Consider the following 57,671-nt stretch of genomic DNA (forward strand, 5'->3'; position numbering starts at 1 on the left):
TAACTCCAATAGTAGTTAGCAAATAAACTCTCCTAAATCTCAAGTTAATTTCAAACGATGAAAGTAACCACTTTTTAATCATTTTTAACCTCCTTGAATATTTAGTTCTTATAGGTTTACTCAAATCTCTCCATTACCTTAAAAAGGATTAATTATTATATTTTATCATATATGCACTCAAAAATGAACCATAAATTTATTTTTTTATTTATTATTGTAATTAAGTTCCATTATATGTAATATATTAATTAGGTAAAAATTAGATGATTATGTATTGAGTGACTACAAAACGCCAGAAGTAATCACTAATTTTAATTTACAAAGGAGGAATTATATTGAGGTTTAATTCTAAAAAGCTTTTATTATTTTCAATGATTATTTTAATTCTGGTTTTCCCAAACATGGTATTTGCAAAGGATAACTCTGTTAAATTAACTGAAGAAAAAATTCCAAGTGCAGTTAATGAAATTGTAAAGAATGCAGGCTCTTTCACAGAACCCCTAATAGTTGATTCAGGTCTAGTAGACACAGAAGATAATACAAAAATTTATTTTTATATTTTACCCGTTGATTCGAAAGCTGTTAAATCTTCAAATGATTTTTCAATACAAAGCGTGACCCCTTTAAGCAGTCACACCATTCCACAAGGCGTAAAAATGATTTATTCCAGATCTGATGGTCAGCCGTGGACGGTAGCTACCACTACTCTTGTTAGTATGAGTTTTTCCACTAATCAAACAAGTCCAACAACTATGCAATATGGACATTTCAATACTGACAATGGACAAACTATACAGAGTTTTACTGACACATCTAACTATGCTTATGCCCATTATGCTGGTGCAACTCATATTAGATTCTTTATAACTAATTTATCGGCAGGTTCAGTTATTGTTAGTGGACAAATATCATTCTAAAAACTCAACGCGGTTTGTTTATTACGGTGCTTCAATTTTTATAAGTTTTAATATGACTGCAAGCCCCTCTCCTGAATATCGGAGAGTGGGCTTGTTTTTTGTATTCCAAATTTTATTCGATACAATTACTTGCTCAATAGCTAAAGGGAGTTGAAACAAGCATAAAGAAGTATAGTTTAAACTCTAAGGCTATTTACACACTAATTGAGCTTATGGCGTACGTTGATTCCCCCCTTTCCTACCCTCAACTGAATCTCCCCTTGCTGATCGGTCCGGTAGATCTCAGTATTTGCGTCAGCCAACCGGTCCAGTACACCGCCATTGGGATGCCCGTACATGTTATTCACACCGGCTGAGATCACAGCAGCGCCGGGCATCCAGAAAGCGAGCCAATCTGCACTGGTGGCGGTTTTGCTGCCGTGATGGGCGACCTTGAGGGCATCGATGGGTCTGCCTTGCCGAATCCCGGATTGATTTGCGGAATGTAAGATGGCTTCCTCTGCCGCCTGATCCATATCTCCTGTGAAAAGAAAGCTCCGGCCGTTCATCTCCAGCCGGAACACCACCGATTCGTGGTTCTGATCCTCCACTTCCTCTGGCAGGATCTGTCCAGCCTCTCGCGGCTCCGGCCAGAGGAAGTTCAGCCGCGTGGCCTCGTCCGGGGCCAGCGACATGCCCTGCTGCACCGGATACAGCCGGACACCCGCGTCCAATGCGGTTGTCATCAGCTTGGTGTACGGCTCTGTGTCGGCTAATGTTCCGTTGAACAGCAGCGCCGATACCGGCATCCCTTCCAGCACCGCCTGGAGCCCTCCGGCATGGTCCTGATCGCCATGCGTTAGAATAACCGCGTCCAGCCGGTGGATACCCCGCTGCTTCAGGAGCGGCAGCAGCGTCTTCGCCCCGACCTCGAACGGGCTACGGCGGATGCGCCATTCCTCCCGGTTGCCGAAGCTCACAGTACCGCCGCCGTCAACCAGGATATGCGTTCCACCTGGCGTGGTAATCAGACTGCTGTCCCCCTGGCCTATATCCAGGAAGCTGATGGAACCGGAGCCGTCGCGTATAGCCTCAGCGTTATAGCCCTTATAAAGCAGAATGGTCAGGCCTACAGCGCACAGTATCGCTGCGGGATTGCTCCAGCGCGTAGCTCCAGTCGGCGGATAGGCTTGAAAGGCCAGCGCGGCTCTTCCGCTCTTCGCAGTGGATAGCAAATCTGGCTGGTTGGTGGTGTTGATAGGGTTACCCGGCAGATCCAGTTCCGCCAGCGGACGGGTCTCATCATCCATGAACTGGGGAACAAGCCTAGCTTCAGTCCTCCGCTTCAACGCAAGTAACAGACCGTACAGTAGCCCGTAGTAGAGACAAATCCACAGAAAGGAAGGGGAAGCCCAGATCAGCACCCCGGCGGTGAATCCGTTCACCCACTCCACTGCTGCAAAAGTGATATTATTCAGTATCTCTGCAAGCTGTGCCAGCAAAAGTGCTGCTGTATTCCAGATCCGCCCAAGGAGCAGTGCCAGTGTTCCCAGGGGCAGTACCAGGAAGGTGATGAAGGAAACCAGCAGTAGATTGGCAGCAACGGACAACAATGAGAATTGGTTGAAATAATAGATCGTCAGTGGAAATGAGACCAGTTGAGCAATAATTGTTACAGAGAGGCTGCTGCCCAGCCAGCCCGGTAACCGCCTGAATAGCGGCGCAGCAAGCGGTGTGTACACCATGAGTCCCGCCGTTACCAGAAAAGAGAGCTGAAAGCTGACACTAAGCAGCAGATAAGGATTCCAGACCAGCATCATCAAAGCGGATGCAGCCAGAATATTTAGTCCATCCTTGAGCATGCCTAGCCTTGCCGCCTGCAGGGCAATCATGCTCATGATCCCGGCGCGGATCACAGACGGTCCTGCCCCGGACAACAGCACATAGACCGGAACCAGCAGCAGGGTCACCGTCAGTGCGGTTTCTCTGGTCAAGCGGCAGCGGCGCAGAAGAACCAGGATTACTCCGACGTACACCGCTACATGCATGCCCGAAATGGCCAGGATGTGGGTGAGCCCGAGCTGCGAGAACTGTCTGAATGTCTCCGGGTCCAGCTCCTTTTGGATGCCGATGACGAGGCCCTTCATATAACCCGCATGAGGCTCCTGAAATAAGCGGCTCATTTCTGCACCGAGCGCAGATCTTGCCTTATCATTCCAGCGGAGAATAGTGGACGGCTCCCACGAGACTTGGGGGTTAACCGTTACACTGGCTGTTCCCGTTCCTTTGAGCAGCCAGTGAATCTTTTGGGTGAGCAGATAGGCACGGTAGTCGAATCCGCCGAAGTTGCGCGCTATCTGGGGCTGTATCAATTCCCCCTCAATGACCACCCGGTCTCCCCGCTGCCACAAGGCAGCCTCAGCGATCTCACTCTCCTCCTGGAGCTTGATTTGTACGGTTACACGTTCACCTTCAGCACTCCTCTCCAACGCACGCTCTGCGCCTGTCTTTGCCGTATCACCCGGATTCACTTCGGCCTGCACTTCGCCTTCCGTTCCCGCTGCGGCGGCCAGCTCACCCTGATGCAGCCTGATCCCGGACAGCTTCACGACAAAATCAACCCGGTCCCCGTCCCGCTCTACCGGAGAAGCGATAACGCCTGCGGCTGTTATATATGCTTCATTCAGTTCGCTCACCGGCTGCCCCAACACCTTAGGCAGCAGACTCACATTGCGTACCTCGCTGTATTCCCAGTATAAGGCTGCCACAATCAGTGCTGTCACCAACACCCCAGCCGTCCTCCAGCGTATTCCGCCGCTCACCGCCCAGACTACAGGCAGCAACAGCAGCCCTGCGAGACAGAATAGCAGACTGCGGCCAGAGAACAAACAACCTGCGGCACTTCCCGCCACCCAGCAAACCGTGAAGCTTAAGAGGGGCCTCCTGTTCATGATCATCTCTCCTTCCTAATTAGCACTAGACACCAAAGAACCCCTGCATACGCATACAAATGCGTGTACAGAGGTTCTTCCCCTGGAGCCCGTCACTATTCTTTTCGCGTCTCGTTCAGCCAACTATGTTCAGCCCGTCAGCCCATCCGTAGATGCTGGTTATTCAGATACCGAAATCATCGTTTCCTTAGGCGGCTCATAGTTATCCAGTTGACGGAACACAATGCCTTTGGAGGAGAGCATCGCCTGTACCTTTTCCATGTCTTTCTTGTAAGGACGCAGGTAGACAATCTCCACGATCCCGCTGTTAGCCAGCATATTGGCACAGGTCCAGCAGGGTTCATCCGTCACATAGACTGTACTGCCTTCCCGGTCGCTCCGGTCTGTGAACAGCAGCAGATTCTGCTCGGCATGGATCGTGCGGATGCAGCGCTGCTTTTTGACCATTGTCTCTACACCGTCTATCATCTCACGCTCGTATTGCTCAGAGACCATACAGCCTGCTTCCGAGCAGTCAGGAACGCCCATCGGCGCACCGTTATAGGCCGTACCCAGCAGCTTCTTCCCCTGCACCAGCACCGCGCCGACATGGCGGCGGGGACAGCGCGAACGGGTGGAGACCATGCAGGCAATATCCATAAAGTATGTATCCCAGTTCTTGCGGTAAGCCACAGTCATCAGCAATCTCCACTTTCTCTAAATAGTTGTTCATTATTGTAGCATACCTGTCTGCGTTTTCACTAGGATATTGATAGCCCGCAACAACCCACATTTCGCCTATCCCTCACTTAGATCTCCCGTCCCGCCACTTTTACACCTCAATTTGCTCATCCGTAAAGTGGGGTGTGACTGCACTTCATACAGTAGAAATTGCATTCTCAGCGCCTAAGTAACGTTCTGCTGCACATCATACAATTGATTCTTTCATTTAGTCTCCAAAGAACCTCTTTTGCAAAATTCTAATGTACGAAGTGCAGCAGATTCAGTTTTCAGGCGGTTCTTGAGCTAATCTAATGTACTGAGTGCAATTGCAGCTTACTGTGCCTCTGTCCATGCTCAGAGTATGGAGCCCGCTAAGTGGAAAAACTACAACTGTTACTGGTAAAAGCGCCGAATGTAAGCTAGTAGTTGGAAAAACGACACTTAATTCGTTACAAATCGCTGATTCAGCGCATTCAGGCTAAATTAGATGCCCTAAATCCACTTACTGTTCGTCAAGGTAGCATTTAAGATTTATTAAGTGGAGGAAATCCAACTGCTTCCCCGACAGACGGGTTGTTCGGAGACGGAGACATTCAGGACGGCGGCCTTAAAATGCCACCAGCGGCTTCAGCTTCTCCAGCAGCTTGGGGCCGATGCCCTTCACCTTGCCCAGCTCCTTCACGCTGCGGAGGGCTCCCTTACTGGTGCGGTAGTCGATAATTGCCTGTGCTTTCTTCTCCCCGATGCCCGGCAGATCCATAAGGGCTTTGGCATCGGCTGTATTCACATTGATCCGGCCGTCAGCCGCTGCCGGGGCTGCAGTGCCAGCGGCTCCACCAGTTCCAGCTGCTGCAGCCGCCGTTCCACTTGCACCGCCGCTTCCCGCCGCTCCTCCGGGTCCTCCTGAGTCCGCCGCACCCGCTATCCCGGCACTCGCCGCTCCAGCGCCAGCTGTTCCATCACCGGTGGCCGCACCGCCAACAACTCCGCTACCCGCCTCGCCTACAACATTCGCGCCAGCAACTCCATTACCAGTCACACTCCCGCCAGCTCCTGTGTCCACTGTCGCACCACCCGTGACTGCGTTGCCAGTTACTCCACTACCCGCCGTACCGCCACCAGCTACCTCGCCACCTGCCTCTCCACTACCCGCCGCACTCCCTCCAGTTACTCCGCTCACCGCCGTACCGCCACCCGATACCTCGCCACCTGCCTCTCCACTACCCGCCGCACCTGCAACACTCCAGCCAACTGCCCCGTCCCCCGCCGCACTCCCTCCAGTTACTCCACTCCCCGCCGTACCGCCACCCGATACCTCGCCATCTTCCGCTCTGCTCCCTGCTGCACCAGCCACGCTCCCGCCATCACCCCCGGCGGCTGCACTGCCACCCTCACCTTCAGCCGCTACACCCAGCGCCTGCGCCATTCCGGCGTTCAGTGTAGACCATCCGGCAATGCCGGCGTCCTGTGCTCTATGGTCTGCGGCCCATACCAGGCCGCCGCCCAGCAGCGCGGCGGTAATGGCGCAGATGATCAATCTTTTATCCATCAGGTTGTCCTCCCTCAATAAATTGGAATTTTATTCAAAACTGTGATGAATACCTGTCATGTGTCCAAGTCTGGCCTGCATACATATAACGAAGAGTATCACTGTAAGCCAGCAGCATAAGAAAGGAGGTACCACAGGATGAAAGTGGGATTTATCGGAACAGGCAGCATGGGAAGTCTGCTGATCGACACCTTCCTTCGGTCGGGAGCCCTTGAGCCATGTGATGTGATGGCCAGCAACCGCAGCCCGGGCAGGCTGATGGAGCTGAAGAAGCTTCATCCCGGCATTACCCTATGCTCCGGCAATATCGAAGCCGCCTCGGAGAGCGACCTCGTGTTCCTGTGCGTCAAGCCTTTGCAGTTCAAGCGGGTAACTGACGAAATTGCCCCTTATCTGCGCAGCGACCAGATCGTTGTATCTATTACAAGCCCTGTGCAGCTCTATCATCTGGAATCGGCCCTGCCCTCCAAGGTCGCCAAAATCATTCCCAGCATCACCCATTCCGTCAGAGGCGGGAGTTCGCTGTGCATTTTTGGAAGCCGATTAAATAAAAAAGATAGGCTGCTGCTGCTCCAGTTATTCTCCTGCATTGGTGTGCCTGAGGAAATTCCTGAGGGTCATACGCGGATTGCCTCGGATTTCTCCAGCTGCGGTCCGGCCTTTCTGAGCTATTTCCTGGAACGGTGGATTGAAGCGGCTGTTGAAGCAACCGGCATCGACGAAGCCCTGGTCACCCGGCTGGCGGGGGAGATGCTGCTGGGTACGGGTAAGCTGCTGACCGAAGGCTCGTTCACCCCGCAGGAGCTGCAGGAACGGGTTGCCGTCCGCGGGGGCATTACCGCGCAAGCCCTGAATCACTTGCAGACCAGTCTGGAGGGGGTGTTTGAACGCCTGATCACCACCACACATGACAAGTATGATGAGGATGTGGAAAAGCTCGACGAGCTGTTCGGCCTCGGCAGCATCGCCCAGAGCCGACTCGACCGCTAGCGAAATGTATCCATTATCAAGGCCATTTCCTCCATAGGGCAATCAGCGGTCCCCTCCACCTCCGCAGAGAGCGCCTTGAAACCAAGAAAGCCCGCAGCACGGATACCTCCGTTGCTGCGGGCAGAATTGCGTTCTTCGCTTAACCCACTACGATATTTACCAGCTTGCCGGGAACGGCAATGATTTTGCGTACGGTTTTGCCTTCGACGGCCGCCTTCACATTCGGCAGGGCCAGGGCGTGGTCCTGCATTTCCTGCTGGCCCATATCCGCCGGAATCAGTGCGCGCTGGACGATTTTACCGTTGACCTGCACTACAATCTCAACCTCAGCATCTACGGTCAAGGCTTCATCATAGGCCGGCCAGGCGACATAGCTGATGCTTCCTTCATGTCCAAGCAGCTCCCACAGCTCTTCGGCAATATGCGGTGCCAGCGGGGACAGCATCTGCACGAAATGTTCAGCTGCTTCCTTGGACAGGCTCTCCTGCTTGTAGGCATCATTGATGAAGATCATCAGCTGGCTGATCGCCGTATTGAAGCGCAGCAGCTCGAAATCCTCCGTGACCTTCTTCAGTGTCTTGTGCCAGGTGCGCTTGAATTCATCCGTGCCGCCGCCCTCTGTAATCTTCGCGCTGAGGCTGCCGTCTTCATTCACGAACAGGCGCCATACGCGGGAGAGGAAGCGGTGAATACCTTCGACGCCCTTCTCGTTCCAAGGCTTGGTGGCCTCCAGCGGCCCCATGAACATCTCATAGACGCGCAGGGTATCTGCCCCGTAAGCTTCCACGATCTCATCCGGGTTAATGACATTACCGCGCGATTTACTCATCTTCTCGTTGTTGTTCCCCAGGATCATTCCCTGGTTGACCAGCTTGTGGAACGGCTCCTTGGTATCGACTACGCCGATATCATAGAGTACCTTATGCCAGAAGCGGGCATACAGCAGGTGAAGCACCGCATGCTCGGCTCCGCCGATGTACAGGTCAACCGGCAGCCATTCCTTCTGCTTCTCCGGTGAACACAGCTCCTGATCGTTGTGCGGATCGATATAACGCAGGTAGTACCAGCAGCTGCCGGCCCATTGCGGCATGGTGTTGGTCTCGCGGCGGGCCTTCATGCCGGTCTCGGGATCAACCGTCTCGACCCACTCGGTCACATTCGCCAGCGGAGATTCCCCGGTGCCCGAAGGCTTGATAGCATCCACATCCGGCAGAACCAGCGGCAGCTGATCCACAGGCACTGTCTTCATCGTGCCGTCTTCCAGGTGCAGAATCGGAATCGGCTCGCCCCAGTAACGCTGGCGGCTGAACAGCCAGTCCCGCAGGCGGTAGGTTACTTTGCCCTTACCGCTGCCCTTCTCTTCCAGCCAGGCGATCATCTGAGCCATCGCTTCAGTATTGGACAGACCGTCGAGGAATCCCGAATTGACATGCGGACCGTCGCCGGAGTAGGCTTCTTCTTCGATATTGCCGCCCTGCACCACTTCGATGATGTTCAGGCCGAACTGCTTGGCGAATTCCCAGTCGCGGGCATCATGGCCCGGAACGGCCATAATTGCTCCGGTTCCGTAGCCGGCCAGCACGTAGTCGGCAATCCAGATCGGCACCTGCGCACCGTTCACCGGATTAATTGCATACGCGCCGGTGAATACACCGCTTTTCTCCTTAGCCAGATCCGTGCGTTCCAGATCGCTCTTGCGGGAAGCCTTGTCGCGGTATTCGGCAACGGCTGCCTTCTGCTCATCCGTGGTGATGGCATCCACCAGCTTATGCTCCGGTGCCAGTACGCAATAGCTTGCTCCGAACAGGGTATCGGGACGGGTAGTGAACACTTCAAGCACAGCCTCATGCCCCTCAATCGCAAAGGTCACCTCAGCACCGGTCGATTTGCCGATCCAGTTGCGCTGCATATCCTTGATGCTCTCTTCCCAGTCCAGCTCCTCCAGATCCTCCAGCAGGCGGTCGGCGTATTCCGTAATCTTCAGAATCCACTGGCGCATCGGTCTGCGGACCACGGGATGGCCGCCGCGCTCGCTTTTGCCGTCGATGACTTCTTCATTCGCCAGAACGGTTCCCAGCGCCTCGCACCAGTTCACCGATACTTCGGCCACATAAGCCAGTCCACGGTTGTACAGCTGGATGAAAATCCACTGCGTCCACTTGTAGTACCCCGGATCTGTCGTACTGATCTCGCGGTCCCAGTCGTAGGAGAAGCCCAGCGACTTGATCTGGCGGCGGAAATTGTCAATGTTCTTGAAGGTAATGTCACGCGGATGCTGGCCGGTATCCATTGCATACTGCTCTGCCGGAAGTCCGAAGGCATCCCAGCCCATCGGGTGCAGCACGTTGTAGCCGCGCATCCGTTTGAAGCGGGACACGATGTCGGTGGCGGTATAGCCTTCCGGGTGGCCTACGTGCAGCCCTGCGCCGGAAGGATACGGGAACATATCCAGGGCGTAGAATTTCGGCTTGCCTGATTCTTCACTTGTCTTAAAGGTCTTGTTCTCGTCCCAGAATTTCTGCCATTTCGGCTCGATGGTCTGGGCGCGGTATCCAATATTGTCGCTCATCTTGTGCTCCTCCTTGGAGTGTTGCTGTATTAGTTATAACTTCTGCCTGCCAAAAAGAGCAGGAAGTATTCGTCACTCGCAGAAAGTTTTGGGCTTCCGATCGCTGTTATTCTCCGATTTCTTTGATTTGAACCGCTTCTAGCGGTAGAAATCCGAGAATAAAGGCGAACACTTCGTTTCTACAGCTCCAAAATTTCTTTCCGTTTCTCATTCCTGCTTAATTCTAAAGTCAGCCCGTGCGCCTCACCTGGCGAACAGCAAAGCCCAGGAGCCGCCCATGATTCACTGGGCCGTAAAAGCCACGGCAAGGCCATGTACCCGCCCATGCTTCGCCGGGCCGGGAGCCGGAGCGAGTCAACATAATCGCTCGGGCCAGCTCAGGACACGCCGTTCCCCCAGGTTAACCGCAAAAAAACCTCCCATCCCTAGCGTATAATCGCTAGGGACGAGAGGTATGAATTCCCGTGGTACCACCCTAGTTAGCGGCGGACATTCTTTGTCCGGCACTCACTTTGACACCCTGTATCGGGGGTGAGGCGACGGCGGTTCACTCGCTGGCTCCTCTAAAGGAACTGCGGCTCGCGCCATTACTCGGAGGTGAGTTCACTGCGGTCCGTTAACCGGCTCGCACCTGGGGTGCCGGCTCTCTGCAATAACGGTCTCACGAATTAATACTCCTCTTCATCGCACTGCTATGAATGACTCTTCTTATCGTAATATTCACCACATTATAACCAAAAGATACATGTACCGTCAATCCTTTCACCCGAAGTAGCCGCAAGTCCCCTTGTTCCTGCATGTGACGGGATGAATTACGGCTGCTTTATGCCGGCCTTCTGCGGATATAATAGCCGATGATATGCTGAATGACCACCTTGGCGGCAGCGAAGAAAGGAACGGCCAGAATCAGTCCGATCATTCCGGCAATCTCCCCGCCGACCAGCAGCGCGAAGATGATCAGCAGCGGATGCAGATGCAGCTTCCGTCCTACAACCTGCGGAGAGATCACGTTGCTCTCCAGCATTTGGCACAGGGTATTCACCACCGCCACCAGCAGGACAAGGCGCCACGACAAGGTTGTGGCCATTATAATGGCCGGGGCCGCCCCCAGAAACGGACCCATATAAGGAATAATGTTGAATACCGCGACAACACAGGCGAACAACAGCGCATAAGGCATGCCGATAATCGCGTAGCCGATATAAGCGAGCACGCCGATGATGATGCAGACGAGAAACTGCCCGCGGATATAGTTGCCGAGCGCTTCATCAATGTCTTTTAACAGCATCACAATCGACTTGCGGCGCGAACGGGGCAGACAGGATACCACCATCCGTTCGAATACCTCGAAGTCCTTCAGAATATAGAACACGAGAAAAGGCACAATGAATGCGTTGAACAGCACGCCAATGGTCGAAGCGATATTATTAAGGAAGTGGGAGATGCCTTCGGCCAGGCGGTTCTCCAGCTGATAGAACCAGTTATTCATTCCCGTCTCCACCCCGGGCGGAATCAGTCTGGAATTCATGCCCTTCATCAGCCCCTGCGCGTGCAGGGTCATCTCCGGCAAATGCTCGTTAAGCTCCTCCAGCTGTTCAATGAACATCGGGATCAGATTGATCAGAATCACCGCAAGCGAGGTCAGGAACACCGCATAGATCAGCAGGACGGCTACGCTGCGCGGCATTTTTCTCCGGGAGAGCATAGTGACCACCGGATTCAGTACATATGAGATAATCATGGCAGCCAGGAACGGGGCCAGGATCGCTTTTAGAAACAGGAATACCCCATTCAGCATCGGACGGAGCAGCCAGACGAAATATAGAATAATCAGTGAGAGCAGCACGCCGATCATCCAGCGGAGCCATTTACTGCGGAACCACTCCTCCATAATCTCCCTCCTGAACGTGTACAGCCCTTAACCATCATGCATATTAGTATGTGTGGGAGGGGAATGAAATACTCCGCTCTGCAAAAAATTGGTTTTTTGTTATTTCAGTTCGCAGGTTGGTATAGTGGCCGGGCTCAAGGTTCGCTACAATCATAGTGTAAAACGCTTACATTATTGAGGAGGGTATTGTATATGAGGAGAACGCTACACAAGCTATTCGGTGCAGGGATGACCCTGCTGCTTGCCGGTCTGCTGACAGGAGCTCCGTCCGTTTCAGCGGCCACCGTCTTTGATGAGCCACTGACCTACTTCAACCCCGCAACCTGGCAAAAAGCAGACGGCTACTCGAATGGCTCCATGTTCAACTGTACCTGGCGTGCGAATAACATCTCTTTCACCAGTGGCGGACAGCTTCGTCTGGCCCTGACCAGTCCCAGCAATAATAAATTTGACGGCGCGGAGTACCGCTCTGTGTACAAGTACGGCTACGGCAAATACGAGGTCAGTATGAAGCCGGCCAAGAACAGCGGGATTGTCTCCTCCTTCTTCACCTACACCGGGCCTTCAGACGGCACGCCTTGGGACGAGATCGATATTGAGTTCCTCGGCAAGGACACCACCAAGGTCCAGTTCAACTATTACACCAATGGTGTTGGCGGTCACGAGAAGATTGTCAATCTCGGCTTCGATGCTTCCCAGAGCTATCATACGTACGCCTTCGACTGGCAGCCGGGTTATATTAAATGGTATGTAGACGGGGTCTTGAAGCATACGGCCACCAGCAACATCCCCTCCCGGCCCGGTAAAATCATGATGAACCTCTGGAACGGAACGGGTGTGGATTCCTGGCTCGGTTCCTATAACGGGGCAAACCCGCTGTACGCCTATTACGATTGGCTGAAATTCACAGGCAACTAACTTGCAGGCAGGAGATGGACCCCGGCGGTGCGCAAGCGGCATCCGCCGGGGTCCTTTTGTCTATGCGGACCATGGCGGCTCATCTTCAATATTTGTTATTCCAATCGCCACATTGGTATGGCGGCTGCTGCCGTCCTTCTGTACGATATATAGCAAGAATACAGCACAGGAGGAACAGATTCGGGTGGGGCCGCCGCCAGGCAAATAGGCAGAAGCACCCAAGCGTATCTACGACAAGAAACCGCCTTATTATAGAGGCGGTTTCTTGTCCCTGCGGTATTTAGCGGCTGCTGCGGTCCCAGGCATTGACTTCCATGGTTTCGGTAAGTCCGCCGTAGGTGTTCCACTTGTGCACGAATTCGTCGAATTCTTCAAGCGGGCTGTCCGCGAAGATAATTTTGATGAAGCTTTTCTGCTCCAGCTTCTTCAGCAGCTCGCCGTCACGCTTCATCGTCGCTGTCGGAGGTCCCGTGAACTGCTCCTTTCGGGAAGCCTCCTTCTGGCCCAGCAGCACAGGGGCAATGTCCTTCGGAATCTCCCGGATGACCCCGGAGGGAATCCGGGCCCCGTCGAAGGTTAGCGTGTACGAGGCTACCCGGATGCCGCCCAGCGGCAGCGCCGAAGATTGGGCGCTCGGCTGGCCGCCCGCCATGGACCAGTCATAGCCCTCCGCAAGGCCATGGGCGAACTCGCCGGTCGAAGTAGCGTATGAATCGAACAAATAATTCTGATACGTAAAAAAGATTTCAGGGTGCTTCATCTGCTTATTAATCAGAATGGCACCATTGACAGGCAGGGTCCCTCTTCTCATGGTGAGCCCACCTGGCCCCGAAGGGATGGCAATTGCCCGGATGTGCGCCTCAGCGTCACTATTGGTCAAGGAGGACAGGGGCCAGCCGCGCATCCAGTAGGGGCCGGCAATGATGCCCGCCTTGCCGGAGATGAACTGATTCGCCGCCCCCTCCTCATCCAGCCAGGCACTGTCAGCGCTCAGATAACCGCGCTGTACCCATTGCTTCATGAGCAAGGCAGCCTTCCTTGCCCCCGGCTGGATGGAGCCGTATTCCAGAGTGCCGTCACTCCGGCGGTTCCACTGCTCAGGAACCGTACCGTAGGCGCCGAACACCCAACTGCTGTCTCCCATCCAAGTGCTGGGGCCGTTGCGGAATCCGACCGACAGGCCGTAGGTATCCTTGATTCCGTTGCCGTCCGGGTCCCGGTTGACGAAGGCATCCATGACCTGCTCCAGCTCATCCAGGGTCTGCGGGGCTTTCAGATGAAGCTTGTCCAGCCAATCCTGGCGGACCCAGAGCAGCGGATCGGAGTTATATTCATAATCCATAATGGGAATGGCATACCGGTGCGCGCCGCGCATGAAGGGGTTCCATGCCGAAGCATCCTCGGCAACAGCCTTCTTCCACACCTCGGACGCATGCTGCTCGAACAGGTCGCCGACTTCCATGAATTGCCCTGAATCAATCAGCTCCTGGATAATAGCGGCATCTCTGGTCGTTACGATGTCGGGCATATTGCCCTTGGCCAGCTCCAGCCTCAGCTTGTTGGCGTAAGTCTCTGAGGTCCCGGAGATCGTCCAGAGATAACGGATGCGGATGCCAAGCCGCTTCTCGGCCCAGGCCGTATGTACGTTATGCTCCAGGCTCTCCCCTTTGATAAAGTTCAGATTGGGGTTCACGGAGCCTACGGTATACAGGTCTACCGGAGGATCATATTTGCCTTCCTTAACATCGAAGTAAGGGGCTGTACTCTGCGGTGAAGCGGGCGGCTGACTATATTCGGTGCTGTCCCAGGAGCAGCCCGACAACATCAGGAGCATCAGGAGCAGCAGGAACAGCGGTGAACGGACTTTCATGTAACCACCTGCTTTTCGTAGAGTTCATAATCTTATGATACACTTCTCCATATTACAGCAAATGTCTTGCAAAGGATGATCTTTATGGTGGCATGGCGTCCCAACCTGTTCATTAAAATGGTGGCAATCCTGCTCTCGCTGATTGCCGCCACACTCTTATTCTACGGATCATCCTACCGTAAGGATGTCGGAGTCATTACAAGTCAGATCAAAACCACCGACCTGAATCATCTGGAATTTCTGACCCAGCAGATGGATAACAACATCAACCAGCTGGCGGGCAGCATGTATGCCCTGCAGCGAGACCCCACCATCCGCGATTATGAGCAGATTACGCAGCTGGGCCATCTTATTGATCCCGCCCAGACGATTATGACGGTGCTTGAGAAGCTGTCCCTCCAGACCAGCTCCAGTACGTGGGAGAACCGGATTGTCTTGTACAAGCCCTTCAGCGGGGAGACCTTGGGCTCGGATTCCTCGCTGTCCTTCGATGTCTCTGTCCTGCACAAGCCGCTCCCGGCGGGCTGGGAGTATATCTCGGAGGATAGGGCCGGTGCGGAGGCAGGCTTCCGGCTGCTCTTATCGGACCCTGCCCAGGCAACAAGCCGGCCGCGCGAGGCGCAGCTGCTGATGTCCATGTATTTACCGGTCTCCAATATTGAACGGATGTTCGATGCCTACCAGTCGCAGAACACGGGGGACACCTTCCTGTACCATCCGTCATTCGGCGTCATCCTCTCGCGGAGTTCGGACCGGCAGATGGCGGAGCAGGTCACCGCGGCACTGAATATCACGGCCGGGAAGAGTACCTCCGACATCTTCGATCTTAAGCAGGGCAGCTTCCTGGTCAGCTCGGTGCCCTCCTCGGCCATCGACTGGCAGGTCGTGCATTATTCACCGCTTAAGGAGATTCTTGAGCCGATCCGCAGCAGCCGCTCTTCTTTCCTGACAGGATCGGCTATCCTGCTGGTGATGAGCCTGCTTTTCTCCTTGCAGCTCTACCGCCAGGTGCAGCGTCCGGTGAGCCTTCTGCTGCGTTCGCTCAACCGGATGAAGGAAGGGCGCTGGTCTACCCGTATCCATACCCGGACCAACCCGGAGTTCACGCTGCTTAATGAAGAATTTAATGATATGGCCGAGAAAATTCAGTCGCTGATCGAGCAGGTCTATCTGGAGCAGCTCCGGGCCAAGGATGCCCATCTGAAGCAGCTTCAATCACAGATCAATCCGCATTTCCTGTACAACTGCCTGTTCTTCATCAAGAGCAAGGCCGCCATAGGAGATACCGAGTCCGTGGAGGCGATGGCACTCAGCTTAGGCGAATATTACCGCTATATCACCAGGGTCGATCATTCCCTCACCACCCTTCAGGATGAGCTGAAGCTGCTGGAGAATTACCTGAAGATCCAGAACCTGCGGAAGCAGCGTATCTGCTACGAGATGGATATGGAGAGCGAGCTGCTGAACCTGCACATTCCGCGGCTGCTGATTCAGCCGCTAGTAGAGAATAGTATCATTCATGGCATTGAGCGAAAAATCGGCCCCGGCTCCATCCGGATCACCGGCCGCCATACCGAGGAAGCCATTCTCATTACCGTCGAGGACAACGGCGCCGGTATGACAGAGGAAGCCATTGCCGCACTTCAGGCGCGTATCAACGAAACTACGCGTGAGGATGGAGGCTGCGGGCTATGGAATGTTCAGCAGCGTCTCAAATTACATTACGGCGAGGCTTCCGGCCTGATGATTGCCCCTTCACCGGAAGGCGGTCTAATAACAACTCTCCGTATGGAGAAGAAAGAGGAACCTGATGCACCAAATTCTATTGGTTGACGATGAACCCTATGTGGTCGATGATCTGTCCATTTCGATTCCCTGGGCGGAGATGGGCTTCGGACAGGTCCACAAGGCTTATTCCGGGTATGAGGCGCTGGAGCTGCTCCAGCGTCATCCCATCGATATTGTAGTCACAGATATCAATATGCCGGAGCTGTCCGGCACCGAGCTGATTGCCGCCATCCGCAAGCGCTGGAAGCATATCCGGGTGGTCATGCTGACCGGCTATGCGGAGTTTGAATATGCCCGCAAGGCCATTGAGGAGCAGGCCAGTGCCTATCTGCTTAAGCCGATAGCCAATGACCAACTGATCGCCGTCATCGGTAAGCTGCAGGAGAAGCTGCGCAGTGACTGGGAGGCCTGGTCCTCCCACCAGCGGACGATGCAGACCTTCCGCGAGCATCTGCCCATTCTGCGGGACCGCCTGCTCGGGGAGCTGCTGCAGGGACGGAAGCTGCCCGGGCCGCAGCTTCAGGAGCGGCTGGACCAGTTCGACCTGCCGTTCAGGGCCGGACAGCCGGTCTGTCTGGCCGTGGTCCGGCCCGAGGAATTCTTCCGCCGCCAGGATATGCACAGCATGCTGCTGTTTGAATATGCAATCATTAATATCGCCCAGGAGCTGTTCCAGGACCGGTTCCTGATCTGGTCCTGCAAGGATGTGCATGACTATCTCGTATTCCTGCTGCAGCCCAGGGAGGATCTTGAACATGGCGGCAATCCGGGAAATGAGGTGGCCCAGGCTGCCTATCAGCTGCAGAATCATGTCAGTACCCTGATGGGAGGCGGCCTGTCCGTGGTGACCACCGGCTGGGGAGACTTCCCGGATCAGGTCTACACTCTCTATCAATCCGCCATCTCGGCCATCCGCCAGCATATCGGGAGCGAGACCGGCATCTATCTCGATACTACGGATAACAGCAGCTCCCAGCCCGTGGAGATTCTCCAGCCGCTGTATGAGCCTCCGCTGCTGTTCCACATGTTCGAAGCGAACAACTGGCAGGGCATTGAAGATAAGCTGAACGCTATCGTATCGGAGCTGATCCACAGTCCCGAGCGGTCACTGGAGCATATCCAGGAAGCCCGTCTGCACTTGGAGACGGCCTTCTATTACTTCGCCCACAAGAATAACAAGCTGCTGAGCGAGATTGTCGGCAATCCGCTGCTGGAGCAGGCTCCCTTTCAGACGCCGGACAAGCTGCGGGAGTGGGCCATGGAGGTTATCCTTCTGCTGAGAGAGCATACGGATTCCGAACGGCGGAACAGCCGGACCGTGCTGATCCGCAAGGTACATGAGTATATCAACCGCAATCTGCACTATGTCTCCCTACAGGCCATCGCCGACCATGTCCAGATGCATCCGGTCTATCTCTCCAAAATGTACAAGCTGGAGACCGGCAAGCGGATCAGCGACTACATCAGTCAGGTAAAGATGGAAAAAGCGGCGTATCTGCTTATCCATACGCCGCTCAAAATTTATGAAGTTTCCTCGGAGCTCGGGTACTCCAACGCCCATTATTTCATCAAGCTCTTCAAGGAATATGCGGGGATGACCCCGCATGAATACCGTGACCGGGCGTTGTAATTCCATCAGCCTGCGAAGATAAGCTCTACCTCATGGGCGAAGCCGTCATCTACGGCCGGTACCAAGCCGTCCTCCAGTACCCGGCCGTCCAGCATCAGGCGGGTTGCCCCATCCTGCATGCGGTGGAAGCCCTCCGGCTTACGGACCTGAATCCGGTAGGAGGAGCTGCCAAGCTTCAAGGTGTAGGTAAGCTCCGTCTGCTCTTCCCGCAGCACCGGACTCAGGGCTATGCCCTGCTCCGTATATTCAATACCCAGCGCTTCCATCAGCGAGAGGGTGAGCCAGGTCGAGGTGCCGCTAAGCATCGGACCGATGTTCTCACCAGTCTCGCTGTTGTTGTATTGGGTGCAGAACCGCGGATTCCCGCAGACGGCAAACGGATCATCCATCGTCTTGAACGGCATAATCCGGTCCAGCAGCCAGTAACCCAGGCGGCAGAGCTCTGCTGCCAGATCCGGGCTGGATACTTCCTTGGCCCCCTTGAACATAGCCGCAGCAGCCATCATGCAGGCATGCTTGAATACGCCGCCGTTCTCACGGTCACCCGGGAAGTATTCATCCGATGCCGTGTGCGTGGATACCCGGCCCAGCGCCACCGGCGAGACCAGCTTCATGCCGTAAGGCGTCATCAGATGCGCCTTCATGGTGTCCAGCATCACCGCGATCTGATTCTCATCTGCACAGCCCGCCAGAATGCTCCAGCTGAACGAATTCAGGAAGTACGAGCCGTCCTTCGCCGGATCGGAGGACATCCCGTCCCCGGCAGCGCCGAGATACGTGTATTCTCCGTTCGCATAGCGGTTGAACAGCACACGGGCGAAGAAATCCCCCTTCCAGGCATGCTCCTGGATGCGTTGACGCAGCTTGGCTCCGAAGCCGGTCAGCTCATCTGCATACGCCTGCTCGCCTTTGCGGGCGGCCAGGGCGGACAATTCATCGACCGCCACCTTCAGCAGGAAGGCGTTCATGACGCTCTCGGAATAATCACTCTCCAGCGAATCCCCGAAGACACCGCCGGCCTCCAGCTGCTTCCGGTAGAGTGCTTCCTTGGCCGGGCCGTTCAGGTAGGTGTCATCGAGCTTCAGACAGTCGTTCCAGTCTGCGAAGTCGAGCAGCGGCAGGCCGTGGCGTCCGATCGAGATCTGTCCGGAATAGACAATAATGGCCTTCAGGGTCTCGAATACCGGCCGTTCTGTGTCCGTGCCTGCTACCGGACAAGACTCATCGAGGAACTCCGAATCTCCGGTCAGCATGACATAACGGTAGACAGCCTGGATCAGCCATAGCGCATCATCGGACCATTTGCCCGGCTCTTTGCCGGCCCAGAAGAAATTGTGATACGCATACCCCAGCTCGAAGACCATGCTGGTCCATTCTTTCAGCAGGCTCTTGACGAGGCCGCCCCGGCCCATCCCGACGAAATAATACATCGAGGCATACATATCCTGAATTTCACGGAAGCCGATCTCCCGGTAGCCCTTCTGGGTCTGACAGAAGGAACGGGAGACAAAGCTCTGGTAGAGCACCTGAAAAGGCAGATTACGGTTCACGAACTGGTCGAAATCCGCGTCCCCGGAGGATACCTGCAGGAACCTGGAGTAATTCCGCACGAACTTCAGGGATTGCGCCAAAGCTTCTTCCGCCGAGCTGCGGCTTGTGAAGCGGGCGATCAGCGCACCTACCTCTTCCTCCAGTACCGTATCGCTCCAGGATGCACCGCTCTTGTCGGAGACAAGGCCCGTCAGCTGGTCAACTGCTGCCGTGGCTCCGGCAGCAACCTGAATCTCCCCTGCTACCGCGAAGAAGCCCGGCCCCTTGCGGTGCAGAATGCTGCTTAGCTTCAGCGCGCCGGATGGGCGGTGAAGCGAGCCGGTGCCGACGAACTCATTGTAGCTGACGCAATATTCGCGGGGCAGCACCGGTCCGTCTTCCCCGTGGATGATCATCGTGTGGAAGCGCAGATCATGACGCCCGCCTTCCGGGTAGTAGTCAGGGCTGATTGCAGCCACGGCACCATCAGCGTCCTGCAATACGCCGCCTTGCATAATAACATTGCTATACAGCACATCCTCGAACAGAGCGCCCGGTGCTGCCGAACCGAACATGCCCGTGTACACCAGACGAAGCTGGCGGCTGCTCTCTCCATGGTTCGTAATCGTAACGCGCTGCATCTCGGTCGCCAGCGGCAGACCCTCAGCATGCGGCAGAATGAAGATGGTGCGCGTAATCTCAAGTCCGCCGTACAGGCGGTACGTGATGATGGTTACATTCTGTGAATGGCGGCAGACCGCCGATTCAATGCCTTCTCCGCCCGGATCAGCGGAATAGAAGATCTGCTTCCCGTCCTCGAACAGATAGAATTGACGGTTGGCCGGGAAACCGTTCTCCTCCTGGCGCATATCCCAGCGGGTCGCCAGCACCTGGGTAGCCGCATGGGAACGGAAGCTGCCGCCGCCAAGGCGGTCTACCACGCTCTTCGGTGTAGTCTGGAGCGGATGAGGGAACTCCAGCCGGTTGCCCAGCAGCAGATTGACCGCGAAGTGCGGACCCGGAACGGGGGAACGCAGGTCAATCACATGCTCGCCTTCAGCGTTAAGGGCACCAGCCCAGCCCGGTGCAGCCTGAAGCTGCGCCAGTGCCGCGTTTGCAGCCGCCTCCGGTATAGCTATTGCCTGTTCCTGTCTTCCGGCATGGCGGATATGCAGGGATAGCTCCGTACCTGTATCATTCACGGTGAACAGCGCCGATGCGCCAGTCTCCTTCGGCAGCAGCGCTGCCACCTCCGGGAGCTTAAGCAGCTCCTGAATGGCAGGCAGCCGAAGCGGAAGGCCCGCTACGCCAACAGCCCCGATGCACCTGGAATCCGTGAAGACGGCGCTTAGCTGGCCGCCCTCGTCTATCCGGTCTGCGAATGCCTGTCTCAGGATATCTTCAGGCGAAGCAGCCGCTGCTCTTGCGGTATTGAATTTCAGCATCATGAATGGTTCTCCTCTTTTCCTGTTTTCTATTGGATGATACTCATTCCCTGTTATGTATACTCATTGGGCCGAAGAATTGGGGAAGGTTCTGGACAAGCATGAAGAACGGTTGCCCGTTCTCCATGTAATGATTATAGAAGTGTATGCGGCCAGTCTAAATACCAAATCGTAAGCCTGAATAACAAAATCCAAAGCATGTTCAAGGTGCTTAAGGTGCAGCTGCTGTCCCGTTATTCGTGAGCACAATATCATCCACGTCCACCGTCAGATGCCCGGTGCCGCCATCCTTGATATCCCCCAGCTCGAAGGAAATGCGGCCGATGGAGGTGCTGCCTCCGGCAACATCGAATTCTACGGTATATTCCTGATATTCACTGCCCAGATCAACAATTTTGCTCGTATACCCGTGCCAGTTGTAATTGTCTGCTACATCCAGCCAGCCGATGCTGATATTCATTTTGCGTTCAGCCGATGCCTTGGCCTTGAAGGTAAGTGTATAATGATTACCTTCGTTGTAAGCGACTCCCTCATAAAAGACCTGCCGGTCCCAGGTGTTCGTGCCGGTGGAGCCCACCTTGATCTGCAGCGCTCCATCCACATTGTCAATGGCTAACTCCCCGTTGTCGGAGGAGTAGCTGCTCCAGCCCTTAAGCGGCTCTGAGAAATCTCCGTTTGGAATCAGATTCTCCCCGTAAGCCTCACCATCCAGCACCGGGCTTACCTGAAGCAAGGAGATATGGCTCAGGTTGACCGTATGCGCTCCCAGCTCTTCGGTGATCTTGCCCAGACTGAACTGGAGCACCGCTGCGGGATCCGTTGCCGGGGCAGTGAACAGATATTCATAGTGTCCGCCGTCTTGGCTGAGTCTCAGCTCCTGTTCCAGATAAGGAGTCCAGTTGCCATCGTCAGTCCCGTCATGCTGAACCAGCGCTTTAATATCCCGGCCTACCGAAGCATCCGCATCGAAGCGCAGCAGATATTTCTTGCCCTGCTCTACCGGGATGCCCGGTTGCTTCACCTGTGCATGCCAAGCCTCCGTTCCAGTTCCGCCGAGGCTAACCTGCAGTTCTCCATACACAGCCTTCATTACAGTGCTCTTCCCCGGGTCATTGTCATCCCAGTCCTTCTTGTATAGCGTCCAGTTGTCGGTGGAAGCGTCCTTGAAGCTGCCGTTCACCACCAGCTCGCGGGACAGATCCAGCCAGGCCAGATTGTAGCCGCTGCCGCCAAGACGGATGTAATAGCTTCCCGCAGGCAACTCCAGTGGTGCTCCAACGATCGCCCGGTAGGACTGAAGCCCTCCGGTATCGCCTACTGCCGTGCTGTAGACAGATTCCGTCACCACATTCTGCTTGCCGGCATCCAATACGGACAGGGTAAGCTCCGAATCCGCGCGCACACTGGATACACGGGTTACCGGAACAATGCTGCCTGCCTGTGGCAGTACCACCTTGTATTCCACATAGTCGCCCTTATCCATATCCGTGATATCCTTGCCTCCTTCACCGCTCGGAATCAGGCCGGTTCCTGAGGCGCTCCAGAACTGGTCTCCGCGCAGATGCAGGTAGTTAGTGAGCACTGGCGGATCGGTCATCCGTACCAGACGCACATTGTCAAGCTCGGTCTGTCCCGCAGCCGCGCCCAGAAGGAACGATAATGCAGCTTCCGTACCGGACCCGCCGGACAGCTCAATTTCTGCTGTATAACTCTTCCACTCCGGTGTCAACGTGAAGGTGGTTCCGTCAGGATAGACCGTCTGTCCACCGCTGCTTGCCAGCTTAATGCCAAGCGGCTGCGCCTCGGCCGATCTCGCATCGAAGGCAAGCTGGTAGACGGCTGCCGCCGACACAGGAATTCCTGCCTGGGTCAGCGTCACATCCTCCGGCGATCCTCCGGCCTTCTGCACGTCCGCCCGGAATTCCCGCTTCATCATCGGCAGGGCAAGTGTATTGGTTACACTGGCCTTCGCCGCTGCTTCCGAGCCCTGCCTAACGGCAAAGCTCCAATATCCGAGCCGCGCTTCTCCCAGATCGAAGCCTCCGTTATAGATCAGGTTGCCGTCAGCAAGCGGGGTGCGTACTACCGGCGGTGCTTCTGTCTCTACCACTCTTACATTCGCGAAGTAGGCGGAAATGTTGTTCAGACCCAGATTGAATTCAAAGCGGGCATTATTGTCCGAAGCCTTGGCCATTGTGAAGCTGTACTCATACGGCTGCCAGTCCGGTGTAAGCTGGAAATTGCGCTCCCCGGAGTAAGCCGTCCATCCGCCGCCGAATTCGGTCAGCTTGCTCATCAGCGGCCGGGCTGCATCCGCTTTGGCATCGAAGGTTACCTTATAGGCTTTGCCCCGCTCCAGCAGCAGCGGCTTCTGCGCAAGCTGAATGGAATAATTCTGTTTGCCGGCCTCATGGACGGCAACCTTCACCGCCTTTCCCTTATCCTGATCATCAATGACGGAGGCTGTTCCGCTCCCGCCTTCATTCTCAATTAATTCCCAATATTCCGGCTGACCCTGGGCTGCTACAGTACCCTTGAAGTCCCCGTTGTAGATCTGATTCCCGTCTGCCAGGGCAGGACGCTGCGGGGCCGAGTGCCCCGGATCGATCGGCCGCTTGCCTGTTACATCCGGCCATTGGTCCAGGTTCTTGTACTTGTAGACCCTTACATAGTCCACATACATCTTATCCGACTTGAAGTCGGCCTTCGGATCACCCGGCCAGTCGCCGCCCACGGCCAGATTCAGAATCATATAGAACGGCCGGTCAAACGGAGCAGGGTACGTATAGTAATCCGGCTGGCCTTTGGCCATCGTTCCCCAGTCTTTGGTTTCAAAATACATTTCATCGTCCACATAATACCGGATCAGGCCCGGAAGCCATTCCAGCGTGAAGTCGTGATAATCATCCGCGAAGGTCTGGCCCTCCGGCAGTACATAGGTTTTGGTCTGGGATGCGTGCGGAATGTCGTAGTGAATCGAGCCATGGACCGTTCTTGGATAGAGATCCGCCTCTGCCTTGCCGGCAACCGGTCCCGTCAATTCCATAATGTCCATCTCGCCGCTTCCCGGCCAAGGTCCATACTGCGTCTCGTCATCGGTTGGCATCATCCAGATGGCTGGCCACATGCCCTGCTGAACCGGCAGCTTGGCCCGCACGGTAAATTTGCCGTAGGTCCAGTCGCCCTTCATCTTCGAGGTCAGCTTGGCTGAAGTATAATTCTTCCCGCCGTAAGCCTGCTTCCGGGCTTCCAGCTCCAGTACGCTCTGCCCGCTCTCTGTCGTAAGCGAAGCGTTGTCCGGGTGATAATATTCCAGCTCGTTATTGTACACCGTGCCGGTATCCTGTACATTCCATTTGCCCTCATCAATGGCCTGGCCGTCGAATTCGTCATTCCACACCAGCTCCCATGGATTGTTCTGGGTTGGCGGAGTCGGGGCCGGCGTTGGGGTTGGTGTGGTAGCAGGCGCCGCTGTCGGCACCGGCGTCGCTGGTGAAGGTGTTGAGCTTGGCGCTGGTGTGACACCGCCTGCACTTCCGCCGCCCGCTTGGGCCGGGGCAGTGGTAGCCTTGGCACTTGCCTGCGCTGTAGCTCCCGTGCCGGACAAGTCCCGAAGCGTCTCGCCGGACTTGAGTGCCTGGCCGTTGAGCAGCACACGATCTGCCTGGTTCTCAAGCCGGCCGATCTGCCCCCGGCTCACGATCTCTGATCCTGCAGCGCCTGCGCCAATGAGCACAGTCTCTGCGCGTGAGCCCGCTCCGATCTCCACCTTCGCCGGCTTAAGCAATTCAATGCGCGCTGCGGTGCTGCCATCCTCCAGTACCATCCTTACCAGGGTGGTAAGCTTATTCAGCTTGATCTGTCCCAGGGTAGATTGGCGGAACACCACCGAATGGTCACCGCCTCCTGAGATATGTGCCGTTCCCTGCACCTTAATGCCCGAGAACGAGACTTCCCCTTCCCCTGCTCCGGCTGTGACGTAGAGATTGCCGCTGACCGGGCCGCCTTCGAGCTGCACATTCGCCCGGTTGACAATCACATTGCCGGACACGGCTCCAAGCTTCTGGCTTCCCTCGCCTGAGCTGATCCACCCGACCATCCGGCTCAGCAGCTCGGCCAGCTCGGCCCGGGTCATCTGCGCCTTGGGATTCAGCTTGCCGTCCGCATCGCCGCGCAGGTAACCGGCGTCCAGCATCGCACTCACGGCTTCCCGGGCATAGCCGCTGACCACTGCCGCATCTGACTGTGCAGCCAGCGCACCCGGGGAGCCCGCCTCCAGCGTGAACGCCCGGCTCAGCATGGTTACAGCTTCCTGGCGGGTGACCGCCGATCCCGGCTGGAACCGGCCGTCCGCGTAGCCTTGAATAACGCCTGCGGCATTCACGCGGCTTACATCCTTGCCATACCAGGAAGAAGCGCTTACATCACTGAACACAGTGCTGCCCGAATCCGAATAACGGAACACGCGGCTGATGATGGCGGCCATCTCTGCCCGTGAGACCGCTTTTCCCGGTCTGAATTGTCCTGCCTCGTCCCCTTGCAGAATTCCTGCGGCTGACAGCTTGTTCACTGCAGCCGACGCCCAGTGCTGTTTCATATCGGTGAACCCTGCCGCCCGGGCTGCATCTGCCTGTCCTGTACATGCAGACAGCCTGTCTGCGTCTTTCCCGTTATCTGCCTGCGCTATTCCTGTAGTTCCCGGAAGCTGAATTCCTGACAGCAGCAATCCGGCAATCAGAAGCTTCGATATTCCTTTGCGGTACATCTGAATATTCCCCCTCGTGTAGAACCTTGTTGAATTCTGGCCCCGTGCCAGTCGATTTCAGTATAGGGTCCGTGTCCCGGAGACGACATACCAATTCCTTAGCCCTTATAACAAAGATGCAACTTTCGTAGTGTTGTTTTGCAGACGGCAAAAAGCCCAAATACCGGACGGCTTCAAGAGCCGCCCGGTATTTGGGCACGGCGAATCTATGTAACTGTTAGCCGGTTATGAATCAGGCAATGCTCAAGAGGAGGCGTGGATTTGCGGGAAATCCTGTGCAACCTCTTCACCCGAGAACAGATCGTCAAGCGAGCTGAGCGTGCCATCCTCTTCAACCTGATACACCGACATTTTCTCGCCGTTGACCGTTAGTTCGATGAAACAGCCCCAGCAATAGAACTGGTGGGAGCCGATCTTGCCGATATCCTTGGAGTTGCAGTTTGGACACTTCATATAATACATTCCACCTATCCGTTAACAATATTAATGGCATTTTGGAGCCGTTCTTCACTCATCGCGGGAACCAGTACAGAATCCTCTCCGATAGTCATCTCTTCAGAACAAGGCAGCCATTTGCGGCCTTCGATCAAATCAGTTACAAGCCCGTCACTGATTTCCAGCGCTACTATTGTGTTTCCCAACTTTTGGTCAAAATAAACATCCGATATTCGCCCAAGCACCGTTCCCGATGCTGTAAGCACCTGCCTGTCCTTCAATTTGTTCTTTCCCAAGAGGAAAGTGTAGGATATATGGTCAGCGTCAACCTTAACAATCGACTCTTTATTGCGGATCATGACAGCATCTTCGCCATAAGCGGCAATATTATCCCATGCCACAACTTTCACAAGCCTTCCAAAAAAAGATTTACTTTCCAGTTCAATACCCGTAATATTCCAGTTTGAATCCAGTCCAATGTCGATTATTTCACCGACTTCCGTACCTTCTTCAACTTCATATACAGTGAGGCCAATCATATCTTGAAGCTTCATGGTATCCAAAGTCCCCTCACCTTAAGTATTGCATACGGGTCCCATGGGCCAAAGACCTCCCGAACGTCTGCCAGACTGCACGAAAACCTAGTCTTTTGTACGCAGCCGGTTCAAAACGGTTCCAACTTTCTGGGCCACAACCTGCATTTCTTCATTAGTATTACCCAAACCTGTACTAAAGCGAATCGCAGAGTTCAAAAGTTCTTCCGGAAGCTTCATCGCCTGCAGAACATGCGAGATTTCCAGAGATCCTGATGTACAGGCTGAGCCGCTGGCTGCCGCAATCCGTTCCATGTCCAGGTTCATCAGCAGCACATCTGTCTTGGCCCCGGGGAAGCTGATATTCAGAATTCCAGGCACCGTATGCTGTTCATTTCCGTTGACGACATATCTCTCTGCTCCGACCTGCTTGTCCAGCTCTTCCAGCAGTGTTCTGCGGAGCTCCAGAGCCTGCTCATGATGACCCGGCAGCCCTTGTACAACCAGTTCAACGGCTCTGGCGAACCCGGCGGTATGAGCCAGACTCTCCGTGCCCGCCCGCCGGCCGCGCTCCTGAAGTCCGCCATGCTGTCTTGGCATAAGCGGCGCCCCCCGCCGGACGTACAAGCCTCCAATCCCCTGCGGACCTCCGATCTTGTGGGCCGAGAAGCTCATATAGTCTACCGGCAGATCGCGGAGCACCAGGGGCAGCGTTCCCAGAGCTTGTACAGCATCTACATGCACAAGCACACCCCGTTCGGCCGCTAATCTGCCAATCTCTTCTATAGGCTGTACAGTTCCCACTTCATTATTCACATACATTATGCTAATCAGTACTGTATCCTCGCGCAGAGCCGATTCTACATCCTCCAAAGAGACACGGCCGGTAGAATCGACAGGAAGATAGGTGACCTCGAAGCCCTGCCCTTCCAGTTCCGCGCAGGTATGCAGCACTGCATGATGCTCAACCGCTGTAGTAATGATATGTCTACCCTTGGAAGCAGAAGCATAGGCCGCCCCGAACAGGGCGAGATTATCGCTCTCCGTGCCGCCGCTTGTGAACACCCACTCCTCAGGGGAACAGCCCAAAAAGCCCGCGATTCTATCGCGCGCCCCATTTATAATTCTCTTGGCAGACCGTCCGAACTGGTGCACACTGGACGCATTGCCGTACTCGTTCAACAGCATATGATACATAACCGCTGCCACCTCCGGATGAACCGGTGTTGAGGCGGCGTGGTCCAAATAGATGGGTTTCATAACGAAATTCTCCACTTCTTGAAATTCAGGATTTTCTTACAGGACTACTAGATTATACTGCTGAACTGCCTGTTTTACCACCTGTTAATAAACACAATATTGTAACATTTGTCCATGGTTGGCGCTCCCGATCAGCCCTCTAATTCCGGCAACCGCGCGGCAAGCTGCTCCTCGGAGATCACTTCAATACCATGCAGCCGCAAGAGGGCTGTGGTCACCCCTTCTCCGGGGATTTTCCCGCCCGCAAATTCTCCGTTATAGATCCTTGAGCTGCCGCAGGAAGGGCTGTTCTCCTTAAGGACAACAAGCGTGGCAGCTAAGCTGCGTGCCTGCTCCAGCGCGGCATGCGCGCCTTCTATATACATTGCGGTTACATCATTCCCTGTTCTGTCAACCACCCGGGCCTGCCCCTCCAGCACATCTCTGCCGCTGCCGCCTATAATCTCTGCCGGTTCTCTCGGGGTAGAGAAGCCGCCCAGCAGCTCGGGGCATACTGCAACCGCCTGCCGGCTGTCCAGCAATTGCCGGATGCCCTGCTCCAGACAATCGGTTCCATTATATCTGACCTTCATTCCTGCCAGGCAGGAGCTTACGATAATCATGTGCTGCCGTCCCCCTTCGCAATCTTCAGTCTCATCTTATATAATTCTAATATAATGCTAAGACAAGCTGTTCGGTCTGTAAACCATAAACTACCCAGGGAGGCATAGACAAAATGTGCGGAAGATATACGATCACGGTAACGCTGGAGGAGCTGATCGCCAAGTATTTCATCCGGGAGCATCCGCTCATCCAATATGCGCCAAGGTATAACGCGGCTCCGATGCAGCATATTGCTGCGGTTATTCATGACGGCACACAGAATAAGCTCGGAGAACTCCGCTGGGGGCTGCTCCCTTCCTGGTCCAAGGAGGACAAGAACGCTGCCAAGCTAATCAATGCACGCAGTGAAACGCTGCTGGAAAAGGCTTCATTCAAAGGGCTGGTGGCCTCCCGCCGCTGTGTGATTCCCGCAGACGGCTTCTATGACTGGAAGACCCTGGAAGGCGGCAAGCAGCCGATGCGGATCACGATGCGGGACGGTAAGCTGTTCTCCATGGCTGCACTGTATGATATCTGGACCAGTCCGGACGGCGGCAGAATCTCCACCTGCACAATTATCACCACCGCTCCGAACACTCTCATGAAAGACATCCATGACCGGATGCCGGTCATTCTGGATGCAGACGGGGAAGCGCAGTGGCTGGAGCGCAGCAACCGGAATATTCCCGACCTGATGAAGCTGCTGCGGCCTTACGATGCGGAACAGATGATGGCTTATCCCGTCTCCCCAGCCGTAGGCAATGCTCGGAGTGACTACCCGGAGCTGATCCGCAGAGCCGGGCCGGAGCCGGTGCAGGGCACCCTATTTTGACTGCTGCCTGGTGAAATATCTGCTGTTTGAAACCTCCGGTCCCAGGGTATTAACTAAAGCTCATACCTCATAATATCCATCCACAATACGTATCCCAGGAGGAATTTCATATGGCTCCCAGCAGACAAGCAGTGTCCTTAAGCTCATCCGGCGCCTCCATCGAGCTGGAATGTCTCTATCATTCAACGCAGGGGCGATGGGCGTATGCCTATAACAAGGACACCTACCACTTAAGAATCCGCAGCAAAAAAAACAATGTAGACCGGGTATTTGCCCTGATCGGCGATAAATACGACTGGGAGCAGCATCATCAGGAGCTGAGCATGCGCAAGGTGGCTACCGACAGCTTCTTCGATTATTGGGAAGCAGAGATCTTCCCCGAATTCAAACGTTTCTCCTATGGCTTCCGGCTGGAAACCGATCAGGAAACCGTATGGATGCTAGAATCCGGCTTCTTTACAGACGGGCTGCCCGAGCCTGCCGGAGGCTACTACGAAATGCCTTACCTTCATGAGGCCGACCTGCTCCAGGTTCCCGAATGGGCGAAATCTGCGGTCTTCTATCAGATTATGCCGGACCGCTTCGCTAACGGAGATCCGGCGAATGACCCCGAAGGGACGCTCGAATGGGGGGCACCGCCCACCCACGACAGCTATTTTGGCGGAGACTTGCAGGGGATGATTGACCATCTGGATTATATTGCCGAGCTTGGCGTAACGGCGCTGTATCTGACCCCGATCTTCCAGGCTCCCAGCAACCATAAATATGACACCGTTGACTACGGAACGATTGACGCCAGCTTCGGGGATCTTGATAAGCTCAAGCAACTGGTTGATCTCGCCCATTCCAAAGGGCTTAAGGTGGTCCTCGATGCCGTCTTCAATCATACCAGCTCCGAGTTCGCACCGTTCAAGGATGTGCTGGAGCATGGAGCGGATTCCAAATACGCAGGCTGGTTCCATGTCCATGATTATCCCGTTCAGGTGCTGGACGGCAAGGCCAACTATGATACCTTCGGCTTCTTCAGCGGAATGCCCAAGCTCAACACTGCCCATCCGGAAGCCAGAGATTATCTGCTGGATATCACCAAATTCTGGCTCAAGGAGGTACACATCGACGGCTGGCGGCTGGATGTAGCCAATGAGGTGGACCATGTATTCTGGCGGGATTTCCGCAAGGCGGTCAAAGAAATTAACCCGGAAGCGTTCATCATCGGCGAGGTGTGGAGCGACTCCCTCAGCTGGCTGCAGGGCGACCAGTTCGATTCGGTAATGAACTATCCCTTCTCTGACCGGCTGCTGAAGTTCTTCGGGACCGACGAGGAGGTTGATCCCGGAACCTTCGCTGCTCAAATCTACGGGCTGCTCATGCGTTATCCCCGGCAGGCGAATGAGGTGCTGTTCAATCTTCTGGCAAGCCATGATACCCCGAGAGTGCTTAACCGGCTCGGCGGAGACAAGGGGCGGCTGAAGCTTGCGGTCACCTTCCTCTTCACCTTCACCGGAACGCCGTGCATCTTCTATGGGGACGAGATCGGACTTACCGGCGGAGACGACCCGGACTGCCGCAAATGTATGATCTGGGAAGAGGACCGGCAGGACCGTGAGCTGCTGCGCTTTTATCAGAGCCTCATTGCCCTGCGCAAAGAGCACGAGGTGCTGCGCACCGGCCAGTTCCGCTTCCTGCGGAGTGATCCGGGCAGCCGGGCCCTAGTGTATGAACGCTGGAATGAGCACACCCGCTTCACAGTCTGGATGAATAATTCCGCTGAACCGCTGACGCTTACGCAATCACTGGGTGAGGGCACTTGGCAGGATGCCTTGAGCGGCGAGCCTGTGGAGCAGGATGGGGAGAAAATCCGCATGACGCTGGAGCCGCTGGAATACCGGATTCTGTATAGCGGACAAGCTGGCGGCGAAGCCTGATTACCTGCGCACCGGCACAATGTATGCTGTTTTTGGCATACATTCGGGCCAATCAAAGACAAGCCCCGGGAAGGGGCTTGTTTGTTTATAGCTGTTTGTTACACCGAACCGGACTACCGGAGGTGGTATACTTTTGTAAGGACAATCGTTCTTCACACACTATACAATGACAGGAGAATCGCCGCATGGACATTAGAACCGCAACCGAAGCCGATTATGATTATCTCGCAAGCCGTGACCACCATATCCTGAACTCACTTCTTCTCTCTAAAATAAACCAGCAGGAGATTTACATTCTGAGCGAGGGTAGCCTGGACATTGGCTGGCTGCGGTACGGGTATTTCTGGGACCAGATCCCCTTCATGAATCTGCTGTGGATTGATGAGCCTTATCGCGGCGCAGGCTTCGGCAGACAGGCGGTGCAGCACTGGGAGCAAGCGATGCAGGCCATGGGCCATAAGCAGGTTATGACCTCCTCGATGGCGAGTGAAGAGGCACAGCATTTCTACCGGAAACTGGGCTACCGGGACTCAGGCTGCCTGCTGCCGGATAATGAGCCGCTAGAGATTTTCTTCACCAAAGCGCTGTAGCTGATACTAACTGCTCAAATGCTGGTTTTTCAGACCGGCTCCAAGCTCCGCCGTGTACCTGGTCAGCCGCAGGCTGATCTCGGTGCGCATCACATCCCGGGTAAGTCCGAAGCGTTCCTGATAGCCCCGGCAAAAGATTTTGTAATACACCAGGAACTCCTCCTGCTCATCGGCCAGCACCCGGATATTATGCTGCTTCAGCTCCTTCTGGAGCTGGTAGGTATCCTGCATAATACGCTGCTGAATCGCCTGGCCGGCGAGCATGAAAGCCCGCTTAAGAATACTATTGGACAGCTCAAGCTCCTTCAGACTTTTGCTGACCATCGTATCGAGGTAAGGAAGCAGAATGAGGTCACGCACCATCGTCCGCTCCTCTACCGTAATCATTTTCCTGCCCTCTGTCCCCTGCTTCTGCTCATACTGCTGGACATGCTCTGTCATTAACATTTTGGATTTCCACCGCTCGTTTCCGTCTAGCTTGCTCATTTATAGTGCCCCCCAATCTGCTGCGCCCGTTCCAGAGCTACCCCAGACTCCAGCAAAGAAGACGCGCGAATCAGCGCCCCGCTTCCGTACCGGTTCTTAATCTGATCAATAGCCCGTTCTCTGCTACTGCTTCGTATCCGGTCGTCGAACAAGGTCAGCTGCATCACGCTGTCATCCGTGAGCTGGGATATAGAGATAGCCAGCCGGCTAATCGGCAAGCCGCTCCAATGATCTACGAATAGACGGTAGGCAGCCGCTGCCACCTCATGGGTTAACGACGAAGGCTCCGGCAGTGTCGTCTGCCGGCTGTAGGCATTCGAGGTGTTGCCGTCTGTCTCCACTACCGCAACGGACACCACAGCTCCCATGTATCGGTACTTCCGCGCCCGCCGGCAGACCTCAATCACCAGCTCCAGCAGCACCACCTCAATCTCCGGCAGCCGGGTATACAGATTCCAGCGCAGCGCCTTCCCGTGGCCGACGGACTTCATCTCATGGCGTATCCCGGTCACCACCGGGCTGGGATCGATGCCGCGTGCGGTCTGCCAATAATATTCCGCTTGAATATCGCTCTGCTTACCCAGCGTGGTGCGCATTCTCCGCTTCAGCTCGCCCAGCTCCATCCGGGCAATGTCTCCAATGGTCGAAATACCCATGCGGTAGAAATTCTTGGTCATCCGGCCCGCCACCATGAACATTTCATGCACCGGGCGCGGCCATAGCTCTGTGTCCAGATTATCGTAATCCAGCCGGAAGGTTCCGCCTGCCTTCTTCTTGGCGAAATTATTGGCCATTTTAGCGAGGATTTTGGACGGGCCGATGCCCACCCGGGTCCACACTCCGGTAGATAACAGAACATGCTGCTGGATCGAGTGAATCAGCTCCGGCAAATCCCCTCCGAACACGCGCAGAGAACCGGTCACATCCAGGAATTGCTCATCAATGCTGAACGCCTCTACCAGATCGGTATACCCCTGGTAGATCTCTGAGATCAGCAGCGAGACCTGAATATACGTCCCCATCCGCGGCCGGATGACCACGAGATCCCGGCATTTCGTCAGGGCTTCGCCCACGCGTGATGCGGTAGTTACGCCATAGGATTTCGCAAGCGGGCAGGCGGCCAGCACAATCCCGTTCATCCGCGACGGATCACCCACAGCGACAGGCTGATCCGCATATTCGGGATGGGCCGCCTTCTCGACGCTGGCATAGAAGGACTGGCAGTCCGAGAGCAGAATAATCCGGTCCTTAGGCATACCTCCGCCCCCGTACCGGATGCCACGACAGAATATTGGCGGTTAGGAATACACGGGGCTGGCCGGTACTCAGACAGGTGGCACGTATGCGGCCGTCACGAATGCCGCGCACTTCAATTTTCCGCTGCGTAATCTGGCCCGCTTTGTCCAGGTATATCATTTCTATGGTTTGGCCGATGCTCATCTTCATGACTAATCGCCTCCGGGCTTAAGTAAGAACATTTGTTTGTATTATAACCAGGATTAAGATTTTTAAGCAATGGTAAAATAGAACAAATGTTCCCGTTAAGATAGGGTATGCTGAGTCGGAGATAGTTAGAACCGGGAAGGAACATTTAGAGATAGAGAAAAGCTGGAACAAACAGGAATTCCACCGCATTCACTAGCTGGAACTGAAACCCAAAAGGAGGTAATATTGAATAATGTCATACCCCCTCAAAGGAGAACGTCCATGCTTCTAAAAGCGAGTCTCCAATCGACTCTCATTTTCGTTTTTTTGTTAGCCCTGGCCGCCTGTAGCAAGGGGATAATGTTTTTAAAGGGAAGGTACACACAGTAGATGTAGAGAATACAAGGATCTTGGTAATCGCTCAGTTGAAAGAAGAAGACTTGAATAAGAATTACAAGGAAGTTCTAGAAACTAATATGTATTCTCAAGCCATTTGGGTAAATAAAGTTTCACCTTCTAAATATAAAAGGGTGAAGAAATTGAAGTGTTCTATCAAACAAGTGATGATTCCTTTCCGGCACAAGTTACCGCCAGCAAAATTGTAAAATCAAAAATGGAGTAATGTAGCCTGCAGGCCAAGCAAGGGCCCCGAGCTACTTCGGTTCCTTACGGACCAGAGAGCCGTTAATTTGAAGAAACAGGAACTTCTTGCGGAGTAACGGACCGAGTGGACCTTATTGTCTCTCTAAAGAACGTTTAGGAGCGGAATATTCGTTAATAAGGGCCGTGTCCGCAACTTGCCCAAGTTGTGACTCTCCTTCGAAATAAGCGCGTCTCAGTCCGTAACGCCGAGCCGACCGTCCCATTAAGACCGAACCCCGTCGGAGTATGAGCGTACACTGATCAAGGAGAATAGAGGATGAATGGATTGATCTAGTATAAAAAATCCCGCCGACCAATTAAGGCTGACGGTTTTTTTTCTTTTATCCAGTCGAAACGCCGGAAAAGGTCACGGGTCCGGTAACACTGGCAGTATTGAGCAGAACATTGGTGCTGTTATTGGCCACACCCAAAGAATAGGCATTGGATGGATTGCAAGTACGATTAACACATTAATGTGTGATGATAGGAAAAGCTGAACGTAAATCCCCTCCGCCTTGCTGGAGCTGTGAGGATAGCTTATACTTCCTATGTTATCCCTGCAAGGGGGACTAAACTAAGAATAAAGAGAGGTCAACCATCATGTTTGAAGGCAAAAAGAGGACTGCCGTCTGGATCGGCTTAAGTCTCTACACGATCCTCACCTTATTTTTCTTGTTTGCCGGCTTCAACCGCTCATCGGCTCTGCCGGAGACAGGCTTACGGTATCAGCTGACCTTTGACGGAATTCCGCTGCACTTTCCAGGCGGTGGTTATTTGAATCTATGGGTCTTCAATCTGGGTAACTATTTGGCCTTCGTACCGTTCGGCCTCGTTATCCCGCTGCTGGTTCGCTGCCGCTTCCTGCCGTTCCTCTTAGTCTTCTTAGCAGCCATTACCGGGGTAGAGCTGATTCAGATGGTAACCCGTTTGGGTGCGTTCGATATCAACGATATCGTTATTAATACGCTCGGTGCGGCTGTCGGCTACGGCGCCCAGCGGCTGATCCGCCGCGACCGGACAACGCCAAGAGGGGTGCTCAAGCTCCTGTCCTCAGGCGCTATCTTGACATTAATCGTCTACTCCGCCGTGAGCGGTATTAACTATTATTTGGATCATGGCCGCGGGGAGATCAGAGCGCTGGACCAGCTCCCCCTTGAGCATGGTGAAGTGCAGTGGGAACAAGGACTCCATAGTTTCACTATGGCACAGGAGCAGATTGAACCGGCGGTCAATCTCTATAGCCCTGATCATCCGGGACTCCACGAGTTCTCAATACGCCTGGATGGACAGTATAAGGAGTTAGCCGGGAATTTCGGCGTCCCTGACGATGCTATACCTGCTAAGGGCAGCGGCACCAGCAGCGTCATGATCAGCGCCGACGGAGAAGAGCTTTACTCCCTGGATGTGAATATCGCACCGGGCGAGAATCAGCCGCTGTCTTTTCAGGTGCCGCTTGAAGGCAAACAGGAGCTGACCCTTACAGTCAAAACTGATGCTGCCGACCCTCGAACCCATGCGGTATTGTGGGACCTTACGCTCGTAGAGGCCAATGCCGGCCAAAAGCTGGCAACGCGGCTTCAGCGGCTGCTGGGCGGGGGATAAAATAAATAGGCCCGCTAGCCAGATAGCTCCTGCAGATAGAAACTTATGCGTGCCCCTTCCAAGCCGTGGATGGCCCGAGGGGTCTTTTTCGCATTTGTGAATGAGATTATTTAAGCGCTTCGTTAAACGCACTTTCGATTTGCTCCGCATTCTTGGAGACCGTAAACAAAATATATGGGCCTTTGACCTTTAATATATGCTTTTCGACGAGGTAAAATTGCTCAGGACGGTAGTCCTTCAGCTTGACCTTTTGAGCCTCAATTCTTTTCATGATTTTCTCCTTAACGCTTTCCGCCTGATTCTCTTGCTTCACCCTGATCACGGCCAGCTCATTTGCTTCGACGTTCGATTCTGCCGTATAGAGCACAAAATCCTGAACTTCCTCTGCATTAAAATGATAGAGCTTCTTAAGCCTGTTCATATCCCCTTTTTCCATGGCTTCCATAGAAGCCGCTTGCTTGATACGCTCCTCAATGGTATGGACAGGAACATCCTTGGCGTCTTCCTTCTTACTGGAGCATCCGATCAGAATGCCACATAAGCTCATGACTGCAGCCAGGACAACTAAGTATTTCATTCTCTTTCCCGGAAACATCGTTACTCAACCCCTTTATGGATTATTCCACAGAATCTGCTAATGATGTAATAGATGGATCTTCAACAAATGTGGTGATGTTATACAAAATCAGCATGTCGCGGATTTGCCGTTCTTCCGTAAGCTTCAGTAGATCCCCATCATAATAACGGAGGTCTACCACATCAATTTCACTGAAATGCGATGTTAAAAAAGGGATCAGGCTGTTGGCATACGAATCTTTAACAATAAGCAGTCTCCGCCCTTCCGTATGTCCGGTTGTTATGCGGATCAGGCTATGATTCCCATTGAAAAAAACAGTGTATTTATCCTTCTTTGTGAGGTTTTCCATAACGTACATCGAATCCGCACTTTGCTGTTCGTGGGCATAATCCACGGACAGGGCCGCCGGTCTCTTGGGATAATACAGCTCTATAGAATCCGGCTGTACGTGCCTGAATCCGCTTTTCGAATACAAAGATCCGTAGAACTGACCGGTGACCTCACGAATGTTGAAATCGTCTTCGTTCTTGGGGGTAAAACTTATGGATGCACCCAGCTCCCGATAGGCTAGAAAAGCGCCTTTGGTCGTCCAGTGATGGTCCGTTTTGTAATAGAGCGGCTGCTCCTTGTTCGCCTCCAGCGCGGGGAAAACATCGATCCAGTGAATATTCCCGAGATCAGAAGCCTTTATCTTGTTCCAATAGACCCTCTCACCGCCCCCGGAAGCATAAGGCGGCAATTTATCCTCAAGTATGGAAGCTGCCGTCGGCACCAGCATCATATATTTGCGCAGACCAGGCGTAGCCTGATCAAAGGCTTGAATGGCTTTCACCTTGTCTTCCAACTCTCCTTCCCCGGGAGGAGTAAATTTTTGAATTAAGTATCCGTCCTTGCCGATGTAAACCCCGTTGCTCTCTTTCCTTCCCAATCCCCGGTCCGCGTCAGATTTCAGTCCAATCCAAAAGTCCCTCTCCATAAACTGATCCGATAGATACGCTTCAAATTCGGAAGTAAACTTGCCTGATTCTAAGGCTTGAAGCGAGAAGGCCGGGAGCTGCTGCAGCATCCGGTTCTCTGATTCGGAAAATACCTTTCCCGGGGTCAGAATATTGACAACCAATACCGCCCCGGTAAACATAAGCAGTACAATGGCGAGTGCGCGGTAATAGACTTGGTCGTATTTCTTCAATCAAATCACCTCCAGCAAAAACATCAAAAACGAAAGTATAAGAATGGATTGTACGTTGCATTGACCAGATACGCTGTTGAGGCCACGATGAAAATGCAGTAGATGACAAGCGTGGCAATCGTGCCGGACCGGGCAAATCTGGTTCGGATACGGGCCAAGGCTTTGCCGGGTAACGGAGTGGCACAAACCGTGAGGATCAGCAGCAGCAGGGCATTCCCCGACAGATCGTAGAGCGCCCGGTTGTCAGCGAATCCATGTGTTCCGGCACCAAACATCGTTCCGATGAAGGTCAGGGCTGCGGGCAATTGTTCAAATTCGAAAAATACCCAGCCGATGATCACGATCATCAGGGTGTAGACATGGCTTACAAAGACAGGCAAGCGCTGAAGCTGTTTCAAGAGAATTAGCTTTTCAAGTGTGACAAAGAGGCCGAAATATAAGCCCCAAATGATAAAGTTCCAGCTCGCTCCATGCCATAATCCGGTTATAAACCATACAACCGCCAAGTTTCGCAGCTGCTTTAACATACCCACCCGGTTCCCGCCGAGCGGGATGTAGATATATTCACGGAACCAGGCACCGAGCGAAATATGCCATCTCCGCCAAAATTCCGTAATACTCCTGGAAATATAAGGATAGTCAAAGTTCTTCATAAATTCGAACCCGAACATTCTACCCAGACCACGTGCCATATCCGAATACCCGCTAAAATCGAAATAAATTTGAAACGTGAAGGCGACAATGCCGAGCCATGCAGAAAGTACCGATAGTTCTCCCGCAGGCACCACTTTGACACTTGTCCACAGCAAACCGATATTGTTGGCAAGCAGCACTTTTTTGGCAAGTCCTCTGATGAACAATTCCGCCCCTTCGCCAAAACGCTCCAACGTCACTGTGCGCTTAGCGAGCTGTCCCGCGATATCTTCATATTTAACAATCGGTCCCGCCACAAGCTGCGGAAACATCGTTACGTAGGCGCCGAAGGCGATCAGGTTCTTCTGAACAGGCACCTTCCTGCGGTAAACATCGATGATGTAAGACATCGTCTGGAACGTGTAGAACGATATGCCCACCGGAAGCGGAAGATCTGCTGCCTGCAAATGCAGGTTAAATAGCGAATTGATATTATCGAACACGAAGCCCGCGTATTTAAAGAAGCCAAGAATCCCCAGGCTGCCAATCATGGACAGGATCAACACTCCGCGTGCAATCCCCTTACGATGTCTGTATCTATCGATCAGGACCCCGTTCACATAGTCGAATACTGCCGAGAAGATCATCAGGAAAATGTAGACGGGCTCTCCCCATGCATAGAAGATCAGGCTTGCGGCGAGCAGAACAGCATTTCTAATCCTCATAGGCGAGATATAGTAGATTAGCAGGGTGACCGGCAGAAAGAGGAATACAAATATAAGGCTGCTAAAAACCAATCCCCGTCACCTCCAGATCTTCATCCAGCTGCATGTTATTTCACCCGGTCCTTCAGCAAATCGAGCATACGCGTATAAAATTCCGGTTTAAAATGAATGCCGTCCGAGCTATACAAATGTTGGCCGTCATCAAAGATCGAAGATAAATCGGCAAATCCAACCTGCTGCTTGTCCGCCAGCTCTTGTAAGCCTTGGTTGTAATCGCTGATATTTTTGTAGCGTGGCTCCACTTGTTCAGCTTCCGGCGTAACCGGAGTAACCGGCAAAACCGTTATGGATGCCTCCGGAAGCTTCTCCTGGATGCTGTCGATCAATTCGGCGTAAAACTTCAGCGAATACTGCTTGGGGTTATCGGTAATTTGGGGCGGCAATAGAATATCATCAGACCCCAGCATGATAAATACATGCTGCGGATTCCGCTCTGCCAGCTTATCGACATCTCCACTCATCAGAGACAGCTCGGTAGTCTTTCCGGCACCTGCCACTACATTGAACTCGTCCAGAATGTCATGGTAGGATAGCGCCTCTGTAATCGAATCTCCCAGAAATACGCTGTTCTTAAATATCGTTTTGTAGGAAGTCTGGTCTGACTTCTCTAAGTGAGCTGTTTCATTGGCTTGCGGCTGAGATGTTACGTCTTGCGGAGCTTGCCCATTCCCACAGGCTGCCAAAGTAAGCGCCGTACCGCCAATAACCAGCGACAGGATGATTTTTTTAAACATGAACATCGACCTCTCTTTATTTAGAATCAGGTATAGATAGCAGTGCTCTTGCCCCCTCTCTGAAAGAAAGAATAACAGGGAGAGATGCAGAACAAGTGCAGAGGATATCAAGGCGGTATCAAAAAAGAACAAAAGAAAAAGCGCAGAACCAAGGTCTGCACTTTCTTCCGTATTGCTACGCTTTTTTATTCAATTGAAAATAAAACATCACTCCATCGGAGGTATTGTTCACGCCGTAAGGCACATCGTGCATCTCCAAAATTTTCTTGGATATGGCAAGACCAAGACCCGTCCCACCAGTAGACCGGTGGCGGGAGGTTTCACCGCGGTAGAAACGGTCCCATACTTTCTCCAGCTGCTCATCGGGGATATGGGCGCCTTTATTTTCGATACAAATTAGAATGGTGTCCCTCTCTTCCGAAGCGTTGACATATATAGATTCTTGCTCCGGCGTATACGAAATCGCATTGGTCAGGAAATTGACGATGACCTGCTCTATACGGCGCTCGTTCCCCTGGACTTGGGCAGGGATAAGTGAAGTGTGGAGAAGCAGCTGCTTGGCCGCAAAATCAGGCGCTAATTTAGTGCATACCCGCTTGATGACAACATCGATATAGAACGAACTGGTGTCCATTTTGTACGTACCCGATTCATATTTGGCCAATTCCAGCATATCCGCGATCAGCACATTCATCCGGCCGACCTCGTCTTCCATCGCCGCAAAATAATGCTCCCGCTTATGGCTGGCAACCCCGTCATTCAAAATGGCAAGGCAGCTCTGAATGACGCTTAACGGAGTCTTCAGCTCATGCGATACGCCGGCTATAAATTCTTTTCGCGTATGTTCCAGCTGCTTTTCCTTCTCGATGTCCTGCTCCAGCTGGAGAATATGCGAGTGCAGGCGCTCGGAGAGCTCGTTAATGCTGCCCGACAAGTCTCCGATTTCATCCTTCGTTCTGATGGGAATAGTCTCCGAGAAATCAAGGTCTGCCATTTGCCGGGTGGTACGGTTGATGCGCAGCAACGGCCGGGCGATCTGACGGGAGTAGTAAAACGATGCCAATAGCGCGAGCAGCAAGGTCACAATAATGATATACACGTAGTAGTCTTTGATGATCCCTACGGCTTCATTAACAGGCTGCAGCGACGTCATCGCGAACAGGTATGCCGGATTTCCGTCGCGATCTTGGGTTCGGTCCACGAAAATTTTGTAGTTCACGTGATTTTCTTCAACATCTACGATCTGTTGTGCGTTCGTGGCATCCTTAAAGTCGCCGTACAATAGATCCGCCTGGAAAGCTTTGATACGGTCCAGAAACAAGTGATTGGTGTAACGCGAGACTCCAGCCCCTTCCGGTACCCGGACTTTCGTAATCGTTCCTTTGATCAGAAAGGTGGAATATTTCTCACGATATTGGATCGCGTCCGATCGATCGAGGACCTCGTACTCTTTGCTCACCATCTGATGATTTTCCAGCCGGCTCTCATCTCTCAGATTGGAACTGTTCCTTCCCATCCGCTGGATCATTGGCTGATTGTTGATGATTAAGCCTTCCATGGCGATCATTCCCCCTTCTTCAATCCAGGGAGTGAGGAACGTTTGATTGCTGCTGAAGTCCTCTATGTTAATAAAACTGTATAGCGGCACGGTTATCGTTGTATCAGCAAGCGCCGGTTCGTCCGAATGATCCAGCTTAATGTCCATGAAGAAATCATCTGCAAACTTTAAATTTCCGCGGGAGTCCAAAGCCGTGATCCAGGTGTTATGCTTTTGAAAAAAGTCTTGCTCCAGCTTGGCCATCTCCTGCGTGTTCGAGCCATGATCCAGGTAGTCTTGTTCATAAGCCTGAAGTGCCGCGTTAACGTCTTTTATTTTCTGATGAACGTAGAACTGTTTGAAAAATACGGTCTGCAAGATGAAAATAACGGCGATCAGGAACAGGCACAATCCTGCTGTCAGCAGGAACAGTTTAAGCACAATCCCCTTTTTCATAGCTCTTCCTCAAATTTATATCCTGAACGCACAACCGTAACAATCTGCCTGGCATGCTCCCCCAGCTTGGAACGCAAATTGCGGATATGACTGTTAACCGTACGATCATCGCCCGCGAAATCATATCCCCAAATTTTCGTAATCAGCTGCTCTCTGCTGATAATGATCCCTTTGTTTTGCAGTAGATAGGCTAATATTTCGAATTCCGTATGCGTTAGATCAGAGCTTTTGCCGTCAACCGAAACGGTCCGGGATGGAAAATGGATTGAAATGCCTCCGCCGGACACCCTGTCGCTTTCATGCTCATGCGTATGCCTGCTCTCCAGCAGCCGCTTGGCCCGGGCCAACAGAATGAGCGGGCGGTAAGGCTTGGTCACGTAGTCGTCAGCGCCAAGCTCGAACCCCAGCAACGTATCGTCCTCATCCGAACGGGCCGTCAATATGATAATCGGCACATTCGACGTCTTGCGGATTCGCCTGCATACGGACCATCCATCCAATTCCGGCAACATGATGTCCAGCAAAATCAAGTCCACCTCATGCTCCTGAAATAACGAGATCGCCTGCTTTCCGTCAATGGCTTCAATCACGCGATATCCCTCTTCCAGCAGATAATCTTTCATAATTTCACGTAGAATATTTTCATCTTCCACAATCAATATTGTTTTTGACATATGATAACCTCACCCTTTTTTTGTAGAACCAGGAACATAAAACGCATAGAACTACCAAAGTATACAATAAGGTTACCCTATACAGATAAAGATCATATGCAGATGAACTGCAGATCAAATAAAAAGACAGCGAGATAAAAAAAGATCCTCCCCAAGTTTCTTGAGAAGGACGATTTAAAGACATTTTTATATATAAAACATGTAATTATCCGCCTGGCTCTCTTCCTTGAAGTTGATCAGGTCGGACAAGGTGGTGGAGTCCAGCACATCGGCGATGCTGTCGCGGATGCGCAGCCAGAGGTCGCGCTTGGCCGGGTCGTCTTCTTCGGTGAAGTCTACCGGGGAGATCGGGCCTTCCAGGACGCGGATGATATCTCCGGCGGTAATGGTGTTGGTCTCGCGGGACAGAATATAACCGCCGTAAGCTCCGCGGATGCTCTTCACCAGGCCTGCATTGCGCAGCGGGGCGATGAGCTGCTCCAGGTAATGCTCGGAGAGTCCGTTTTTCTCGGCGATGCTCTTAAGTGATGTAGGCCCCTCGCCGAATTTCAGGGCAAGCTCCATCATAATGGTTAATCCGTAACGTCCTTTGGTTGAGATTTTCAAAGGGGCACCTCTTTCGGTTTAGTTGCATATCAATGTATTCCGATGTCTGCTCTCAGCTTATGTTATCATATCTATGGACACATTTGAAACAGCAAACGGCAATAATTCACGATTTTGTTCTCCACTGGTGGACAAATTGTCAATTTCGGACCGTTTTTCGCTATATTTCATAGCAGTAGTGTCCTCGTTTGGGGTAGACAGGTATGTTATAATACACAATGAGCCGGGTGTTCAGTGAGAACGCCGGTATTTTGTGTACAGAAAATGGTGATCACGATGACAAAAGCTAATCAGGATATCCGGGTCGTCGTCGGGATGTCGGGCGGAGTGGATTCCTCTGTTACAGCGCTGCTGCTGAAGCAGCAGGGGTATGACGTCATCGGCATCTTCATGAAGAATTGGGATGATACCGACGAGTTCGGCGTATGTACGGCCGAGACCGATGCCGAGGATGTGCGCCGCGTCTGCGAGCAGATCGATATTCCTTACTATACCGTTAATTTCGAGAAGGAATACTTTGATAAAGTCTTTTCCTATTTCCTTGAAGAATATAAGGCTGGCCGGACCCCGAATCCGGATGTGATGTGCAACCGCGAGATCAAGTTCGGCGAATTCCTGAACAAAGCACTGCAGCTTGGTGCAGATTATGTCGCTACGGGGCATTACGCCCGGGTCGTGGAAGAAGACGGCCTGTTCAAGCTGCTGCGCGGCGTGGACAACAACAAGGACCAGACGTATTTCCTAAATGCGCTGAACCAGTACCAGCTCTCGAAGGCCATGTTCCCGATCGGACATCTGCCGAAGCCGGAGGTACGCCGGATTGCCGAGGAAGCCGGACTCTATACCGCGAAGAAAAAAGACAGCACCGGCGTCTGCTTCATCGGAGAACGCAATTTCCGCGAATTCCTCAGCCAATACCTGCCTGCACAGTCAGGCAATATGGTCGATATCGCTACGGGCGAAGTGAAGGGCCGCCATGACGGCCTCATGTACTACACGCTGGGCCAGCGCCAGGGGCTTGGTATCGGCGGCTCGGGGACAGGTGAACCCTGGTTCGTGGCCGAGAAGGATCTGGCAAGCAATACCCTGTATGTGGTGCAAGGTGAGAAGCACATCAGCCTGTACTCGACCAGTCTTATAGCTTCAGGGGTCAACTGGATTGATCCGGACACCCTTGGTGATGAGCCGCTAAAATGTACGGCCAAGTTCCGCTACCGCCAGCCGGATCAGGGAGTTACGCTGACGAAGCAGGCCGATGGAACCGTCCATGTGGCCTTTGATGTTCAGCAAAAGGCGATTACGCCCGGACAAGCCGTGGTCTTCTATCTGGGCGAGACCTGTCTTGGCGGCGGAACCATCGAGACGGCCGACAAAGTCGCGCCGCTGGCGCAGGTCTGACTGCACCCCAGCCAGAGTTCCCCCTACTAAAGAAAAACTTTCTAACGGTTGAACAGTGCTGGTGCTGAGCCCATTGTGTTCGGTTTTCCGACTACATTTGGCCCACGCGCCTTCGCCCAGCCCATTGTGTTCGGTTTTCCGACTACATTTGGCCCACGCGCCTTCGCCCAGTACATTGTGTTCGGTTTTTCGATTACATTCGGCCCACGCGCCTTCGCCCAGCACATTGTGTTCGGTTTTCCGACTACATTTGGCCCATGCGCCTTCGCCCAGCACATTGTGTTCGGTTTTTCGCATACATGTTTCTTATTTCGCTTAAAAAAGAACCTTCAACACCACAGCGCGTGGAGTTGAAGGTTCTTCGTCATTGATGGGTCAGGACACGGAGTCACGCCGGGGCTGACTCACAAGGCTTCAGGCTTATTGCGGCTGAACGCCCCAGACCAGCACACCGTTCAGATACAGCGGCACCCGGTTCCAGTCTGTGAAAGACGTTTTGGTTGCATCATAGGAGTAATCGTCAGCCTCATTGTAATTGCTCCAGTCGGTCTTGTTAATGCGCAGTTGAATCTCGCCGGTATTCGCACCCGGAGCAAGACTGCCCGCGCCCGCACTAAAGGAAATCTCCACATAGTGGTCCGCTCCTGTAACTGCAGGCTCAAGCTTCACGAAGCTGCCCAGCACATTGCTGCCGCCGAGAGCCGCATAATCGACATTGAACTGCTGCGCCCGCTCGCCGTCAATCGTGTAGTAATACCGTACCTTAACCTTGCTGAGGTCTACCGCTGTGGTCCCGTTATTGACAATCCGCAGCTGCGGACGGAACTGCGGGTCTGTGGCGTTCGTATCCGTTGTACGGTATTGAACAACCAGATTCCCTACGGCAGGCGTAGCGGTTGGTGCGACTGTCGGTGTAGCCGTTGGCACTGTTGTCGGCGTAGCCGTTGGTGCGACTGTCGGTGTAGCGGTTGGCACTGTTGTCGGTGTAGCTGTCGGTGCGACTGTCGGTGTGGCTGTTGGCACTGTTGTCGGTGTAGCTGTCGGTGTAGCCGTTGGCGTGGTTGTAGGGGTAGCTGTTGGCATAGGACCGCTGCCGTTATTAATCAGCCGGTCATACTCGGCATAGGCCGTAGCCATGTCCACCTGAGACCAGAAGCGGTGATAGGTGAACTCAGGTGCGCCACCCTCCCAAGTCTTGGTGGTTTTGTTGTAGGAGGTATTGTATTTGTCTTCAAGATAACTCCACTTGGGATCATTTTTGATATCCGGGAGAACATCGGTGTAGCTCGCATACACTCCATTCCCGCCCTTAGCCGGGTCAGATGGAACTGTCGCGTTCCCTGGAATGGTATTGCCCTGGCCGAAGGTACCGCTCCAGCCCGCTGGGAAGTATACCTCTTTGGTGAAGAAACGGAAATAATCCGCACGCTTCTCAAGTGTCGTAATGCCCACCCCGTCATTGTAGCCCCAGGCTGTATCCAGCAAGGATTTAGCCAATTGTGAAGCGGTTCCGCCGAGCGCAGTATTGTTGCCATGCTCTGCTTTGTTCCCTGCGGCGAAGAAGGTGAGGGCTTTGATATAGCTGCCCAGTACGCCGGTATCCTGCCCCGGGTCTTTGGTCACTGCCTTCAGGCTGCTGTTACCGTTAAAAGAGCTGAAGCTGCTCCAGGTATTCGGCTGGCCGGACCACTCCACATTGCCTGGAAGCCAGAACTCGCCAGGTGCGGGAACAGTGGCAACCTGCGCATTGGTTCCGCCCAGAATCCGGTTGCCCTGCTGATCCAGATAATAGCCCGCAGCATCCGATACCGGACGGCTGTCTGCAAAGACATAATCCTTGGACCAGTTAATCCAGTTCTCAATGACCCGTTTGGCCATTTTGAAATTGTCTGAGCTGGTATCCCCGCTGGAAGCCAGGATGTAGTAAAGCTCAGCCATCCGCTCCATACTCCAGGACTGCATCCCGAACCAGTTGTTGGACGGCGGGTCATGATACACAGGGGCCTCTTCGTAGGCCATGCCGTAGAAGGTGCTTTTGCCGGCCGGATAAGCGCTATACGAGCCGCCGTAGCTGTTGGTGGCCCCGCCCGCAATCGCCCCTTCGGCGGATTGCAGCCAGTTGTAGAATTCCAGCTGGCGGGTCAGTGATTTGCCCCAGTCCGTTCCGGCTGTCGCCGAAGACGGAATCAGCCCTCCGGCTGCGGTGGACAGCGCATAGGCTGCAACCACATTCTGATACCCCTGGTGCGCATGGCTGGCGCCAATTCTCCAGGCCCAGTCCCCGCCGGTTCCGAGACCACCGCCCCAGGCCGTATACCAGGCCAGCAGGTATTGGCTGGAATCCTTACCGGTTCCCGGCTGCGGCGAACCGTTAGCAGCACTGCCGATCTTTTGGAAATACTTGTCGTACATGCCGTAACGCAGGAAATCGCCCATTTTTTTGGCTTTGTTCAGATAGACCGTATTGGTATAGCCAAGATCCTTAGCCCAATACATGGCTTGCACAGCGCGTGCATCGGCATCCGTAGCGTTAGTGTAACGCCATTGTGCTGAAGGCACGCTATTTTCCTTGGTGAACAAGCTCATAAAGCCTTCATTGGATTTACCGAACGTCTTGTTATCCTGTGAGGGGTGGCCTACTGCTTCCCAGACCGATTCCTGCACTCCGCGCTGGAAGGTGTTCACATAACTGGCGGTATGGGTAGGGTTCAGCAGGTTGCCGAAGCCATACCAGTTGTCCACATCCACCAGCCAGTGCATCAGATAAGTCTGGTTATTGCCATAGGTGGACTTCAGCTCTGCATCGAGCGGGTCCTTCCCCGGGGTATACTTGCCGTTCAGTGCGCTTGGATACTGATCCGGCTGAGGGAGCTCTGAGGCGTAGGTGGCCGGGCTGTTCGGGTTGTAGCTGCTCATGGTCGGCTGCTCCTGCACGCCGTCGCCTTCATTAATCGGAATAATGTATTTCTCCATGTTGTCCCAGGCTGATTCGAGCTTGCTCCAGTCCCCGGTGTTATGGCCGTACAGCACTTCAAGCCACATCCAGTAGCTATAGGCCTCGGAGGTAGTCATATGCCCATAGTTGGGCGCCTCGCTGAGCAGGGTCTCTACCGCATGATACGGGATACCTTCAGCCGAGAAATACCCGCTGGCCGGGTCCTTCAGCTGGTCATACAATTGCAGAAATCTGGTCTTCTCCACCGATGCCGCCTTGGCGGTTCCCGGATGGAAATTGATGATCCCGCTGGTGAGAGACAAGGTGAGGACAGCACTCAGCGCGATAGAAAGCGGTTTCTTAAATGAACTTAGCTTCATCATTTCGGCATACTTCCTCTCTGGTATGGTTTAGGGTTCGAGGCCCCAGACAAGTGTTCCTGCACGGTACAGCGTGACTTTATCCCAATTCGCGAAGCTTGCTTGGCTTCCTCCATACGAATAGTCATTGCTCTCATTGTAATTGGTCCAATCCGACTTGTTGAAGCGCACCTGAATCTCCCCGCTGTCTGCTCCCGGAGCCAAACTTCCTGCCCCTGCGGCAAAAGAAATCTCCAAATACGAATCAGCCAGTGCCACAGGCGTACTCAGCTTCCCAAAGGTTCCGCTCACATTGCCGCTGCCGACTTGGGCGTAATCACAGTGGAATTCCTGCGGCTTGTCCCCGTCCACGGTGTAATAATAGCGCAGCTTCAGGCCGCTGAGCGGAATGGCCTCGGTTCCCGTATTGACAATCCGGAACTGGCTGCGGATCTGGGAATCCCCGGGACTTGTGTCATTGGTGCGGTACTGCACACGCAGAGCGCCGGCAGGCACAGTAATCTCGCGCGGCTTGGCAGTCACCTGGGCAGACGCTGTACTCTCGCCTACACTGTTCGTTGCAGTCACCACATAATAATAGTCCACACCATTGGTCAGCCCGCTGTCATTGTAGACCGCTGCGGTTGCCGTACCCACTGTAGTGTACGGTCCGCCGCTCACCAGAGAGCGCTTGACCGTATACTTGGTTGCACCGCTGACTGCGTTCCAGCTCAAGGCTACGCTGGCATTGCCGGGTACGGCCTGAAGGCCGGACGGACGGGCCGGAACCTGCGGTTCACCCGGTGTTCCGCCGCCGGAAGGCAGCTCGCCGTACACTTTTACACCTGCATCGTATACCGGGATATACGGGTTCTTCGTTGCCGCTGAAGCATTCGCAGCCACTCCCTTGAAGGAGAAGTCATTGCTGTTGTCCCAGAAGGTAGTATTCAGCGGTCCGGCAATCCGGAACTGTACTTCCTTGCGGTAAGCAGACTGTCCTCCCGGATAGATCGGGGTGCCGGAGAAATCTACTTTGGTATAGTAGATATGGTTCGCTTCATCGTAAGGCAGCAGCTGCGAGACGGTGGCTCCCTGGTTATAGCCGCCTGCCTTGACGGTGATATCGCCGGGGCCATATCCTGCGGCAACAGCCTCACTGATGTCCAGATAGTAGTTGAAGGACAGCTGGCTGCTGGAGCGGGCAGGCCATGCCGAACGGTTATTGAGAACCGCGCGGATCTCCACAAAATTGCTGCCGCTGGCATTCACAGAAGTCTCCGTGAACATCTCATCCTCACGCGTTTCGGCCGGCGGGAAGTTTGCAAGCGGGCTCTGCCCCTGCCCGTGGAGCATCATCATCCGGGCTAGAGAGCCAGTAAAGGCTGAATTGTAATCGGTTGCAACTTCATTAGAGACATAATCGCTGATCGCATCGGTGTAAGCATCGGTCTTGGAGGGTCCGCCAACGAGCGCGCCGTAGAGCACATGCCGGTGGTTGGCAGGAGTGGTCTGGCTGTCGCTCCAGGAGCCGTGTGAGGTGCGGTGGTGAGGATGCTCAGGTGCATTCGCGCCGAAGCCGATGACATAGCTGCTGCTCCGCGGATTATCGCCCAGCATATAGTTAATCTGCCGCTCGGCGAAGGTCTGTGCGGTATTTTTTTTCACCGGATCAGTAACCCAGTCTGCATAGACAAAAGCAAGAAAAGCATGGTTGGCTGCATACCGCAGCGCCCCCCATTGATCCAGATGGGCCAGCCCGCCTGGAGTATACGCTACCCGGTCAGAGGTGCCGTTCACCCCGGTCGTCCAGAACTGCATATTGCGTTCCGTGGACTGGATAAACTTCGGGTCCTCGGTGATGCGGGACAGCAGGAGCTGCGCACCATAATGCTTGTCATCCCAGGATTGGGTCCATTGGTAGCCCCAGTCACCAGCCTGGTTGGTGCCCCACAGATCACTGGCGGCAATCGCCTTATCGAGATAGGTCTGCTCACCGGTCGCCAGGTATAGCCAGATACCGCCCCAGCTTAACTCATCCGCGTAACTACTCCACGAATTGTAATACTGCTTGGCGTCAGTGATGGTATCGGAGTAAGCTCCCCGGTACGTATCGGCAAAATTGTATAATTGCTTGGCATGCAGCAGGAGCTTGTCCGCATAAGCGGCATCTGAATCCCTGAAAATAATGGAAGCCGAGGCAAGGGCGGCGGCAGTCTCACCAGCCAGGTCCGAGCCGGGATGTGCAGCATCAATCTTGTAAGCCGGGCGCGCCATAGGCATGACCTCCGCCGGTCCCCACCAGTTATGGTCCGCCGTGCCGTTACCCACCTGGCCCCACAGCTCGTTCGGTGCAGTATGCGCTTTCACAAAATAGTCTGTGGCCCAGCGGATATTGTCCAGAATCTCATCCAGCTGCCCGGACTGCACGTAACCATCCTTGTATTCATAGACCGACCATGCCAGCATAGTCGCGGTGTACGCCATCGGAAATCCGAATTTGACATGATCCCCTGCGTCATACCAGCCACCCGTCAGGTCATGGCCGACATCAGCACCATCCTGCAGCCCCGAGTCGCCTCTCCATTCCACGCGGTTGTCCGCCGGCAGCTCACCCGAACGCTGGGCCTCGTAGAAATAGATCGATTTCTGCAGTGCCTCTGCATAATTAAATCCGGCGGTTGCCGCTTCGGTGACAGACGGGCGGACAGCCGTCCCTGATACAATGGTGAAGGCTAACATCAGGCTTAGTGAAGCGATACAGCCGGTCTTCCGTTTACTTTGACTCATCCTTACTCATCTCCCTTCGTTTTCTTGCTTGTTCAGTCCTTCAGGACTCAGGCACGCACAAATACCTCCCCAGTGTCCATAATTAGACATAGTATTTGAGCACGTTCCATTTACCACCTCCATATTACAAATTAAGGTAAAATACCCCCACCTACACATATACCACATACAGTAAATTAATTCTATATATTTACATTATATTTTTCTAAGAATACCGGTTTTTTGTCAAAATATTTCCATTTTTATCATATTTACAGCGTCAAAAAGAGCAGCCTCCTCCGATTATGGAGAATGGCTGCTCTCTGTTTGTAAAAATCTATAATTGGCTGGAGCGAACTATCATCGAAGCCCTATTGCCCGCGCCGCAGCTGCTGGTTATGGCGGATCTTGGCCTCGTTGCCCTGCTCGGTGGCCTGATAGAAGACCTTCCGGGAGATGGCCTTCGGCAGATAGTCCTGCTTCACATAATGGCCGGGAAAATTGTGCGGATACTGGTAGCCTTCATGGCCCAGTTGGGCCGCGCCTTTGTAATGCGTATCCCGCAAATGCAGCGGCACCTCAGCCGACTTCAGATCCTCCAGACTGTTCATGACATTCGCGATAGCGGTCACTACCCCGTCTGATTTTGGGCTCTCTACGGCGAACAGAATCGCCTGCGCGATATTCAGCTTCGCCTCTGGCCAGCCGTTATTACGGTAGGCATCCAGCGCACTGACCGCCTGGACCATCGCCTGCGGGTTCGCCAGGCCGATATCCTCACTGCTGGCCGCAATCAGGCGGCGGATGAAGGTCATCGGGTCCATTCCCAGCTTCTCCACCGCGTAGAGGAACCAGAACAGGGCGGCGTCGCTGGAGCCGCGAATGCTTTTGTGAAAAGCGGACAGCACATCGTACTGTGTTGACTCGTCCGCTTTGACAATCGGGCGGCGGATCGACTCCTCCGCTACCTCCAGCGTAATATGCACGCTGCCGTCACGCTCAGGGGCCGTAGTCATCGCCGCCAGCTCCAGGGCGTTCAAGGCGCGGCGGATATCGCCGTTCGCCATCGCGGCGATATGCAGCAGCGCCTCCTCATCCGCCTTCAGATCCATGAATCCGAGGCCCCGCTGTTCATCGGCGAGCGCACGCTTCATGGCCAGCAAGCTGTGCTCGCTGGTCAGCGCCTCCAGCTGAAACAGCGTCGAGCGGCTCATCAAGGCCCCGTTCACATAATGGAACGGATTCTCTGTGGTCGCACCGATGAAGGTAATCGTCCCCTTCTCCACGGCCGGCAGCAGCGCATCCTGGCGGGAGCTGTTGAAGCGGTGTACCTCGTCCAGGAACAGAATCGTCTTCGAGCCGTACAGCGCCTTATTGCTCTGTGCGCGTTCAATGACCTCCCGCACATCCTTAACCGAAGCCTCCACCGCATTCAGCCGCACGAATTCACCTTGGGTGTGATGCGATATGATATGGGCCAGAGTGGTTTTGCCGCAGCCCGGAGGCCCGTACAGCAGGATGGAAGAGACCTGGTCCGCTTCAATCGCTCTGCGCAGCAGCTTGCCCTTGCCTACAATATGCTCCTGTCCGATATATTCATCCAGATTGCCGGGCCGCATCCGGTCTGCAAGCAGCCGTCCGCTCCCGTTGTCTTCACCCTGCGAGAATAAATCCATCCTTACACTTCCTTGCTATCATCTAAGATTTCAATAGAATACATACACTTCTCCTATCATACCATACCTGTCCCAAACGTTAAAAAGAGCATGACCCCGCCGCCACCGGCGGGAGCCATGCTCTTTGTTCTATAATTAGAACTCATATCCGTTCCAGACTAGCGGTTCATCGCCAGCCGCGTTTGCCGCATTTTTGAAATGATCTTGCGGATGCTTTCTTCGGATAAGTGATATCTCTTCTGCAGCTCGTTCACCGAGCAGCCGCTGCTGTGACTACAGAAGATCTCTTCGTTGCGGGCAGCAATCTCTTGCCGGGAGCCGCTGTTCTCGCCCCATCTTACCCGTTCTTCCGCTTTCTTCGGGATGTATAACAGCTCACCCTGTATGTAACCCTGCAGCTCTTCGAGCAGCCCCGGGGGGAGCACATCCTTTCCATTGACGTAACTCACGTTCAATTTCCTCCTTCAACAGGTGTATTCCGTTCAGTCCGATCACTGTACTGTTCTGAATAATCATTCCACCTGCCTCCTTTCTTCTCCTCAAATTTGGTAAATCACCTAAATTCATTATATTAAACCCTACGGTTATCGTCTACATTCATTATGGATCAGCGGTCTGTCAGTGGTTGGTCAGTGTCATTCTTTATATTGTAGTAACCGGAATTACATATCCGCTCGTGTTCGCTCATTATACATAAGGAGGCCTCGCGGCCTCCCGTTTAACAGGTCTCCGTCTTAGACGGAAACCACCTCGTATTCTGAAAACATATCTTCAGCCTCCTTCCAGAAGTAATCTTGCCCGGCCGGACACTTATTATTAAGCCACAGGCCGCCCCGGGTTACAAGTTCAAGAATAGTTATAATCGTTCTCCACCTGAAGGCTGGCACGCGAACTCCTTTGGAAAGAGGGAGAATTGCAGAAATATTGGAGTACATTTTTTGACGAAAAACTAATTATTTAGTCGATCCCTGTCGAAATATATATTAAAATATCTAGTTACTTCGAGATATGGAAATAAATTTTAACGTCCATCCATTCAGAAATACAGGAGGAACTTCCATGCCAACACCGAAAAACCCCCTAAAGCGCCTATTCCGTATCACGAAGCTCAGAACTGAACTGATGCTGCTTATCATTACAGCCATTGTACTGCCCTCGCTGGCTCTGGTGGCCATATCGACACAAACCTCAGAATCGGCTCTGCGCTCCAAAATGGAAGACACCACACGCTCCAGCATCCACCTCCTGGATAAAACACTGTCGCAGCTGATTCTGCTGGAGAGCGCCGGAGTGAATGAGCTGGCATACGAGATGAGCAGCGCGGGGCTAACGAACAATTCTCCACAGCTGCGCAAGCTGATCGACAACTTCAAGCTGGAGCATCCTGAGGTAGATATCGTGGCGATAGGCAACGAGGACGGGAAATACATGTTCGCGCCGGATTCCAAGCTGGACAATTATGATCCCCGCGTACGCGACTGGTACATAGATGCACTTAAGACCCCGGAGACAACATCGGTGATCGATCCCATTTTCTCCAAAGTAACGAACAGCTACATTCTGCCGATCTCCAAGGCTTTTCCGGACGGCAAGGGGGCTGTTACGATCAGCATCAGCATGAAGGAGCTTATGGAGCTGGCGAAGAATGTCAGTCTGGGCGATAGCGGATATGTCTTCATCCTGGACGGCAATAACAAGGTGATCTACCACCCTGCCATGGAGATTGCTTCGGAAGCCACAGGCGCAATGACAGCAGGAATCAAGCAAGGCCCGGCGGGTAAAATATCCTACAAGGATGCTGCAGCCGATACGCAAATGGACGGATACTACATTACCAATGAGCTGACCGGCTTCACCTTGGCCGGAGTGCTTCCAGAGAGTGAATATACGAAGGCGGTCTACCCGATTCTGTACAAATCAGCTATCGTTCTCGTGGTTGCGCTGCTGCTTGCTGCGGTAATTACCTTCCTGATTATCCGCCGGATAACCGGGCCGGTAGAACGCCTGAACCGTTCGGCCAAACGGGTAAGCGAAGGGTATCTGGATGAATTCGTCCAGACCAGCCGCAGGGACGAGATCGGTCAGCTTGCCGGCAATTATAATGAAATGGTCTCTTCGCTGCGCACCATGGTGCAGGAGGTTGCCGAGACCTCCGGCCAGCTCGCCGCTGCCAGTGAACAGCTCACAGCCAGCACGGCCGAGAACAGCAAGGCAGTCGAGTATGTGACGGAGCTGGTGGAGGAATCCACCCGGGGCGTGGAGACCCAGGCTTATGCTTCCGCCGAAGTCGCTACAACGATGGAGGAGATGTCCACCGGCATCCAGAAAATCGCTTCCGCTTCAGAGTCAATTGTGAGCGCCGCTATACTTACGGAAACGGATGTCTCCACCGGCAGCGCCAGAATGGAGCAGGTCGGAGAGCAGATGAAGACGATCCGCGAATCGGTGCAGCAGTCCGGCACCCTGATCGCTGAGCTTAACGGCTTAAGTGCCAGAGTGGCTGAGACCAGCACGGCGATCTCCGCCATTGCCAAGCAGACCAATCTCCTGTCGCTGAATGCCGGCATTGAGGCGGCCCGGGCCGGTGAACACGGCCGAGGATTCGCCGTAGTGGCGGGTGAAGTGCGCAAGCTCTCGGAGGCTACGAATAGCAGTGCCGGGCAGATTCAGGAGACCATCTCCGAGATGGTGGGCCTGATCGCCAGCGCGTATGATGTGATGAAGCATAAGGTGGCAGAGGATGTGGAGCAGGGCATGGCGCTTACCCTGGAGGCGAGCGAAGCCTTCCGGCAGATTGAGCAGTCCACCCGGCAGGTCGGCGAGCAGATCCATGAGGTCTCCGCCATTACGGAGCAAATGTCGGCCAGCAGCTCCGAAGTAGCCGCTTCCGTCCAGGAGATGGCCACAATTGCCCGAGCCGCGCTCGATTCCTTCCAGAGCGTAACCGCAGCTACCGAGGAGCAGCTTGCTTCGATGGAGGAGATCACCTCCTCCGCTGCGGCACTCTCCGGTATGGCTGCGGACATGCAGGGACAGGTGGAGCGTTTCCAGTTCGATGCGAAGGATAAGGCTTAAAAATACAGAACCGCCCAAAATACAAAGCAGCGATCCTACAATAAAGGAAAATCGCTGCTTTTTCTCTTCAATCAGGGGAACTCCGCCTGTCATTACGGACAGAAGGGCGCTTATTTCGGATGAAGGTCATGATTTGGCAAATTTACGGACACCACGGCCCTTATCAGCCGATATTCCGCCCATAAGCATCGCTTACAGAGACAATAAAAGCGCTCCGGTCCGTTACTTCCCAAAAAGTGTCGTTTTCCTGAAAATAAGGGCGCTACGGTCCCTAAGGAGCCGAACTTGTCTTTGCGCTCATTAACGCACGGTGCTTCCGCGGCTCTGTTTCGCTACATCGCCGGATCCGTTGTACCGGATCATAGCCGGATCGCCGCTGGTTCGGTTTCCCGGGGCCGCTTGGCGCTGCCTCTCTGGACCTATTGCTGCTCAGGCTCCGGCCAGCCGGAGACGCTCTCTTCTCCGAGGAGTTGAACGTAAGGTGGTAATTCGCCGCCCCGCAGCAGCCATAGCTCATGCAGGGCACGTGTGCAGCCCACATACATCAGCTTCGCATCCCAGGCCGCCGCTCCATAATGGGCGCTGTCTGCGTCTGCCAGAATGACGGCATCGAACTCCAGTCCCTTGGACAAGTAGACGGGGAGAATCGACAAGCCGCCGCGATATTCCGTGATGCTGCCGTCAATCAGATGAAGATCCTCGAACTGCGTGGCGAGCTCAGCGTACAGTAGAGAGGCTTCCCGCAGGCTGCGGGTCAATACCGCCACCGTGCGGTATTCGCGCCCGGAGAGCTGCGCCAGCGCGCTCTTGACCACGCTGAGCCGCTGGTCCGCCGATGCAGCCGCCGCCGCTCCCGGCAGCACATCCTCCTCATAGGAGATGAGCCGCACAGGATTCCCGCTGCGGAAGACCGGCACAGCCAGCAGCTCGCTGCCGACGCCCGCAGACAGAATGCCATTGGCAAACTCGATGATCTCCATCGTTGAGCGGTAGCTTCGGGTCAGTGCATGGTATGCGGTGTATTCTTCGGCGAACAGCGTCTGCATCTCTCTCCAGGCATGTACTCCCTTGTAGGCGTGGATGCCCTGCGACAGGTCACCCAGAATGGTGAAGGAATGCCCCTTCACATACAGATCCAGTACGGCAATCTGGAACGGGGAGAAATCCTGCGCTTCATCAATCACGATATGGTCAAAGCGTTCCGTACCCTCATTGCCGTTCAGCAGATAATGGATATAGAGCAGCGGAGGAAGATCCTCCTCGCGCAGAATCCCCTTCTTCAGCTCTTTGACGGTCTCCTTCAGCACGGATGGCGGAATCTCCTCCGGTGCCGCCGCCGGCCAGTCCTCCGGCACTTTCGCCGCCCGGAAGATCTGCTTATAGATGGCGAGCGGCTCGTATTTCGGCCACTTGGCGCTGTAGGCCTTCTCGCGGGCCGCGCCCTTCTTCTTGCGCTCCTTCAGCGCAGCCGCTGAAGGGCTCTTCTTCAGCTCCATCTCGATCCAGCGGTGAAGCCGCGCCATGACGCGCTCCTTGCGCTTCGCCGGAGGATACGGTGCGTATTCCTCATTGTGCCAGCGCAGAATCACCTGGCGGCTCAGCACCGCCCCGTCCCAAGGGCTGAAATCGCCCTCCGGCACAGCACTGGTCTCCAGCAGCTTGACGCTGGATTCAATGACGCTCATCAGCACCGTTGAGCCTTTGAAGCGCCCGGGGGTCTCTTCCGTGATGGCCGGCATTGCTCCCGCCGTCTCGAACCAGCGGCTCATGACCTCCGAAGCATCCTGCTCCGGCAGCGTGACATCAAGCACTCCGGCCGCCCAGTCCGGGAACGTGCTCTGGGCAATATTGCCGACGCCCAGCTCCGGCAGCACATCCGAAATATAGTCCAGGAACATGCGGTTCGGGGCGAAAATAATCATTTTCTCCGCCGAGACCTGCTCCTTGTATTGATACAATAAGAACGCCAGCCGGTGCAGCGCAACGGTGGTCTTGCCGCTTCCCGCCACCCCCTGGATGATCAGCGCCGTGTTCTTGGCCGCACGGATAATCTTGTCCTGCTCCTCCTGAATCGTGGAGACGATGTCCCGCAGCCGGTTATCCTTGTTCTCCCCCAGCCGGTAGACCAGGAATTCATCCGATACCGCCGGTGCGTCGCTGTCACGGTTATACGTATCCGCCACCCGCTCCAGGATTTGCTTCCGGATCACCACGTTGCGCTTGAGATAGACCAGCCCTTCGATCAGCCCGTCCGGCGCTTCATACGAGGCGGCTTCCGTTCCTCCGGTAAAAGAATAGAACAGGCTTGCCACCGGTGCCCGCCAGTCAATGACAAGCGGACGGTCGCTAACCTGCTCGCGGTCTACGCCGATTTTGCCGATATACAGTGCCTTGCGGTCTTCCTCGTCATTGCCCTGAAAATCAAGCCGTCCGAAATAAGGCTCCTGCCTAAGCTTGGCAAGATC

39 protein-coding genes (2 of these 39 cut by a window edge) are annotated in these 57,671 nt (G+C 54.0%); 11 read left to right on the forward strand and 28 right to left on the reverse strand.

From position 1 onward, the window contains the following. Window positions 1-82: the beginning of a PASTA domain-containing protein gene (locus C173_RS29935; RefSeq protein ID WP_036732281.1), read on the reverse strand. Its footprint begins 251 nt before the window's first position; the window shows 82 of its 333 coding nt (coding positions 1-82); the start codon lies at window positions 80-82; its stop codon lies off the left edge, out of view. 253 nt (window positions 83-335) lie between these two features. Between C173_RS29935 and C173_RS29940 the strand changes: the two genes are divergently transcribed. Next, complete coding sequence (locus C173_RS29940; protein WP_036732284.1) at window positions 336-917, forward strand: hypothetical protein; 582 nt, start codon at window positions 336-338, stop codon at window positions 915-917. A gap of 200 nt (window positions 918-1,117) precedes the next feature. On the opposite strand, the gene C173_RS29945 is transcribed toward C173_RS29940, so the two are convergent. The 3 genes from C173_RS29945 to C173_RS33220 form a co-directional block, all read right to left on the reverse strand. Continuing rightward, a complete protein-coding gene (locus C173_RS29945) occupies window positions 1,118-3,847 on the reverse strand; it encodes a ComEC/Rec2 family competence protein (protein WP_081751410.1) in 2,730 nt (909 codons plus the stop codon). A gap of 159 nt (window positions 3,848-4,006) precedes the next feature. Then, window positions 4,007-4,525, reverse strand: coding sequence for a deoxycytidylate deaminase (locus tag C173_RS29950; RefSeq protein WP_036732286.1), 519 nt, complete (start codon window positions 4,523-4,525; stop codon window positions 4,007-4,009). Between the two features lie 631 nt (window positions 4,526-5,156). Next, window positions 5,157-6,098 (reverse strand): ComEA family DNA-binding protein, encoded by a 942-nt coding sequence (locus tag C173_RS33220; RefSeq protein ID WP_051478646.1) that lies wholly within the window; start codon window positions 6,096-6,098, stop codon window positions 5,157-5,159. 138 nt (window positions 6,099-6,236) lie between these two features. Here C173_RS33220 and comER point away from each other — a divergent pair, with 138 nt between their 5' ends. Continuing rightward, window positions 6,237-7,088 carry a late competence protein ComER gene (comER, locus tag C173_RS29960; RefSeq protein WP_036732288.1) on the forward strand — a complete coding sequence of 284 codons (852 nt, stop codon included), beginning with the start codon at window positions 6,237-6,239 and terminating at the stop codon, window positions 7,086-7,088. 139 nt (window positions 7,089-7,227) lie between these two features. Here comER and leuS read toward each other — a convergent pair whose 3' ends face one another. Then, window positions 7,228-9,657 carry a leucine--tRNA ligase gene (gene leuS / locus C173_RS29965; protein WP_036732290.1) on the reverse strand — a complete coding sequence of 810 codons (2,430 nt, stop codon included), beginning with the start codon at window positions 9,655-9,657 and terminating at the stop codon, window positions 7,228-7,230. 823 nt (window positions 9,658-10,480) lie between these two features. Continuing rightward, a complete protein-coding gene (locus C173_RS29970; protein ID WP_036732291.1) occupies window positions 10,481-11,548 on the reverse strand; it encodes an AI-2E family transporter in 1,068 nt (355 codons plus the stop codon). 228 nt (window positions 11,549-11,776) lie between these two features. Between C173_RS29970 and bglS the strand changes: the two genes are divergently transcribed. Continuing rightward, on the forward strand, window positions 11,777-12,466 hold the full coding sequence (gene bglS / locus C173_RS29975) for a beta-glucanase (RefSeq protein ID WP_036732455.1): 690 nt from the start codon (window positions 11,777-11,779) through the stop codon (window positions 12,464-12,466). Between the two features lie 280 nt (window positions 12,467-12,746). Here the strand turns inward: bglS and C173_RS29980 are convergent, their stop codons facing one another. After that, entirely contained in the window at window positions 12,747-14,336 is a 1,590-nt protein-coding gene (locus tag C173_RS29980; RefSeq protein ID WP_036732292.1) for an extracellular solute-binding protein, read from the reverse strand. Between the two features lie 84 nt (window positions 14,337-14,420). Here C173_RS29980 and C173_RS29985 point away from each other — a divergent pair, with 84 nt between their 5' ends. Both C173_RS29985 and C173_RS29990 read left to right on the forward strand, forming a co-directional pair. After that, the gene (locus tag C173_RS29985; RefSeq protein ID WP_051478650.1) at window positions 14,421-16,169 is read left to right on the forward strand and encodes a sensor histidine kinase; all 1,749 of its coding nucleotides are present in this window, start codon (window positions 14,421-14,423) and stop codon (window positions 16,167-16,169) included. Continuing rightward, a complete protein-coding gene (locus C173_RS29990) occupies window positions 16,147-17,754 on the forward strand; it encodes a response regulator (protein ID WP_036732293.1) in 1,608 nt (535 codons plus the stop codon). The genes C173_RS29985 and C173_RS29990 overlap by 23 nt, the downstream gene beginning before the upstream one ends. A gap of 5 nt (window positions 17,755-17,759) precedes the next feature. Here C173_RS29990 and C173_RS29995 read toward each other — a convergent pair whose 3' ends face one another. The 6 genes from C173_RS29995 to C173_RS30020 all read right to left on the reverse strand — a co-directional run bounded on the left by C173_RS29995 (window position 17,760) and on the right by C173_RS30020 (window position 28,324). Continuing rightward, the gene (locus C173_RS29995) at window positions 17,760-20,732 is read right to left on the reverse strand and encodes a GH36-type glycosyl hydrolase domain-containing protein (protein WP_200869607.1); all 2,973 of its coding nucleotides are present in this window, start codon (window positions 20,730-20,732) and stop codon (window positions 17,760-17,762) included. Between the two features lie 208 nt (window positions 20,733-20,940). Next, window positions 20,941-25,494, reverse strand: a complete 4,554-nt coding sequence (locus tag C173_RS30000; protein ID WP_051478652.1) for a carbohydrate binding domain-containing protein — start codon at window positions 25,492-25,494, stop codon at window positions 20,941-20,943. Between the two features lie 243 nt (window positions 25,495-25,737). Then, on the reverse strand, window positions 25,738-25,947 hold the full coding sequence (locus tag C173_RS30005) for a hypothetical protein (RefSeq protein WP_036690502.1): 210 nt from the start codon (window positions 25,945-25,947) through the stop codon (window positions 25,738-25,740). Window positions 25,948-25,961: 14 nt separating this feature from the next. After that, on the reverse strand, window positions 25,962-26,483 hold the full coding sequence (locus C173_RS30010) for a PRC-barrel domain-containing protein (protein ID WP_036732295.1): 522 nt from the start codon (window positions 26,481-26,483) through the stop codon (window positions 25,962-25,964). 87 nt (window positions 26,484-26,570) lie between these two features. Further along, window positions 26,571-27,722 carry a cysteine desulfurase family protein gene (locus C173_RS30015; protein WP_036732296.1) on the reverse strand — a complete coding sequence of 384 codons (1,152 nt, stop codon included), beginning with the start codon at window positions 27,720-27,722 and terminating at the stop codon, window positions 26,571-26,573. Between the two features lie 131 nt (window positions 27,723-27,853). Next, window positions 27,854-28,324 carry a DUF523 domain-containing protein gene (locus tag C173_RS30020; protein ID WP_036732298.1) on the reverse strand — a complete coding sequence of 157 codons (471 nt, stop codon included), beginning with the start codon at window positions 28,322-28,324 and terminating at the stop codon, window positions 27,854-27,856. Window positions 28,325-28,437: 113 nt separating this feature from the next. Here C173_RS30020 and C173_RS30025 point away from each other — a divergent pair, with 113 nt between their 5' ends. The 3 genes from C173_RS30025 (at window position 28,438) to C173_RS30035 (ending at window position 31,651) form a co-directional block, all read left to right on the forward strand. Continuing rightward, complete coding sequence (locus tag C173_RS30025; protein ID WP_036732300.1) at window positions 28,438-29,136, forward strand: SOS response-associated peptidase; 699 nt, start codon at window positions 28,438-28,440, stop codon at window positions 29,134-29,136. 110 nt (window positions 29,137-29,246) lie between these two features. Next, window positions 29,247-31,061, forward strand: a complete 1,815-nt coding sequence (locus C173_RS30030; protein ID WP_081751412.1) for an alpha-glycosidase — start codon at window positions 29,247-29,249, stop codon at window positions 31,059-31,061. Window positions 31,062-31,246: 185 nt separating this feature from the next. Next, the gene (locus C173_RS30035; protein WP_036732302.1) at window positions 31,247-31,651 is read left to right on the forward strand and encodes a GNAT family N-acetyltransferase; all 405 of its coding nucleotides are present in this window, start codon (window positions 31,247-31,249) and stop codon (window positions 31,649-31,651) included. A gap of 6 nt (window positions 31,652-31,657) precedes the next feature. Here C173_RS30035 and C173_RS30040 read toward each other — a convergent pair whose 3' ends face one another. From C173_RS30040 to C173_RS30050, 3 genes are read right to left on the reverse strand one after another with little or no spacing between them, the layout of a single operon-like run. Then, window positions 31,658-32,137 (reverse strand): hypothetical protein, encoded by a 480-nt coding sequence (locus tag C173_RS30040; protein ID WP_036732304.1) that lies wholly within the window; start codon window positions 32,135-32,137, stop codon window positions 31,658-31,660. Continuing rightward, complete coding sequence (locus tag C173_RS30045) at window positions 32,134-33,393, reverse strand: DNA polymerase IV (protein WP_036732306.1); 1,260 nt, start codon at window positions 33,391-33,393, stop codon at window positions 32,134-32,136. The genes C173_RS30040 and C173_RS30045 overlap by 4 nt, the downstream gene beginning before the upstream one ends. Further along, window positions 33,386-33,583 (reverse strand): hypothetical protein, encoded by a 198-nt coding sequence (locus C173_RS30050; RefSeq protein WP_036732308.1) that lies wholly within the window; start codon window positions 33,581-33,583, stop codon window positions 33,386-33,388. The genes C173_RS30045 and C173_RS30050 overlap by 8 nt, the downstream gene beginning before the upstream one ends. 1,221 nt (window positions 33,584-34,804) lie before the next feature. Here C173_RS30050 and C173_RS33225 point away from each other — a divergent pair. Then, window positions 34,805-35,806 carry a VanZ family protein gene (locus C173_RS33225; protein ID WP_051478655.1) on the forward strand — a complete coding sequence of 334 codons (1,002 nt, stop codon included), beginning with the start codon at window positions 34,805-34,807 and terminating at the stop codon, window positions 35,804-35,806. A gap of 106 nt (window positions 35,807-35,912) precedes the next feature. On the opposite strand, the gene C173_RS30065 is transcribed toward C173_RS33225, so the two are convergent. The 7 genes from C173_RS30065 to cymR form a co-directional block, all read right to left on the reverse strand. Next, window positions 35,913-36,383, reverse strand: a complete 471-nt coding sequence (locus tag C173_RS30065; RefSeq protein ID WP_063830965.1) for a DUF4358 domain-containing protein — start codon at window positions 36,381-36,383, stop codon at window positions 35,913-35,915. Window positions 36,384-36,423: 40 nt separating this feature from the next. After that, window positions 36,424-37,572, reverse strand: a complete 1,149-nt coding sequence (locus C173_RS30070; RefSeq protein ID WP_036732313.1) for a DHHW family protein — start codon at window positions 37,570-37,572, stop codon at window positions 36,424-36,426. Between the two features lie 23 nt (window positions 37,573-37,595). After that, window positions 37,596-39,002: an MBOAT family O-acyltransferase gene (locus C173_RS30075; protein WP_036732315.1), complete on the reverse strand. Its 1,407-nt coding sequence runs from the start codon at window positions 39,000-39,002 to the stop codon at window positions 37,596-37,598. 35 nt (window positions 39,003-39,037) lie between these two features. Continuing rightward, the gene (locus tag C173_RS30080) at window positions 39,038-39,724 is read right to left on the reverse strand and encodes a GDSL-type esterase/lipase family protein (RefSeq protein ID WP_327196508.1); all 687 of its coding nucleotides are present in this window, start codon (window positions 39,722-39,724) and stop codon (window positions 39,038-39,040) included. Window positions 39,725-39,899: 175 nt separating this feature from the next. Then, window positions 39,900-41,717: a sensor histidine kinase gene (locus C173_RS30085; RefSeq protein WP_036732319.1), complete on the reverse strand. Its 1,818-nt coding sequence runs from the start codon at window positions 41,715-41,717 to the stop codon at window positions 39,900-39,902. After that, on the reverse strand, window positions 41,714-42,391 hold the full coding sequence (locus C173_RS30090; protein WP_036732321.1) for a response regulator transcription factor: 678 nt from the start codon (window positions 42,389-42,391) through the stop codon (window positions 41,714-41,716). The genes C173_RS30085 and C173_RS30090 overlap by 4 nt, the downstream gene beginning before the upstream one ends. Before the next feature lie 186 nt (window positions 42,392-42,577). Continuing rightward, window positions 42,578-42,997 (reverse strand): cysteine metabolism transcriptional regulator CymR, encoded by a 420-nt coding sequence (gene cymR, locus C173_RS30095; protein ID WP_036732323.1) that lies wholly within the window; start codon window positions 42,995-42,997, stop codon window positions 42,578-42,580. A gap of 276 nt (window positions 42,998-43,273) precedes the next feature. Here cymR and mnmA point away from each other — a divergent pair, with 276 nt between their 5' ends. Beyond that, on the forward strand, window positions 43,274-44,395 hold the full coding sequence (mnmA, locus tag C173_RS30100; protein WP_036732325.1) for a tRNA 2-thiouridine(34) synthase MnmA: 1,122 nt from the start codon (window positions 43,274-43,276) through the stop codon (window positions 44,393-44,395). A gap of 420 nt (window positions 44,396-44,815) precedes the next feature. Here the strand turns inward: mnmA and C173_RS30105 are convergent, their stop codons facing one another. From C173_RS30105 to C173_RS30120, 4 genes are all read right to left on the reverse strand, one after another. After that, on the reverse strand, window positions 44,816-47,710 hold the full coding sequence (locus tag C173_RS30105; RefSeq protein WP_036732464.1) for a glycoside hydrolase family 48 protein: 2,895 nt from the start codon (window positions 47,708-47,710) through the stop codon (window positions 44,816-44,818). Window positions 47,711-47,740: 30 nt separating this feature from the next. Further along, window positions 47,741-50,476, reverse strand: a complete 2,736-nt coding sequence (locus C173_RS30110) for a glycoside hydrolase family 9 protein (protein WP_036732328.1) — start codon at window positions 50,474-50,476, stop codon at window positions 47,741-47,743. Window positions 50,477-50,826: 350 nt separating this feature from the next. Next, window positions 50,827-52,131, reverse strand: coding sequence for a replication-associated recombination protein A (locus tag C173_RS30115; protein WP_036732330.1), 1,305 nt, complete (start codon window positions 52,129-52,131; stop codon window positions 50,827-50,829). Window positions 52,132-52,289: 158 nt separating this feature from the next. Continuing rightward, on the reverse strand, window positions 52,290-52,580 hold the full coding sequence (locus tag C173_RS30120) for a CD3324 family protein (RefSeq protein ID WP_036690524.1): 291 nt from the start codon (window positions 52,578-52,580) through the stop codon (window positions 52,290-52,292). Window positions 52,581-53,190: 610 nt separating this feature from the next. On the opposite strand from C173_RS30120, the gene C173_RS30125 reads away from it, so the two are divergent. Next, window positions 53,191-55,206, forward strand: a complete 2,016-nt coding sequence (locus C173_RS30125) for a methyl-accepting chemotaxis protein (RefSeq protein ID WP_036732333.1) — start codon at window positions 53,191-53,193, stop codon at window positions 55,204-55,206. A 419-nt stretch (window positions 55,207-55,625) separates the two neighbouring features. On the opposite strand, the gene C173_RS30130 is transcribed toward C173_RS30125, so the two are convergent. After that, window positions 55,626-57,671: the 3' portion of a HelD family protein gene (locus tag C173_RS30130; RefSeq protein WP_036732334.1), read on the reverse strand. 165 nt of this gene lie beyond the right edge of the window; the window shows 2,046 of its 2,211 coding nt (coding positions 166-2,211); its start codon lies beyond the right edge, outside the window; its stop codon occupies window positions 55,626-55,628.

It is taken from the genome of Paenibacillus sp. FSL R7-277 (assembly GCF_000517965.1).
Lineage (GTDB): Bacteria > Bacillota > Bacilli > Paenibacillales > Paenibacillaceae > Paenibacillus_AQ > Paenibacillus_AQ silagei.

What these genes read in the sequence shown, in the direction of transcription:
- C173_RS29945 (WP_081751410.1), bottom strand. Translation starts at nt 3,847, where the DNA reads ATGAACAGGAGGCCCCTCTTAAGCTTCACGGTTTGCTGGGTGGCGGGA.
- C173_RS29950 (WP_036732286.1), bottom strand. Translation starts at nt 4,525, where the DNA reads ATGACTGTGGCTTACCGCAAGAACTGGGATACATACTTTATGGATATT.
- C173_RS33220 (WP_051478646.1), bottom strand. Translation starts at nt 6,098, where the DNA reads ATGGATAAAAGATTGATCATCTGCGCCATTACCGCCGCGCTGCTGGGC.
- comER (WP_036732288.1), top strand. Translation starts at nt 6,237, where the DNA reads ATGAAAGTGGGATTTATCGGAACAGGCAGCATGGGAAGTCTGCTGATC.
- leuS (WP_036732290.1), bottom strand. Translation starts at nt 9,657, where the DNA reads ATGAGCGACAATATTGGATACCGCGCCCAGACCATCGAGCCGAAATGG.
- C173_RS29970 (WP_036732291.1), bottom strand. Translation starts at nt 11,548, where the DNA reads ATGGAGGAGTGGTTCCGCAGTAAATGGCTCCGCTGGATGATCGGCGTG.
- bglS (WP_036732455.1), top strand. Translation starts at nt 11,777, where the DNA reads ATGACCCTGCTGCTTGCCGGTCTGCTGACAGGAGCTCCGTCCGTTTCA.
- C173_RS29980 (WP_036732292.1), bottom strand. Translation starts at nt 14,336, where the DNA reads ATGAAAGTCCGTTCACCGCTGTTCCTGCTGCTCCTGATGCTCCTGATG.
- C173_RS29985 (WP_051478650.1), top strand. Translation starts at nt 14,421, where the DNA reads ATGGTGGCATGGCGTCCCAACCTGTTCATTAAAATGGTGGCAATCCTG.
- C173_RS29990 (WP_036732293.1), top strand. Translation starts at nt 16,147, where the DNA reads ATGCACCAAATTCTATTGGTTGACGATGAACCCTATGTGGTCGATGAT.
- C173_RS29995 (WP_200869607.1), bottom strand. Translation starts at nt 20,732, where the DNA reads ATGATGCTGAAATTCAATACCGCAAGAGCAGCGGCTGCTTCGCCTGAA.
- C173_RS30000 (WP_051478652.1), bottom strand. Translation starts at nt 25,494, where the DNA reads ATGTACCGCAAAGGAATATCGAAGCTTCTGATTGCCGGATTGCTGCTG.
- C173_RS30005 (WP_036690502.1), bottom strand. Translation starts at nt 25,947, where the DNA reads ATGAAGTGTCCAAACTGCAACTCCAAGGATATCGGCAAGATCGGCTCC.
- C173_RS30010 (WP_036732295.1), bottom strand. Translation starts at nt 26,483, where the DNA reads ATGAAGCTTCAAGATATGATTGGCCTCACTGTATATGAAGTTGAAGAA.
- C173_RS30015 (WP_036732296.1), bottom strand. Translation starts at nt 27,722, where the DNA reads ATGAAACCCATCTATTTGGACCACGCCGCCTCAACACCGGTTCATCCG.
- C173_RS30020 (WP_036732298.1), bottom strand. Translation starts at nt 28,324, where the DNA reads ATGATTATCGTAAGCTCCTGCCTGGCAGGAATGAAGGTCAGATATAAT.
- C173_RS30025 (WP_036732300.1), top strand. Translation starts at nt 28,438, where the DNA reads ATGTGCGGAAGATATACGATCACGGTAACGCTGGAGGAGCTGATCGCC.
- C173_RS30030 (WP_081751412.1), top strand. Translation starts at nt 29,247, where the DNA reads ATGGCTCCCAGCAGACAAGCAGTGTCCTTAAGCTCATCCGGCGCCTCC.
- C173_RS30035 (WP_036732302.1), top strand. Translation starts at nt 31,247, where the DNA reads ATGGACATTAGAACCGCAACCGAAGCCGATTATGATTATCTCGCAAGC.
- C173_RS30040 (WP_036732304.1), bottom strand. Translation starts at nt 32,137, where the DNA reads ATGAGCAAGCTAGACGGAAACGAGCGGTGGAAATCCAAAATGTTAATG.
- C173_RS30045 (WP_036732306.1), bottom strand. Translation starts at nt 33,393, where the DNA reads ATGCCTAAGGACCGGATTATTCTGCTCTCGGACTGCCAGTCCTTCTAT.
- C173_RS30050 (WP_036732308.1), bottom strand. Translation starts at nt 33,583, where the DNA reads ATGAAGATGAGCATCGGCCAAACCATAGAAATGATATACCTGGACAAA.
- C173_RS33225 (WP_051478655.1), top strand. Translation starts at nt 34,805, where the DNA reads ATGTTTGAAGGCAAAAAGAGGACTGCCGTCTGGATCGGCTTAAGTCTC.
- C173_RS30065 (WP_063830965.1), bottom strand. Translation starts at nt 36,383, where the DNA reads ATGAAATACTTAGTTGTCCTGGCTGCAGTCATGAGCTTATGTGGCATT.
- C173_RS30080 (WP_327196508.1), bottom strand. Translation starts at nt 39,724, where the DNA reads ATGTTTAAAAAAATCATCCTGTCGCTGGTTATTGGCGGTACGGCGCTT.
- C173_RS30085 (WP_036732319.1), bottom strand. Translation starts at nt 41,717, where the DNA reads ATGAAAAAGGGGATTGTGCTTAAACTGTTCCTGCTGACAGCAGGATTG.
- C173_RS30090 (WP_036732321.1), bottom strand. Translation starts at nt 42,391, where the DNA reads ATGTCAAAAACAATATTGATTGTGGAAGATGAAAATATTCTACGTGAA.
- mnmA (WP_036732325.1), top strand. Translation starts at nt 43,274, where the DNA reads ATGACAAAAGCTAATCAGGATATCCGGGTCGTCGTCGGGATGTCGGGC.
- C173_RS30105 (WP_036732464.1), bottom strand. Translation starts at nt 47,710, where the DNA reads ATGAAGCTAAGTTCATTTAAGAAACCGCTTTCTATCGCGCTGAGTGCT.
- C173_RS30110 (WP_036732328.1), bottom strand. Translation starts at nt 50,476, where the DNA reads ATGAGTCAAAGTAAACGGAAGACCGGCTGTATCGCTTCACTAAGCCTG.
- C173_RS30115 (WP_036732330.1), bottom strand. Translation starts at nt 52,131, where the DNA reads ATGGATTTATTCTCGCAGGGTGAAGACAACGGGAGCGGACGGCTGCTT.
- C173_RS30125 (WP_036732333.1), top strand. Translation starts at nt 53,191, where the DNA reads ATGCCAACACCGAAAAACCCCCTAAAGCGCCTATTCCGTATCACGAAG.